The 44,280-nt window shown below is 38.2% G+C and carries 37 protein-coding genes; 2 read left to right on the top strand and 35 right to left on the bottom strand.

Annotation, left to right across the window (positions count from 1 at the left end):
• Positions 1–117 precede the first annotated feature (117 nt).
• The 35 genes from HHO47_RS15310 to tagH form a co-directional block, all read right to left on the bottom strand.
• Positions 118–1,092, bottom strand: coding sequence for a transposase (locus tag HHO47_RS15310; protein WP_169021082.1), 975 nt, complete (start codon positions 1,090–1,092; stop codon positions 118–120).
• A gap of 424 nt (positions 1,093–1,516) precedes the next feature.
• Positions 1,517–1,741 carry a DUF7695 domain-containing protein gene (locus HHO47_RS19805; protein WP_432651940.1) on the bottom strand — a complete coding sequence of 75 codons (225 nt, stop codon included), beginning with the start codon at positions 1,739–1,741 and terminating at the stop codon, positions 1,517–1,519.
• A 1-nt stretch (position 1,742) separates the two neighbouring features.
• Positions 1,743–2,048: a TNT domain-containing protein gene (locus tag HHO47_RS15300; protein WP_169021081.1), complete on the bottom strand. Its 306-nt coding sequence runs from the start codon at positions 2,046–2,048 to the stop codon at positions 1,743–1,745.
• Between the two features lie 11 nt (positions 2,049–2,059).
• Positions 2,060–2,356, bottom strand: a complete 297-nt coding sequence (locus HHO47_RS19670) for an RHS repeat domain-containing protein (protein ID WP_348981667.1) — start codon at positions 2,354–2,356, stop codon at positions 2,060–2,062.
• A 499-nt stretch (positions 2,357–2,855) separates the two neighbouring features.
• On the bottom strand, positions 2,856–3,065 hold the full coding sequence (locus HHO47_RS15290) for a hypothetical protein (protein ID WP_169021080.1): 210 nt from the start codon (positions 3,063–3,065) through the stop codon (positions 2,856–2,858).
• Positions 3,058–4,512 (bottom strand): RHS repeat domain-containing protein, encoded by a 1,455-nt coding sequence (locus HHO47_RS15285; RefSeq protein ID WP_282435329.1) that lies wholly within the window; start codon positions 4,510–4,512, stop codon positions 3,058–3,060. Before HHO47_RS15285 ends, HHO47_RS15290 begins: the two co-directional genes overlap by 8 nt.
• A 403-nt stretch (positions 4,513–4,915) precedes the next feature.
• Positions 4,916–5,521: a hypothetical protein gene (locus HHO47_RS15280; RefSeq protein WP_169021079.1), complete on the bottom strand. Its 606-nt coding sequence runs from the start codon at positions 5,519–5,521 to the stop codon at positions 4,916–4,918.
• 116 nt (positions 5,522–5,637) lie between these two features.
• Positions 5,638–6,507, bottom strand: a complete 870-nt coding sequence (locus tag HHO47_RS15275; RefSeq protein WP_169021078.1) for a hypothetical protein — start codon at positions 6,505–6,507, stop codon at positions 5,638–5,640.
• A gap of 112 nt (positions 6,508–6,619) precedes the next feature.
• Positions 6,620–7,471 carry an immunity 49 family protein gene (locus HHO47_RS15270; RefSeq protein ID WP_169021077.1) on the bottom strand — a complete coding sequence of 284 codons (852 nt, stop codon included), beginning with the start codon at positions 7,469–7,471 and terminating at the stop codon, positions 6,620–6,622.
• A 3-nt stretch (positions 7,472–7,474) separates the two neighbouring features.
• Entirely contained in the window at positions 7,475–9,697 is a 2,223-nt protein-coding gene (locus HHO47_RS19600) for an RHS repeat-associated core domain-containing protein (RefSeq protein ID WP_432651939.1), read from the bottom strand.
• A gap of 245 nt (positions 9,698–9,942) precedes the next feature.
• Positions 9,943–10,257 (bottom strand): hypothetical protein, encoded by a 315-nt coding sequence (locus tag HHO47_RS15260; protein ID WP_169021076.1) that lies wholly within the window; start codon positions 10,255–10,257, stop codon positions 9,943–9,945.
• The gene (locus HHO47_RS15255; RefSeq protein WP_169021075.1) at positions 10,257–10,523 is read right to left on the bottom strand and encodes an immunity protein Tsi6 family protein; all 267 of its coding nucleotides are present in this window, start codon (positions 10,521–10,523) and stop codon (positions 10,257–10,259) included. The genes HHO47_RS15260 and HHO47_RS15255 overlap by 1 nt, the downstream gene beginning before the upstream one ends.
• A 5-nt stretch (positions 10,524–10,528) precedes the next feature.
• The gene (locus tag HHO47_RS15250; protein ID WP_169021074.1) at positions 10,529–14,749 is read right to left on the bottom strand and encodes a polymorphic toxin type 46 domain-containing protein; all 4,221 of its coding nucleotides are present in this window, start codon (positions 14,747–14,749) and stop codon (positions 10,529–10,531) included.
• On the bottom strand, positions 14,739–15,599 hold the full coding sequence (locus tag HHO47_RS15245) for a hypothetical protein (RefSeq protein WP_169021073.1): 861 nt from the start codon (positions 15,597–15,599) through the stop codon (positions 14,739–14,741). The genes HHO47_RS15250 and HHO47_RS15245 overlap by 11 nt, the downstream gene beginning before the upstream one ends.
• Positions 15,596–16,585 carry a hypothetical protein gene (locus HHO47_RS15240; protein WP_248291024.1) on the bottom strand — a complete coding sequence of 330 codons (990 nt, stop codon included), beginning with the start codon at positions 16,583–16,585 and terminating at the stop codon, positions 15,596–15,598. Before HHO47_RS15240 ends, HHO47_RS15245 begins: the two co-directional genes overlap by 4 nt.
• A gap of 41 nt (positions 16,586–16,626) precedes the next feature.
• A complete protein-coding gene (locus HHO47_RS15235) occupies positions 16,627–16,917 on the bottom strand; it encodes a PAAR domain-containing protein (protein ID WP_064664604.1) in 291 nt (96 codons plus the stop codon).
• Positions 16,918–16,977: 60 nt separating this feature from the next.
• Positions 16,978–17,334 (bottom strand): hypothetical protein, encoded by a 357-nt coding sequence (locus HHO47_RS15230; RefSeq protein ID WP_169021071.1) that lies wholly within the window; start codon positions 17,332–17,334, stop codon positions 16,978–16,980.
• A gap of 7 nt (positions 17,335–17,341) precedes the next feature.
• A complete protein-coding gene (locus tag HHO47_RS15225; protein ID WP_169021070.1) occupies positions 17,342–19,243 on the bottom strand; it encodes a type VI secretion system Vgr family protein in 1,902 nt (633 codons plus the stop codon).
• A 73-nt stretch (positions 19,244–19,316) separates the two neighbouring features.
• Positions 19,317–19,796, bottom strand: coding sequence for an Hcp family type VI secretion system effector (locus tag HHO47_RS15220; protein ID WP_024032870.1), 480 nt, complete (start codon positions 19,794–19,796; stop codon positions 19,317–19,319).
• A 239-nt stretch (positions 19,797–20,035) separates the two neighbouring features.
• Positions 20,036–22,642: a type VI secretion system ATPase TssH gene (tssH, locus tag HHO47_RS15215; RefSeq protein ID WP_169021069.1), complete on the bottom strand. Its 2,607-nt coding sequence runs from the start codon at positions 22,640–22,642 to the stop codon at positions 20,036–20,038.
• A gap of 22 nt (positions 22,643–22,664) precedes the next feature.
• A complete protein-coding gene (gene tssG, locus HHO47_RS15210; RefSeq protein WP_169021068.1) occupies positions 22,665–23,654 on the bottom strand; it encodes a type VI secretion system baseplate subunit TssG in 990 nt (329 codons plus the stop codon).
• Positions 23,651–25,477, bottom strand: a complete 1,827-nt coding sequence (gene tssF, locus HHO47_RS15205) for a type VI secretion system baseplate subunit TssF (RefSeq protein ID WP_169021067.1) — start codon at positions 25,475–25,477, stop codon at positions 23,651–23,653. Before tssF ends, tssG begins: the two co-directional genes overlap by 4 nt.
• Positions 25,474–25,959 (bottom strand): type VI secretion system baseplate subunit TssE, encoded by a 486-nt coding sequence (gene tssE / locus HHO47_RS15200; RefSeq protein WP_169021066.1) that lies wholly within the window; start codon positions 25,957–25,959, stop codon positions 25,474–25,476. Before tssE ends, tssF begins: the two co-directional genes overlap by 4 nt.
• 11 nt (positions 25,960–25,970) lie before the next feature.
• Positions 25,971–26,741 carry a type VI secretion system accessory protein TagJ gene (locus HHO47_RS15195; RefSeq protein WP_169021065.1) on the bottom strand — a complete coding sequence of 257 codons (771 nt, stop codon included), beginning with the start codon at positions 26,739–26,741 and terminating at the stop codon, positions 25,971–25,973.
• Positions 26,742–26,743: 2 nt separating this feature from the next.
• On the bottom strand, positions 26,744–28,270 hold the full coding sequence (tssC, locus tag HHO47_RS15190) for a type VI secretion system contractile sheath large subunit (protein WP_169021064.1): 1,527 nt from the start codon (positions 28,268–28,270) through the stop codon (positions 26,744–26,746).
• A 36-nt stretch (positions 28,271–28,306) separates the two neighbouring features.
• Complete coding sequence (gene tssC, locus HHO47_RS15185) at positions 28,307–29,797, bottom strand: type VI secretion system contractile sheath large subunit (protein ID WP_169021063.1); 1,491 nt, start codon at positions 29,795–29,797, stop codon at positions 28,307–28,309.
• Complete coding sequence (gene tssB / locus HHO47_RS15180) at positions 29,794–30,297, bottom strand: type VI secretion system contractile sheath small subunit (protein ID WP_169021062.1); 504 nt, start codon at positions 30,295–30,297, stop codon at positions 29,794–29,796. The genes tssC (HHO47_RS15185) and tssB overlap by 4 nt, the downstream gene beginning before the upstream one ends.
• Positions 30,298–30,313: 16 nt before the next feature.
• The gene (gene tssA / locus HHO47_RS15175) at positions 30,314–31,417 is read right to left on the bottom strand and encodes a type VI secretion system protein TssA (protein ID WP_169021061.1); all 1,104 of its coding nucleotides are present in this window, start codon (positions 31,415–31,417) and stop codon (positions 30,314–30,316) included.
• 196 nt (positions 31,418–31,613) lie between these two features.
• The gene (locus HHO47_RS15170) at positions 31,614–32,408 is read right to left on the bottom strand and encodes a PP2C family protein-serine/threonine phosphatase (protein ID WP_169021060.1); all 795 of its coding nucleotides are present in this window, start codon (positions 32,406–32,408) and stop codon (positions 31,614–31,616) included.
• Positions 32,401–33,132: a type VI secretion system-associated protein TagF gene (gene tagF / locus HHO47_RS15165; protein ID WP_169021059.1), complete on the bottom strand. Its 732-nt coding sequence runs from the start codon at positions 33,130–33,132 to the stop codon at positions 32,401–32,403. The genes HHO47_RS15170 and tagF overlap by 8 nt, the downstream gene beginning before the upstream one ends.
• Positions 33,114–36,614, bottom strand: coding sequence for a type VI secretion system membrane subunit TssM (tssM, locus tag HHO47_RS15160; RefSeq protein ID WP_169021058.1), 3,501 nt, complete (start codon positions 36,612–36,614; stop codon positions 33,114–33,116). Before tssM ends, tagF begins: the two co-directional genes overlap by 19 nt.
• Positions 36,615–36,624: 10 nt before the next feature.
• Positions 36,625–37,905 carry a type VI secretion system protein TssL, long form gene (tssL, locus tag HHO47_RS15155; RefSeq protein ID WP_169021057.1) on the bottom strand — a complete coding sequence of 427 codons (1,281 nt, stop codon included), beginning with the start codon at positions 37,903–37,905 and terminating at the stop codon, positions 36,625–36,627.
• Between the two features lie 21 nt (positions 37,906–37,926).
• On the bottom strand, positions 37,927–39,255 hold the full coding sequence (gene tssK, locus HHO47_RS15150; RefSeq protein ID WP_169021056.1) for a type VI secretion system baseplate subunit TssK: 1,329 nt from the start codon (positions 39,253–39,255) through the stop codon (positions 37,927–37,929).
• Positions 39,256–39,267: 12 nt separating this feature from the next.
• Positions 39,268–39,732 carry a type VI secretion system lipoprotein TssJ gene (tssJ, locus tag HHO47_RS15145; RefSeq protein WP_169021084.1) on the bottom strand — a complete coding sequence of 155 codons (465 nt, stop codon included), beginning with the start codon at positions 39,730–39,732 and terminating at the stop codon, positions 39,268–39,270.
• A gap of 15 nt (positions 39,733–39,747) precedes the next feature.
• Positions 39,748–41,085 carry a type VI secretion system-associated FHA domain protein TagH gene (gene tagH, locus HHO47_RS15140; protein ID WP_248291023.1) on the bottom strand — a complete coding sequence of 446 codons (1,338 nt, stop codon included), beginning with the start codon at positions 41,083–41,085 and terminating at the stop codon, positions 39,748–39,750.
• 398 nt (positions 41,086–41,483) lie between these two features.
• Here tagH and HHO47_RS15135 point away from each other — a divergent pair, with 398 nt between their 5' ends.
• Positions 41,484–43,454 carry a serine/threonine protein kinase gene (locus HHO47_RS15135; RefSeq protein ID WP_169021055.1) on the top strand — a complete coding sequence of 657 codons (1,971 nt, stop codon included), beginning with the start codon at positions 41,484–41,486 and terminating at the stop codon, positions 43,452–43,454.
• 248 nt (positions 43,455–43,702) lie between these two features.
• A complete protein-coding gene (locus HHO47_RS15130; protein WP_169021054.1) occupies positions 43,703–44,047 on the top strand; it encodes a PEGA domain-containing protein in 345 nt (114 codons plus the stop codon).
• Positions 44,048–44,280 lie beyond the last annotated feature (233 nt).

Below are 44,280 nucleotides of genomic sequence, written 5' to 3'. Positions count from 1 at the left end.
ACTACGTTACTTTTATTTCATCCAGTAAATCAGCAATCATCACTCTTAAACCCAAATTACACGCATGAAAATGACTGCATGATGCAGTTTTAACTTTTCTACTGAGTAATTTAAGGTTTATGCTAATAGCTTTTCACAATTACTTATATTAGCTCGCCGTTTTCTGCTTAAGTTTTCACAATAACTTGCTTGTGAGGTCGGCCTGCCTACTGCCCCGTGAAATACGCGTGTAAATTGTGTGGTGAGTTTTAACCAGTTTTCAGAGGAAATATTGAGTCTTTCCAGTAAAGGAAGTTGGGTGTTATCAATATGACCGCGTTTATCCTTTCGTATTATTCTCCCTGTTAATTCAACTAATTCAAGATACGACTTGAGCTCAAACGGCAGCCCTTTTGGCATGATTTGACGTGACATACCTGCAAAGCGGAGTAATTGTTTTGGCTGCTTGCCTTCTTTTGCGCATATTAGCCGTACTTGAGCACTGGTATGGTCTGATTCTTCTGGTGTCTTTGCCATTTTCGCTCTGATTGGGTTTAAGTCCACATACGCCATGCAGGCTGCCAATGCGGCTTCATCTAATAACGCTTGCGAACTAAATCGTCCCTCCCAAAACCTGCCAGTGCAGTTATCTTCTTTATTTGCCCTGCGCGCAATGTCTTCATTTAACACCCGCATAAACCAGCTAATACTTGATAAACGCTCGCGGTATTCCTTTACTGTTTGATTAAAAAAGATAAGTTCGGCTTTACTTAGCTTTTCACCTTGTATGTATTTTTGCGTGAGTAACGTGCCTTTACACAGTTTATGCCAGCGAATAATAATTGCTTTATCATTCAGTCTATTTGCTTTTTTATCATCAACATACAACACTAAGTGCGTGTGGTTACTCATAACAGCATAAGCACACACGTCAATACAAAATATCTTAGCTAAATCAAGCAGCTTATCCTCAACCCAGCCTCGTCGATGTTCATAAGATTGACCCGTAAAATGGTCTTCACCGCACAAAAATGCACGGCGTACGCAACGTGATATACAGTGGTAGTACTTTGTATCAACCAAACTTACTTGACGCTTTCTTGCGATTGCCATAAGACACCCTGCTTATTTTTCACACTGATAAAAGCCTAGTACTTAGTTCGCCAAACTGCAAAAATTAGAATGGGTGTCACTGTTATTTTTTATCAAACTGCTGTTTTAAGGTGGAATGCGCATTATGGGCACGGGCTATTTTACCTTGTAGCGTATAACTGTAGTAGTTGGCGTTATTGACGATATGTGCATCGGTTGCCAAACTGGCATGCTGCTCAGTAACACGGCCTAATTTATCACGCTCTATTTTTACATGGCGTTTATCGCTTTGTGTGACCGACGTTAAGCGGTTGCAAGCATCGTATTTATACTGCTGTAGCGTGCCTTAAAAAAGCCTAAGTAAACCACTTAATCCTTGAAAATATCCGTATTGTTAAAGAGCGTTTTATCTAATATTTAACATATGTGCCTAGTATATTTTTTATTACCTCTCTTTAAATATTTTAAAATTGTTATGATCGGTTATTGATAATCTCCCTCCGCTGGCATCCACCGTAATGTTTTGGCATTTACATTCTGCAAAATAGTCAGGCATTGATTCGATTATTTCCCCACAAAGAAGGCACTCATAAAAGATTTTCCTACCTGATGGGTAACCTTTACTCTGATTTGGTTCAAATTTAATGTAATTTCTTCTTTTAATATTCATTTTATACCTTTGTAATCCTTTTTATTTTCCCTGAAGCAATTAACCCATCAGTTCCTCCTTCAGACTTCGGAGCAAAGTACTGAGTTGCTCCGCCTGGCTCACCAAACCAAGGAGCTATTGGCCCAGCTTCAACTTCAAAAGCTTCTAAAACCTCATATTGATGATAAGCAGAATCTAATGTTTCAGGTGGTAGCGCTCTATTTTCAAAAGGAACACCAACATCAGAAAAATAATTCCCTCTATCGCGAAAGCCTGTTTCATCAACCCAACCACCATAGCGATCAATTTTTTGACCGGGAATCATCATTATCACTTTTCTTAAAACATCACCATTATAAGCCGCAAAGCCATCACTTGGAGGCCAACTGTAAGTAACAAATTTACCACTTTCATCATGCCATCTTCCATTAAGTAGCGATAGCGGTTGTAATGTAGGCCGCTCTCTTCATCTAAATACTGCCCTTGAAAGCGAATTGGCTGAGTAAAGCTATTTGTATTGCTTATCTCTGATTCTTCATAACCATACACATCCGCTTGGTTTTCCCATACTACTTCTGCTTTATTATTGGTTACAAAGCGTGGGGTATTCAGTTGGTCTAGGTGATAGTAGTACACCTCGCCTTGTTTAATTAGCGCTACTGGGTGAAATTGATTTGGTAGGTTGATATACCAGGTATATTCACCGTGTTGGTATTCGCCGATTAACTGGTCGTTATCCCAAATGTAATCAATTTTGCCCTGCTCGGTGTGCTTGGCAATACGACGTCCGAGTGGGTCGTAGTCGTATTGAGTAAGCGTGCCGTTGTTATTAAAGCAACTTAGCTGATTAAACGCGTTGTATTCACGGCGGGTTTTTATGCCTTTACCGGTTTCGCGTATTTGGTTACCAAACTCATCATAATGTAACCGAGGTTAACCGATTACAGGCATCGTATTTATATTGCTGTTAGTCATCAGTAAAAGCTTAAGCAAATTGCCAAGGATTTAAATTTTCCATGTTATTAAAGAGCTGTTTATCTTATGTCTTAAAGTTGGTGTCTATTTTGTTTTTACAGTAATATTTTTAATTGGGTGCGGAATCACAGATATACACCGCACTCCGTAAGGTTTGCAATTAAGCAAAATTAAAAGCAATTTCTTTTATAACACTGCTATCTTCAGTCTCAACCCCATCCCCATATATTCTTAATTTGTGCAAAATACTTTTTGCGGCGGAAGATCCTTGTTCATCGATAACTTTCTTTAATTCATGAGATAAAGATGAATCTTTAATATACTTTTCTACTAAATAACGTGCTTTTGTTTTAAATTCTTCTTCAGTCATATTTTTTTTCCGGTATTAATTCAACTTCATCAAATTTTACAATAACCTTTTCTCTTGGGACTAATTGTCGCTCCCCGCCAGCCCCAAACTCAGGGTAATACCTAGTAAATGGTTCGGGATTCGAACCATTACCACCATCTTCCATTGGCACTTTAACATTAGGCTTACCACTACTATCGTATAACTGCAAAGTATCAAACTTACCCCTTAATCTAGCATCACTCCAAGAATTAGCGTTTCCTTCTTCATAAAAAATTTGAAAAGCATCTCGAGCTTTTTCAGCTTCATCGAATAGTGTAAATCCAAAATAACTTAAAGGGGCTGACATTTTTTCTATAGTTAAGTCTGCAAAGCTTGAGTCCATATGACGGTATGCCGTGGAAGGTAAGGTTGATTCAGGTCCAGCTGGACCAACATAAAAATTGGGCTTTCCTTCCTTACAACTCAACCCCATTGGATCCACCCAATTAACCGGGTTCGGTGCATATTGATAGTGGTTTATGCCACCCACTAAACCAATCGGGTCTTGATTTATAAAGCGCTGTTGTTTGGGGCTGTAGTAGCGATAACGGTTGTAATGCAGGCCACTTTCCTCGTCTAAATACTGCCCTTGAAAACGAATTGGCTGAGTAAAGCTATTTGTAGTGCTTACCTCTGACTCTTCATAACCATATACATCGGCCTGGTTTTCCCATACCACTTCTGCTTTGTTATTAGTAACAAAACGTGGAGTGTTAAGTTGGTCTAGGTGGTAGTAATACACCTCGTCTTGTTTAATCAGTGCGACTGGGTGAAATTGATTTGGCAAGTTAATGTACCAGGTATATTCACCGTATTGGTATTCGCCAATTAGCTGGTCGTTATCCCAAATGTAGTCAATTTTGCCCTGCTCGGTATGCTTGGCAATACGGCGCCCGAGTGGGTCGTAATCGTATTGGGTAAGCGTGCCGTTATTGTTAAAGCAACTTAGCTGATTAAATGCGTTGTATTCACGGCGGGTTTTTATGCCTTTGCCGGTTTCGCGTATTTGGTTACCAAATTCATCATAATGAAAGTCGCTGTCGCCAAAGTGAATTAACCGGTCAGCGTCTGTAGAGCCTTTAATAACCCCATCGTCTTTGCTTAGGTCACTGGAAAGTGTTGCTGACTTTGAGTCACTATACTCACTGTGAAGCACGTTATTTGTGTTTTCTGACTGATTACTTTCAACCTTATTGCTGGCGTCACTAGCATCGCTATCATAACTTGGCTGCGTCGTTTGCTGCTCTGTTAAATCGTTATTTTGAATTTTTGATTGGCTAACTGGGTTACCAAAACTATCCCACTGGTATTGGGTAGTTTTTGTGTTCTCACCACTGGCTCGATTTTGCTGAATTAACTGACCTAGGCTGTTGTACTCAAAATTAATGTTATGACTACTAACGCCTTGCTCTTTACGCGCAATCAACTGGTTGATGCTGTCGTAATTGTACGTACAGGTATCAAATAGTGCTTGCGCAGGATGGGTTAACTGCTGCTGTGTTAAGCGGTTAAATACATCAAATTGTTGGGTAAGGGTTACATCATTACCAAACTTTTGCGTGTGAATATTGCCTTGGCTGTCATAGCCTTAAAAGACTTAAGCAAAATCGCTTAAGTCTTTAAAACATCCATGTTATTAAAGAGCTTTTTCATCCATGTTTTGAGGATGGGTGTCATTATTGTTTTTTTATATCCACCCCCGCAGGTTTCATAAGACAATATTATGATTTTACATAGCATGTATAAATCTATTTAAGCGTAAATTAAAACACCCACTTTTATAGTTAGTGTTTTCTTCATGCTAATATGTTTATTACTAAGCCATAAAATTAAAATTGCTTGATGAGGGTATATGGCGCATCGGCGGTTAACCGTGTCACGATATAGCTATACGAAGATGAATAACTTCCGCGTTCAACTGCATTTGCCATATGTAGAACCATATCCTCAATACCATCTTGGTTATAATCACCCTTAGCCATTATCGTTAACCTTTGAATACCACCACTGTTGTCGTAATAAATAGCTTGGTCATCATTTACAAGTTCCACTTTTTGGATATGGCTCATTTCTTCCCAGCTACTCGCTTTTACTAAGCGGCGCTCGTCATCATTTGAAATAATTAAAGACAACTCAGGCGGCATTTTGTTTGCCAATGCTGCATCGTGTTTAAATGAGTCTAAAAAGCTTTCTTTTGAAGGCTTTAACTTCCCCATAGCAACCCACGTAGTACATATTTTATTAGTAGCTAGTAACGCGACCTGCTCTTTATAATCTGATGATTTATAGCCCTCTTGCAATGCTTTAGATAAAACTTTACAACTATCAACGTTAATAGCTGGCTTACTGTCTATAACAACTTCATAGGAATAAAACCAGCTTTTACTATATAAAGCATTAACTTGCTCCGGCGTCTCTAAGACTTCCGGTTCCATAAAATATCCGTTAGTTTTATTATCTAAACTATATGTTGGAGCTATTTTATTTTCTTTTATATTTGCACATGCAGTGCTAGAGATACTAATACATACTAGTAAAATAATTTTTTTTATCATCTTGCACTCTTGAATAGGTTACGCACATAAGTATTGCGTTCAGTTGATACATCTTTTCTATTTGATTCAATGGCTGCTTGTTTGAAATCACGAACTTTCATATGTTTATTAAAATTTGGGAACTCGTCTTTAAGTTCAGGCATACCTAAATTAAAAATCATATCAAATAGCGCTAATTTTACATCGTTAGGGTAACTTGAAAATTCTGATACACCATATATCCGTTTAAGTTCACTTTCAAATATTCTGATATGCTGTTCAACTTGTGCTTCCCTTACAGCCTCTGTAGTTACCAATTTAGTGAAAGGCTTATAAAAAACAGCGGCTTGACTCCCAAAAGGTTTTGATTTAATTAGTTTAAATTCATCTTCAATTTGCTTCGTTGTTGCAACAACTCCCGTATCCCGAACGGTGAAAGGAACTTTTTTTGCAGCTTCAACATCTTTTAATAAATGACCTACGCCAACGGTTACATACCCTTTTGTATCTAAATACATATGAGGAACATTACCTTCATATTTCATCATATTTTGTTTTAGTTTCGTTTTTAAATTGCCAGATAGTGGTACAACGGCAACCACTGCGGCACTAGCTAACTTTTCATTAATTTTTTTATGCGTACGGCTATTTGGGTCTATTCTTCCCTCTGGGCGTACCATGTTTAATACTTTACTTTGAAATAACTTTATAGCGGCTACGGTTTTAGAGTTTTCAGGGCGAGGGTTTAACCGACCATCCACAATTAAAGCTTGTGTAGGCGGGATAAGTTTTAGTAATTTATTCAACGCCGTTTGTACGGCTTTTACATCGTTTAAATTGTTAGCGCCGCCCAATCCAACAGATTGAGTTATTCTGATTACTGCCATCGAAGTATCCTTTTCTTTAAAGTTGTATTTTTAATTACAATGTATTAGTAGTAAATTAACACCCACTATTTAAAGTGGGTGTCTTGATTATTTGTTATTATTTGATTGAGGTTTACGGCGCTGTCACGTCAAAGTCATTTTTCACTAAAAAACTAGGAATGTAATCAGTTTCAACGGTTAGCTGGTAACCTTTGAGATCATAAGCATGGCTAGCAGCAGCAATCAATGGGAGTGATATCCACCCTTGTCGCTCTCTTTCATCCTTTTTCCAATATTTCTTATGAGCCTTTAACGCCTCTACCATGGCTTCATTAAATTCATCTTGTGCGTTGGCCGTGTATATACAGCGGTATACGGGCAACAAAGGTAATAAAATATTTTGAACATAACTACGCCGACCAGACGCTATCGCATTAGGGTCGGCCGCAATTAATGCCGCCTCAAGTAAGTCCCCCATATTGGCTTCAGGCTCAAATAAACCCTTCATTAAGTTAATAAGCGCAGTATCAAACGCATCCGCTTTAAGGTTTGCATTATCAAATACACTTTGAGGTACTTGAATAAGTTGCTCTATCGCCTTTTTGTCACGTAATGTTACCGCTGCATAAAATACTTTTTCCCATACGTCGGTGTGTAAATAAGCGCCCGCAGGGCCACCTATTAACGCAAAAGTATCATTATTAATAGTTACATCAAAGGTTTCACCGTGCCGGCAAGCAAATGCAAAATTAGCGCTACCAAACTCTTTAATATGTTGTAAGTAGCGCACAATTTGTTGATGAGGCACTTTAGCCAACACCGCCTCACCAAAGGCACTAATGGCATCTTGAATAGAGCCACCTAAAACACCTTGAGAGTTTTTAGTTTTAATAGTGTTGATGCCTATGAGTAGTAACTCTTCGTATTTATTAATTCTATCAATTATACGCTCAATTTTTTTTGCTTCAAAATGCCTTGTTATCATGTATTATTCCGTCTCTGCTTCAGTGTAGATATTGCTAAAATCACTGGTTTTAGTTTTGGCTAACGAGCCATCTTTATGTAGTTTTTGGCTAACTTTTTTCGATGAAATGCGTTCATCTTTTTTAGCCTTTTCAAGCTTATCAAGTGTCTCAGCTAAATCATCAACTTGCTCGGTGAACGCTTCATCATTGCCATAGCGGTCATCGTCCTCAGCCTTCTCTATTTGTTTCTTCATATTTTCAATGATACTATCGCGATATTCCGGTGTGCCTTGCTGTACTTGCCTTCCATCAAGCCCTTTGCGACTGCCAAGTATTGAGCCGCCACCTTTTGCCTCAACGGTAATCACTTCACCCGTCTTTTCGTTATAATAGATTAGGTCAAATTGCCCTTGCTTACCCTCACCTGGTAACTGGCTAGAAATCTCTTCAAAATCAGGATAATCTTTCGCCATCACTAAACGAGCAGACTCTTCACCAATTTTCTCACTAACATCGCGCATTTTTTGACTCGCGGCATTTAATGCTTCTTCATCATTAGGGTCAATAGCTTGCTTTTCAGCAAAAGCATCTTTACGCTCTTTTTCCAACGCTTTTAACTTATCGCTTACAGCAATAGATATATCTTTCTTATTAATTTCGACAGCAGGAACTTCAATTTCTTTTGTTTTGCTATTCTTTTCAAGTAGGTTATAACTATTCGAACCCGTATTGTAATAATAGTCATTTACATTTTCTTCAACATGACCCGATAACTTACCACCCGCAACTAAGCGCTCACTAATAGTTTCACCTGCATTAGGTATATTGGCGACTATTTCATCAGCCGTAAACTCATTTGATGGTAGCATTGCGTTAGCAAAAATTTTATCACTCAATGCTTGCGTAATATTACCATTGTTAACCGCGGTGGTTAAAGCTGCAGCTACTTTTGCCTGCCCTTCTTTACACAACAACCCAAACGGATCCACCCAGTTAACTGGGTTTGGCGCATATTGATAATGGTTTATGCCACCCACTAGGCCAATTGGATCTTGGTTTATAAAACGCTGTTGTTTGGGGCTGTAGTAACGATAACGATTGTAATGCAGGCCACTTTCCTCGTCTAAATACTGACCTTGAAAACGAATTGGCTGAGTAAAGCTATTTGTAGTGCTTACCTCTGACTCTTCATAACCATACGCATCGGCTTGGTTTTCCCATATCACTTCTGCTTTGCGGTTAGTCACAAAACGCGGGGTATTAAGTTGGTCTAGGTGGTAGTAGTACACCTCGCCTTGCTTAATCAGCGCGACTGGGTGAAATTGATTTGGCAGGTTGATATACCAGGTATATTCACCGTGTTGGTATTCGCCAATTAACTGGTCGTTATCCCAAATGTAGTCAATTTTGCCCTGCTCGGTGTGCTTAGCTATACGACGCCCGAGTGGGTCGTAATCGTATTGAGTAAGCGTGCCGTTGTTGTTAAAGCAACTTAGCTGATTAAATGCATTGTATTCACGGCGGGTTTTTATGCCTTTGCCGGTTTCGCGTATTTGGTTACCAAATTCATCATAATGAAAGTCGCTATCGCCAAAGTGGGTTAAACGGTCTGCATCAGTGATGCCTGTAATAACCCCATCGTCTTCGCTTAGCTCACTGGAAAGTGTTGCTGACTTTGAGTCACTATACTCACTGTGAAGCACGTTATTTGTGTTTTCTGACTGATTACTTTCAACCTTATTGCTGGCGTCATTAGCATCGCTATTATCATTGTGCTGAGTAGCTTGTTGTTCGGATAACTCGTTATTCTGAATTTTTGATTGGCTAACTGGGTTACCAAAACTGTCCCACTGGTATTGGGTAGTTTTTGTGTTCTCAGAACTTACTAGATTTTGCTGAATTAATTGGCCTAGGCTGTTGTACTCAAAATTAATGTTATGGCTACTAACGCCTTCCTCTTTACGCGCAATCAACTGATTTACGCTGTCGTAATTGTACTTACAGGTATCAAATAGTGCTTGCGCAGGATGGGTTAACTGCTGCTGTGTTAAGCAGTTAAATACGTCAAATTGTTGGGTAAGGGTTACAGCATTACCAAACTTTTGCGTTTGAATTTTGCCTTGGCTGTCGTAGCTAAGCGCTGCAAGTTCAACAGCATTGCTATTGGCTTGCTGTAAGTGAATAGCACTTAGCTGACCAAATTTATTGTAGCTATATTTAAGCTTACTTGAATCTGGCAAGGTCAATGATTGCCTTCTGCCGTAATCGTCGTAACTGTATTTTAAGGTAAGGGCTTAGGCTAAACACCTAAGCCCTTACAACATCCATGTTGTTAAAGAGCAAATTGGTAATATAAATTTATAAGGACTGTTTGTGTTATTTTTGGTCCACATTACTTTTAATGTCTGAAGTCAAGATTTGACCACTTGGGTTCTCATGTTTTTAAAGAGCGTTTTATCTTATATTTAAAATGAAAGTATTGATTGTTTGATTAAGCTGTCTTTATTAATGTATAAGTATTAAAGCAATCAATTGTATTCTTTTCCTCATCTATTTTTATACTATCAGGAAAGCTAAATACTCTCCTTAGCTCATCAAAATTTATCTCTTTCTCTAAATGGCAAAAATAACCAGTTCTATTGATGCCCCAAATATATTCATTAACAGACTTATTACCATGCCCTATTAAAAAATCTACAACTGGCTCTAGGTGTGAATAGTCAGCCTCACCCTCACTAGGGTAATCCTGTATTTTAATTTTTTCAAATGAGACAGGAATAGGTACTAACTTACTAACTTTTCTCACTACTCCATACTTAACTTAAAAGCGATATTTTGGCACTTCTTTAATATTTCTGAAAATTCAGGGTCACTTTCTTCAAATTCACGAACTGCGAAATGCCCTAAAATTATTTTCTCCAATTTACTTCGATCAGGTTCAGAACCGTTCAATATCATCTGTAAATAGTGTAGTTGTTTTAAAATGCTTTTATAAATATCAAAATCAGGAATGTTTTTTAACCTTTTTTCAGTTAAAGATATACCCTCTTCTATTGTTTCCAAGCGGCTCATTTAAGTTATCTCTTCTTTTTAAAAGCTAATTTATTAGCAGTAAAATATTGTGTTCCACCACCTTCTGTTGGATATGATTCCCCCCGAACAGACCAGAAGTCATCAACCGCTTTTGCTCTACTTCTAAGGGCTGGTGTATCTTCTTGGGCAATATAAACACCTTTAATTTTAGGCTCTATACTATTTAATGCTCTATTTGTACCCATAGGGCTTATGCCTAATTGAGTTGGCGTGATATTGGGATCATCTGAATAATAATTTCCTTGTGGTGCTCCGGGTGATTGAAACTGATAGAAGACTTGACCGCTCTCAATCATGACTTTTTCTACCGGGTGAGCAAAATCAATTCCTGTAAGATGTGATGGAATATCTTCTTCCTTAAAGCCTTGCGATTTATAAAACTCAAAAGCCACGAGTTTACGTTGCTTAATAGTATCAGCAATAGACGTTTCTTCTTGCTCGCCCTCCTTACAACTCAACCCAAACGGGTCTACCCAATTCACCGGGTTCGGTGCATATTGATAATGGTTTATCCCACCCACTAAACCAATCGGATCTTGATTTATAAATCGCTGTTGTTTTGGGCTGTAGTAGCGATAACGGTTGTAATGCAGGCCGCTCTCTTCATCTAAATACTGCCCTTGAAAACGAATTGGCTGAGTGAAGCTGTTTGTAGTGCTTACCTCTGACTCTTCATAACCATACACATCGGCTTGGTTTTCCCATACGACTTCTGCTTTGTTATTGGTAACAAAGCGTGGAGTATTCAGTTGGTCTAGGTGGTAGTAGTACACCTCGCCTTTTTTAATCAATGCCACTGGGTGAAATTGATTTGGTAGGTTGATATACCAAGTATATTCGCCGTGTTGGTATTCGCCAATTAACTGGTCGTTATCCCAAATGTAGTCAATTTTGCCCTGCTCGGTGTGCTTGCCGATACGACGCCCAAGTGGGTCGTAATCGTATTGAGTAAGCGTGCCGTTGTTGTTAAAGCAGCTTAACTGATTAAACGCGTTGTATTCGCGGCGGGTTTTTATGCCTTTACCGGTTTCGCGGATTTGGTTACCAAACTCATCATAATGAAAGTCGCTATCGCCAAAGTGGGTTAAACGGTCTGCGTCTGTAGAGCCTTTAATAACTCCATCGTCTTCGCTTAGCTCACTGGCTGCGGTTGCTGTACTTGAATCACTGTACTCACTATGAATTACATTACGTGTGCTTTCTGACTGACTGCTTTCAACCTTATTGATGGCATCGCTATCATCATTGTGCTGAGTAGTTTGTTGTTCGGCTAACTCGTTATTTTGAATTTTTGATTGGCTAACTGGGTTACCAAAACTATCCCACTGGTATTGGGTAGTTTTTGTGTTCTCACCACTGGCAAGATTTTGCTGAATTAACTGGCCAAGGCTGTTGTACTCAAAATTAATGTTATGGCTACTAACCCCTTCCTCTTTACGCGCAATCAGCTGGTTTACGCTGTCGTAATTGTACGTACAGGTATCAAATAGTGCTTGCGCAGGATGAGTTAACTGCTGCTGTGTTAAGCGGTTAAATACATCAAACTGTTGAGTAAGGGTTACGTCATTACCAAACTTTTGCGTTTGGATATTACCTTGACTGTCGTAGCTAAGCGCTGCAAGTTCAACAGCCGTGCTATTGGCTTGCTGTAAGTGAATGCCACTCAATTGACCAAATTTATTGTAGCTATATTTAAGCGTACTTAAATCTGGCAAGGTCAGTGACTGCCTTCTGCCGTAGTCATCGTAACTGTATTTTAGGGTATGCGCTTGTTGCTGATTATGTACTTGCTCAGCACGCAGTAACCGCCCGCCTTTATCAAACTGCTGCTTTAAGGTTGATTGTGCATTATGCGCACGGGTAATTTTACCTTGCAGGTTATAGTTGTAGTAATTGGCATTATTAACGATGTGAGTATCGGTTGCTAAACTTGCATGCTGCGCAATCACGCGGCCTAATTTATCACGCTCTATTTTTACATGGCGTTTATCACTTTGTGTAACCGAGGTTAGGCGGTTGCAAGCATCGTATTTATATTGCTGTAGCGTACCGTCAAACCCAGTTACTTGCGTTGGGTTTTCGTTTGCGTCATAACTTATGCGGTATATATGGCCGTCGCTGCGCTCAATGGCAGTTAGGTTGCGCTCTTTATCGTAAGTTAAATGCAGTGCACTGCCATCGGGCTGAATAACACAATGTGGCTGGCTTAGCCCTTCAAAGTGTTGCTCGGTGGTATCGCCCTTACTGTTTTGCGAGCTAATTAACCGCCCTGCATCATCGTAACTAAAATGTTGATGCTGTTTGTTCTCGGGGTCTTTTTCGTCAAAGGCAATAGTTTGCGCAAGCTGGCCGTGCTCATTGTATTTATATTGAGTCAGCAAACCTGCGTTATTAATGGTGGCATTTACACGGCCTAAACTGTCGTAGCTATAACGAATAAGCTCATCGTTATGGTGTTTGGCTAAAAGCTCGCCTTGCTCGTTCCATACAAATTTAGTGACTTGACCATCTTTATTTATGTGTTGGGTTAGCTGGCCAAATTTGTCATAGCTGTAAAGTACGGTGCGACCGTCCCCAAAGGTTTCACTTTGCAGTAAACCCGCTACGCTGTATTTTCGGGTAATGGTTTGGCCATCAGGCAAGGTGGTTAATACACGCTGACCCAATTGGTTGTAAGCAAATTTTGTGACACTGCCATCTGGCTGCGTTATTGATTCTAACTGGCCATAAGGGGTATAACTGTATTTTATTTCACTACTATCTGGCTTTATTTCCGTTATTTTTTGACCTTGTGCGTTATAGCCGTATTGCCACACATTACCATTAGGGTCGGTGTGCTTAACTAACTTACCTTGCGCATTATGTACAAAGTGTTCTTTATGCCCACGCGAGTCTATACAGGTTGTTTCACCAGCGTCTAAATTATATTCAAACTGATATGTATAGGTGTTGTTATCGCCCCATTGTTTTATACATTTAGCACTCGATGAGTAACTGTCCCATTCAAAATGATGGCTAAAACCACTGGCACGAGTACGCTTAGTTAATAAGTTAGCGGCGTTATAGCCATAATGCTCTGTTTCACCTTGCTGATTGGTCGCGCGAACGAGGTTTTTGTTTTCATCATAATCATATTGCGCAAGTAACGGCGTAAGTAATACTGGCTTGTTGTTATCATCTGTACGGTAAGCCGAAATGTTTGCCAGCAACCCTTGCGGGTTATATTTTAAAATACAGCCACGCGCTTTATTTACCTCAACGCGATGCAAGCGCTCTTTCGCATCGTAATAAAAACCAATACTTTGGCCTTTTTCATTAATAACTTTTTCGAGCAACCATGAGTTTTCGCCGGCTTTAAACGTAAGATGCTGATCATCTGGCGTTACCAATACTTGCTTACCATTTGTTTGGTAATGCAGCGCTAAATTACTGCTTAATTGATAACTTGATTGCCCCGGTTTTACTTTTTCAAAACGGTGTTTAGCGCCATGCTCATCTTGGTATTCTAACCAGTAGGTGCCTTTTTGCTTTGGACCTACTTTAGGTGGCGGTAAATAGTGCTCAGTTAACTGCACCATAAAGTCATGTCGCCAACCATTACCCATTACACTACATACATCAGCATGCGATGAACGGTATAGGCGTCGCCAAATCAATTGTTTACTGCCTGCTAAGGTGAAATCAATAAGCGGTAGTATTTCTTCACCCGAAAGCATAGAAACCGGATCAGAACGGCATTCTTGCTTGGTGATAGGTTCTTCACTTGGGGTATTATTACTTGCACCGCCACTGTTTTTAGCCGGCGCTTGGGAGGCACTTTTACCTGAGGCTTTAGTAGTTCCTTTTTGGGCAGGCTTTTTAGCAGCACTACTATTGGTATTATCACTGACCTGAATTGCGGTTTTGGCTTTTTGGTGAAAACAACTCACACTACCTGCAATCAACGCATTACTTAGCATACTTGCTGTTTCACGTGCGGATGCGCTACGTGGGCAGTTTACACCCGCACTATTTAATAGGTTTATAAGATCAAGACGCTTTGCTACATCAGTAGTTAATGTACCGCCAATTTGTGCAATTTGCGCTTTTGCACTATCTTGGGTGTTAGCAGCAACACTAAAGTAACCAGGCAAAGCAGAGCCTTTGCCTGCAACAAAACAAATAGGGTAACTTGCTCCTTGTAAAACAACTGTATTACTTTGCATTGTTTTGTACTTCCTCACTTATCCATAAGTATGATGCCGTAGCTTGATATTTTGCTTGTTCTTGTGAAATCACTAACGCATGCGTGTAGTGCTCAACAATAGCGGGGCTTGAGGTCAACTGATATAAATTGACAATTCCTTCTAAGGCACCCATTTTACCTAATTTATAATTAGGTAATTCATAATGTGTATGTTCATTTATTACTTGATTAAGTAATTGTAAATTGTTTAACCACACATCACTTTCAGGTTCGATGCCATTTCCTGGGGCAAAAATAACCTCGATTGCTTGCTGTGCAGTTTGTGCTGTTTTAACAAACATGCCAGATAATTGATCGTGTTTAATAAAATCAATTGAAGGCGCTAGATAATGGCTTGTTTGCACCCATCCTGCTTTTTTAGCTGTAACCACAGCCAGTATTCCAGCCACACCTTGATAGCTGAACTCTCCTTGCTTGTTTGCTTTAAACGTTGCATCTAATGCTATTACGTTTACTTTATGCCAAGCATTTTTTTGCGCTAATGCTATTAATGTACTTGCACCAGCTGCACCATAAAATAATGTATGGCTTACATGTGCAGGATAGAGCTGCTTTAAACTATTTGCTAAAAGTTGCTTAAGCTCATCTTGATAAGCAAGCGCTGGTAATAACCAAACTAATGGCGCTTGTGAGTCTTCAACCTTTGCAAATAATTCTTTAGATTTTATTATGCAATCATACAAACACGCATCCCAAGATTGCCAACCGGGATGCTCAGTAACCGGCGTAGCTTCACCGTAGATCAACTCATCAATATCGTGTGTAGACAAACTCGATAACGACTCAATCGCTATGCTAAAAGCTTTCATACCGGTACACCTGCAGTTAACTTTTTAGCAGCTAAATGTTGATAGTAACGATGTAAATTAAACACCGCTTGGCTATAGCAATCCATTGCTGATATTTCGATTGCATTGAGCTTAGCGGTCATGGCATTACCCGCAATTAACCGCAAAGACGCAAACTGTTCCTCATATTTTGGCCAGTTTAGTTGTAGCTGCTGTTTAAAATCAGCACATGCTTGCTGCTCACCCTGGCACGCTCTTATTTGCGTTTCAAAATCAACGAGCAGATCAAGCTTATCACCTAACATTCTTCTCATTAGGGCAATTAAACTACTCGGGTTTTCTATTTTATTGAGTGATGCATTTACAAGTGGCAGTAATTTAACAAAGCCACTTTGTAACAATACTTGCAGTACACCTTCTGTAGCCAAATTACGACTCGCATAGTTGCCAATCGCATTCACCTGCTCCCAAGATAAAGACAATAAAAAAAGTGACATTAACGGGGAGTTAACAAGCTCACTTTGGCACAAAAAATTAAAACCAGTGACTATGTCTTTTAAATCCGCTTGACTATCTACAAAGACCGTCAACTCACTTTCAACAAGGGCTTGATCTGCTGGATTTTTACTTATCGAAAAAGCAAAATATAAGGTTTGTAAGTCAATTAATGCGATTAAATTAGAGCTATGCTGCTGTAATAACACCTTACGTACAACTAACTTTGCAACACTTTGTAAGCCAGGCTCTTTAAGCAAATTATTAATAAAAGCTAGGTTAATATTTTGTGGTAAATTAGCCATGATCTCGATACATGCTTGTGAGATTAGATCTGGGCTTATATCATCATTCAATAACGAAACGAGTTGCTCTAAATTTGGCTGAGTAAATCGTTGCACAACTTGCTTTTTTTTAGCTGTTAGCCAACATGACTCTAATAGCCGCTGTTGTTGTGTTTTAACATAACCTACAGAAGTAAACGGGCAGCGCTGTGCATTGCTAATTTTCATAAGCTGCGCTTGATGATCACTTAAATAGATAGATAACAAAATCAGCCACCGATCAATACAGTAGGATTACCAATAACAATTTTTCCACCATGTGAGCTATCATCGCCCATTCTAGCTGCTGGCTTGCCATTAATTTTAACGCTTCCTGATCCTGATTTAATACTATCCGGAGGGCCAATACATACCAACATATCGCCTTTACGCGCAGCTGGCATACCACCAATTAAGACGTTGCCAGAGCCAGCAACCACAGGACCCCCAACATGAGGAACTGTTCCTGTAGTTTTAGGACAAACGTGCATGTGACCAATTGTAGCGGCGGGCTTACCCATTATGACTCCTTGTCTTATTAATACTTATACAACAGCATTATTCGCATTTACAGTACTGTGTTATTCAAATAAAGGAATAATTAACAGTTTACTTTGTGAAGTTAAAATAGATAACAGCTCTATTAACTCAGCTTGATTATAATCAGCAAGTGCAACCGAACTTTGCATTACATACTGATATAAAACAGATACTATATCAGCACCATTTAAAGCTGGATGTAAATTAACAAAAAACTGCTTTGCGTAATAACCATTTAATGCTTTTAAATGACTTAACGCAGGGTTAAGCAGTGGATCATCCGGTCTATTTATTGGTAAACAAATTAAATGAGGTAGACCATAGCGGCAATATACAACATGCCCATTATTGCTTATTCCGCTTCTAACTCCTGATTTAAAGCCGTGGATTATTTCCATATTTTCACTAATTTAACTTAATCATGCCAGCAGACAATGTAATAGCACTGCCATCAACTTTGATATTACTGCCTTTAATATCTATATTGGTGCCTTCGATTGTAATATTACCGCTGCTGCTCATTTTTATTTGCGCAGAACCGGTTTTTATAACAATTTCATCGCCCGCTTCAATATTTAATGTTTTGCCAACTTTGAGTGTATCGTTATCACCAATATCACTAACACGATTAGTTTTTACATTTAAGGTATCGTTATTGCCAACGTCTACTGTTCGGTCATTACCAATAAGCACCTTATTGTCATTACCAATTTCAACATTATGATCGTTATCCGTTTTGTCATTTTGGTCGTTTTTAACGTACAGCTGTTTATCTTTTTCCGCCTGTATATAAACAAGCTCACTGCCCTTTTTGTCTTCAAAACGCAGTTCGTTAAAGTTATCGGCACCGCCTTCTTTGGTTGAACGTGTTTTAATACCACTTTGTGTTTTCTCAGCGGGTAGCGCATAAGGAGGCATTAAATCCGCATTATAAATAGCGCCACTTATTATTGGCTGATCAGGGTCGCCATTTATAAAATCAACCAACACTTCTTGCCCTACACGGGGGAAGAAAAATGCGCCCCACTTCTTGCCAGCCCAGTTTTGGGCAACACGGATCCAACATGAACTTTTGGAATCTTTTTTACCTTCGCGATCCCAATCAAATTGTACTTTCACACGACCATACTGGTCAATCATGATTTCATCAGCGCTATCGCCAGTAACAATTGCAGTCTGCACCCCATTTATTACAGGCTTTTTCTTATTAACTTGTGCTCTGTATGGAATTTCTTTTGGTACACATTCAAAATGGTTTGAATACACTTCTTCTGCACTTGCCTGCAGTGCACCGGACTGATTTGGCACTGTGATTGATGTCATCATCGAGGTAATAACGAATGTTTTACCTTCTAATCTCGGATCTTCGTGCTTTTTAAAACTAAATAATTTACCAACAGTAAAAGAGCGACAATCGCTGCGGCCACTTGAGAGTTTCATATCGCGTTGTAGCGACTCTAATTGCACTGAAGCTAAATTTGCAGCCCGAGGGTGACACTCTGCTTCACCTGTATATTCGAACACTTCAGAGACTGATTGGGTTGGTAACTCTGGATTAGCTTGCTCACCATCGGGGTATCTCGATGGTTGTTTAAAATCATAACCAACACGCTTAAAACTACCAGGCGCAAGGCTTAAGCCTCCTTGCCAACGTGAAATATGCGATGCGCTTAAGTGGCCTGTTGAATACACAACTTTACTTTCATCACAGACTTCATAAGCAGTAATATCATCAGCTAAAACAAGTGTGTGTGCACTATTACTATGCTCGAAAAAATAAAAAATGCCTTCTTGCTGCAGTAAGCGCTGAATAAAATCAAAATCAGATTCTTGATACTGAACACAGTATTCGTATTTTGGGTAAGTTTTGCTGGTTTTATCTGAAAAGGCGACATTATGCTGACCAAATAAATCAGCAAAAATATCTTGAACTGTTTTCTTTTGATAGATACGGCTGTTCTTACGATTTCGCATTGAAGCTGCAAATGGAACAATCGTAGCCTGATAATCGATATAATTTTTTTGTTCGTCAACATCAGCTGTACGGCTGCCGTTCGACACAAGATGACTAACAATACCGTGATAATAACGCTCACCACCACCATCTGCATTTCTTACTTTAATAGATACGGGTTTACCGACTAAGTCTTCATGCGCTATTTGCTTGCCAACTGTGTACATGTTAGCTGACATTACAAATAAGTCAGACATTGCCTCTTGGGCAACAAAACGAGTTAAATAAAGGGTATCTTTACCAGCAGGGGTGCTTATTTGAATTACGTTTTTATCTTGTGTAGCTTTTTGCATTCCTTGCTTTTCCCATCCTAAAGATCAAAAAAAGCTCTGAGCAAAGCCCAGAGCCATTATTAGACAACAAATATTACATTTGTTGACCTTTAACACCGCTGTAACCATATACAAGTGGAGCAGTAATGTTATTTTTGTCGTCAGTAGGAGTAACAGTCATCATCATTTCTGTATAGCTGATAGTGATTGTTTCGATCGGACGATCGTTTTGTACCGATACTGAATAACTAGAAATCATTGCATCTGTAAGTTCGATTTTCATGATTTCTTCAACTTTATCACCTTGCTTAGTGATATGGAAAATAGCTGGAAGACCTTTACCAATTGTTGCTTCTTTGAAAAGATCCGGAGATGCTTTATCTTGAAGTTTAGTAATTGTTACGTCACCAAGACGAGTAGAGCTTGACTCACGGTCCATCGCTGTACCAGTCGCGGCACTAATTTCACGACTTACGTTCCAATCTAAAGATAATACTGTAATTAAATCTTTAAAAGACTCCGCTGTTGTTTCGCCTTTGATTGAACCGTACTTTAAATATGTATTTGCTTGCATTTGATAATGCTCCTTTTTATTAAACAATGTTATCCATTTAGCTTGGATTCTTTTCTTTGGTTTCCCAAAACTTCCTTTGAAATCATTATCTCTAATACTGCAATGAAAAGGCCCTAAAAATCCTTTTCCTTAGACGAAGACAATGTCTCAAAATTCCATGTAGTGCTTTAAGGCACCAAAATTATAATGCCATAAAATTTAATAAACAACCTTATTACCCATTATTTATTAAATTATTTTTAATTAACATTAAGCTCAAATTCATTATCTTTAACTTTCAGTAATATATTATGTATTTCGGTATTTTCTATCATACTGAAAAGTAGTACTTCTGAAAGCATTGGCAACACTTTATTTTGTAATATTGTATGAATATTTCTAGCGCCTGACCCTGCATTTTGGCAGTTTTCAACAATATAATCAATAACATCATCATTATAAGTCAACTCAGCATTATAATTTTTATCTACTCGCTTGATTATTTTAGTCAATTGAATCGCTGCAATTTCAGTAAGGATCTCATCACTTAATGGAATATAAGGAATTACATTAATACGGCCTAAAAATGCAGGTTTGAAAGCAGTAAGTAAATCATCTTGTAGAGCCTTTGATAATCCTTTTATACTTGGCTTACTTTCTTCGTCTTCAAATAGGCTCATGATGGTATCTGTGCCCACATTTGAGGTCATAATGATAATGGTGTTCTTAAAATCAATATCACGGCCTTCGCCATCTTTGATAGTACCTTTATCAAACACTTGATAGAAGATATCTTGCACACTAGGGTGGGCTTTTTCCATTTCGTCTAACAGCACCACACTATAAGGTTTTCTTCTCACTGCTTCAGTTAAAATTCCCCCCTCACCATAGCCAACATACCCAGGAGGCGAGCCTAATAATAATGAAACTTTATGCTCTTCTTTAAATTCAGACATATTGATCACGGTGACATTTTCTTCACTACCATATACTTCCTGCGCTAGTGATAAAGCCGTCTCTGTTTTACCTACCCCACTTGGGCCGGCAAGCATAAATATCCCATTAGGACGACTTTCATCGGCAAGCTGAGCTCGTGATGTTTGCACTACTTTAGCCATAAGTTCAAGCGCATGATCTTGACCAACCACACGCTGTTTCATGTGTGACGCTAAGTTTAAAATACCGTGAATTTCATCTTCATGCATTTTACCAACTGGGATACCCGTCCAGTCTGAAATCACTTGTGCAATAAGCTCTTCACTTACCTGCCAGTGCACCATATTTTGCTCAAACGTGGCGAGCTTTTCTTTACTGAGCTTTAGTGACTCAAGCATTTCTTGAGAGGCTTCTTGCTCTTGTGTGTTAACAAGTTCAAGCGCCTGATTTAACTCTGAAACAATTTCTTTCTCGAGTTTAAATTGTTCATTGAGCGGCTGTAATTGCTGGTCAATACTAATAAGCTCGGCTTTTAAATCATCTAACTGCTGCGAATGATCTAAGCCCGTTTTTTGCTCACGATTTAACATTTTAATTTGCGTTTCAATCACACTCAGACGATTTACTAACTGTTCTATCGTGTTAGGTGTAGATGCTTGGCTCATGGCAACGCGGGCGCAAGCCGTATCCAAAAGTGCAACGGCTTTATCTGGTAGTTGTCGTGCGGTGATATATCGATGCGAAAGATGAACAGCACTTTCCAGCGCCTGCTCGGAAATAAATACTTTATGATGGCGCTCCATCACAGGAACTAAACCTCGTAACATCGCAACTGCTTTTTCCGGGGTTGGCTCTTCTACTTTAACAACCTGAAAACGGCGGGCCAGTGCGGCGTCTTTTTCAAAAAACTTTTTATATTCTGCCCAGGTGGTTGCAGCAATTGTACGTAATTCACCACGTGCTAGTGCTGGTTTTAATAAATTCGCAGCGTCGTTTTGGCCTGCTTGTCCACCACTACCGATCATTGTATGTGCTTCATCGATAAATAAGATAACGGGATCAGCTGAGTTCTTAACTTCGTTGATTAATGATTTTAAGCGATTCTCAAACTCACCTTTCATACCTGCACCGGCTTGTAAGAGCGCCAAGTCCAAGCTATGAATTATTACATTTTGCAGCACAGCTGGTACATCTTTTTGCGCAATTCTAAGTGCTAAACCTTCCACAACAGCTGTTTTACCAACCCCAGCTTCACCGGTTAAAATCGGGTTGTTTTGACGCCGTCGAGTTAAAATGTCGATCATTTGTCTAATTTCAAAATCACGCCCTAAAATAGGATCTATTTTACCTTCGCGTGCTTGTGCTGTGAGATCAACTGTAAACTGTTCAAGGTTTGGTGTCTTAGAATTCATATTTGCTTGCGCAGCTGTCGCATTTTGGGCTGCGTAATTTCGCTCCTGTGATTGCGCCACTATTTCAGGCCAAGCATGTAATAGCTGGCCTGGATCAATTTTATTAAATAGCTTACTACAGCGAGTAACTAAACTAGATAAAGTGTCGTCTTTCGTTAGTGTATAAATAACGTATGCACTGCGAATTTGCTGATCGGTAAACTCAATACTGGTGCTTAACCATGATTGTCTTAATAAACTAGTTACATGCACAGATAAACTAGGCGAAGACTGACTCCCTGTTTTGAAAGATTCCAACGACTGATTTAAATCCTGCTTCACTTGCTCTATATCGATATCAAATGAACCAAAAATAAGCCTAACATCATCAAGCTGTTGCTCGACCATGGCTAGTAACCAATGCTCAAGTTCAACCGTAAAATGGCTACGGCTATTACAAATTGCAACAGCCGCTTCAAGGCTTTTTCTGCAATCGGGACTCAGTTTTTCAACTAATTTATTTAGTGTCATCGAAGACATACTCTGTTCCTTTTAATTTTAATTATCCCTTAAACGATAACTTAGTAGGGTTTGATTTTAATTTTTCATGCGCTACCGCTAAGAAACTATTCGCTCCAAGCTTGCAATTACTCTGTGCTAGCGATACAGAACCTAAGCTTGCAAAGTGCGACTCAATGACTAAACGAAAATTAATGGCATTACCCACATAATCTTTAATAATTTTGTTAGCTAATTTGAATAACGTTCCATTTGGTAGTAATAATTTGGCCTTCTGTGGATCATCTGTAGCAATATTTACTTCAATGTTCGACGATGTATCCCATACTTTTTTACCCAGCATTGTATCTATGCCTAAGCGAGCATGTTGGCCTTCATATAGCGCTTGACTCGCTAAACACGTTTGCTCTTGCGCATCTAAATTGTGCCATTGGCCAACCATTTGCTTAATGGTGACTTGGCAATCTAAATATGATGCTAAAATATTCTTCAAATCAAATACGTTTCTAATTTTTCGACTATACAAACCGGCAAAATAAAGTTGATGCTCATTATAACCACCACTCAACAAGCCTAAAATTTGTGTATAGGGATCTTTCTTTCGAGCACTGTTGGTATGATTAAGCGACGGCTTATATTTTTTCCATGCACGGTAATACAAAGAGACTAAACGGTGATTAAACATGTCATAAAAATCACGCATCGTGGTATCTTTATAGCGTAAACGCTGCATTACCAACTCACTATAAAACTGAGGTAACGCGCCAGAACAACCGGTTAAACCCATAAACGAGACTTGCATATGCACTTTATGTAAGCCATCTTCAAAGCCAATTTCTTCAAGCTTGGTAATTGCATTTCCTGGATAACCAAACTTTTGCATGGCCGTGAACTTTATGAGCTCAAGCTTAGGGCTACTATCGAAACCCACATGGCGATGTTCTAAACCTCTTTTTTTAAGTTGGTTTTCAACTATAAAAACCGCTTTATAAAAATCAGTTTGGGCTGCTTGTGAAATTAGGTGCTTGATCATAAAAGTGGTGTCTCTCCCACACGAGCAGGCCATTGATAATAAATTTGTTCTTGCTCTTTTAGCCTCAAACTAAGGCGTGTATAGCTATTAATTGCAGCGAACTGAGCGAAAAAATGATCTAAAATTGCGGCAAAGAAAAACATACCACTGCCAGAGTAATCATCATTGGCAAATGTAATTTCAATTTCGCTACCCGTAGCAAAACTCACACGACCCTGCTGTACAACTCGTGCTGTCGAAGCCTCTATCTTGACTCGATAGATATTATCAATCATTCCTTTGCTTTGTGGTGTGGCCCTAAAATCATAAAGACGAAGAATTTCTTTTAGTTTGCTACATGCGTCATCACCGCTGAAGGTATCTAAAGTTAAATGATTAACTAATTGCCATCGGGTTGCATCTGCTAAAATGGGCCGTACAGAATGAGTAAAAGGTGTTAAACAGCGAATTTTTTTAATAACATCGCCACGTTCAGGCATCAATAAACCTAACTCATCATCGCCAAATGGCATACTGGCAGGTAAATTTCTATTACTGCATTTTGCTCTTACTGTTAAAACAGAATTGCCTTCTCCATACTCCAAAGCACTATTTTCAAAAGTAGCATCAACTAACGACATAAAGGTTTCTGTGCCGGACTCGACATACCCTCCTGCCCACGAGGCCGTTTCTCGACGAATATGCCAAAACAAATCATCATGACCATGGTATTTGGGGTGTGTTTGTCCATAAAAGGGCGAGACAATTTGTTTATTACCTTTATGATCAAAGGCAATAACTTCTGAAATAGCAATAACTTCAGATATTTCAGAATCCATATAACGGGGCGCTAGTTGATATTCATATTCACTTATTTGTGGACGGATAGGCTCTAACTCTTGTTCGAACAAATTAATAATTGGAGTGCAACCAAGCAAGAACATGTTTTTATCTACTTGCTTTTCAAGTTCACTCGACTCCGTATCAAGGTAAATATAAATTTCGCAGCTGTTTGACTTCTTTGGTAACGAAGAGGCTATGCCTTCGATTTCAAAAAAGCGAAATTTTTCAGGAAAAGTAAAGTTTTCAACCAAAAGACGATAGCCTGCAGATGAGCGTTGTGAGTAAGGAACCACAGCTTCGTCCTGTTCAAAACCAACCGCTTTGAGTTGATTTTTGGATAAATACTTAATTCCTTCTTCACCATTATCAATTGCAATGCCAATTGCGTGTTTAAAAAGTAGTTCGTATACTTTTAATGTATGGTGCCATTGACCATTGATAAAAACTCTTAAATTTTCAAGCCCTGTTTCAGCCAGTGAGACACCTTTATATTCGCCTACCACTTCAAGTTTAAAGATTGATTTTGCTCGTTCATGCCAGCGAGGTTTAGGTGCTACAAATGGACTATTATCAAACTGAGCGTGGGCAATTTCTACTGGCCATAAATAAGTTTTGTAGCACGTTTGAAACTTACATTGCTTCATCGACTCTACGTTCGTTTCCACTTCAGTTGCTCTTGGAATAACAACACCGCTGGTAGACAAGTTTTCTGCTTCTAACTTAACTATCGACATTGAAGGGATTGGCGCTTGGTAATCTGGCAACATTTGCCCTAATAAAGCGTCCGTTAATTCAGGGAAACTATCGTCTAACTTTTGTCTAATGTTGGCTGTAAGAAAAGCAAAAGACTCAATTAAACGAGACACATGCGGGTCTTCAATATGGTCTTCACTCAGTTTTAGACGACCCGCTACTTTTGGATATTTTTCTGAAAAATCTTTACCTAAGTGGCGTACAAATGCTAATTCACGATTATAATATTTTAATAACTCATCGTTCATAATGACGCCTCAATAATTTTCATGCCTAGGTTTATAGGCTCTACTTCTGAATCAAAACTAATAAACTCAGGTTCAGGATCTGCATACAAAAGAGCGTTAATTCTTAAATTTAGCACTCTATTAATAGGCACATCCTCATCTGTAAAAACCTCAACTTCTAAAAACCGAGGTTCAAATTTTAAAATTGTATCTCTGACCGTCTCGCATAGTAATGCGCGCCCTTCATGCGAGCTCACAGACATGCTTGAAAAATCAGGTAAACCATAAGATAAGCATGAAGTAGACAGTTCACTATATTGAATAGGCCACGTATGCCATTGAATACGTGCATTCAATAATGCCTCAATATCTCTGCGTACATTTTTACGCAACTCACTGATGGTGATCCCTTGTGTACGCGATGGCGCATCTTGAAAGTTAGGTTCATCATCAATCAGTCGATCCAAGATAGATGCTTGCAGTTGCTGCTTATGCTCAATCATGTTGGTTTAACTTACACTGTTTCTAAAAGGTCTATATGCAAGTTGGGTATTGTTATTGCTTCATCATTAGCAAAAATCATTTTCATTCCTTTACCGACCAAAAATTCATGATGTAACTCTTGCCAATCAGATACTTGGCCTAACTTCTCCAGATCAGATCCTGAATTGGCATAAATAAGGGGGATGTGAGCTGTACCTGAAGGGCCACCATTAATAGCAATTTCAACTCTTAGCCAAATACTTTCAAGTAACGATTCGACTGGCTCTATTTTTAACGAATCTATTTCATTAAAGTTTGCTAGATAGTACTCACCATTAGTTCCTAATAACTCTAAATATGGGCTTAATGTGTCATCTAAATCACGAGTCGCTGCACCTTCATATTTCGAAACTCTTAATTCTTCCATCTCTTTGGCAAGGGAAGCTGCTGCTGAAATATCACCCTCTTGCAAATGCACATGCATTTTCAAAAACAATGTATCGAGCTCATCTGCATCATGGAATAATTTAGGGATGCATTTGCCTTCATAAAAATCGATTCTCGATTGCTGAGCACGAATTAAATGTCTTAAATTAACAGCTCCAACAGCAAACTCAGGGTTCTTTTGCACCATAAAATCAATTTGTTTATCTGCTTTTTCGAGTTCACCATTTATGCAAAGTAACTCAGAATAAAGACTTCTTATATCAAAATTTAATGGTTCATCTTGCAGCTCAGATGCGCAAAAAGCTAAGGCTTCAGTAAGTTTTCCCTCACGTATGAGGCTGTGTATTTTTTTCATGACTATTCCTTTATTTTGTGGTGAGGACTGAGCTCTGTTATTAATTTAATACTCGAGACCATTTGATCTAATTGAAAGTGAGGCTGTAATTGTAAAACCGAGAAATAATGGCCTGGATTAGCTTTATTCTCACTGACCTTGATTTTGGCATTACTCAGTGGGTATTTACTTCTAACATACTCAGATGCGGAGTCTGAGGCTGTGGTATAATTGTTAACCCATGCTTGTAAATCACGCTCACATGCTTGGGCTGTGTTATAAGAACCGACTCGATCTCTTGCTAATAGCTTAAGATAATGGGCAAACCGAGATACACAAAGAATATACTGCAACATAGACGATAACCGAGCATTTAGATTTGCCGCACTAGACTCATAATTTTTTGTTTTTTGAACTGACGCGTTACTATAAAATACAATATGTTCAGTATTGGTCACTGAAGAAGCCGGAATAAAACCAAGCTCAGAAAATTGCTTTTCAAATTTGCTCGTTACAAGTAAGTTAAGAGGCGGTTTTGACTCTTTTTGATAGGTATCGGTTGCAAAGCTATCTCGAGCTAAGCCAGTAACGAGTCCTTTAGAAACTTTTCCAGGCTCCATTCCTCGAATATGTCCAAACCATCCACTTTCGCAGTAGGCACGAATAATTGTAGAAACAAATTGATAGGCAGCATTTCCCCATAGCATATCTGTTTCAGAGTCTTTGATTTGTTCTTTAAAATAAAAATCTTGATGGCGTTTACCATCATTCTTATAAGGGGGGCGGACCAACACTTGCGGCAAAGTAAGTCCAATAAAGCGTGATTCTTCCATAGCTCTAAAACTTTGCCATTTTATATACTCAGGTTGCTCAAATTGATTAAATAGATCTGAGTGATAACCTAAATCAGAAAAACTATCTGCACCAAATAAGTTTGGCGATGCTGAACAGATGAACGGTGAAAAAGCGGCCGCTGCTGTTCGTGATATCTCTTTGATGGTGTCTATATCATTATAAATAGCACCGTGTGAGAACATGTTACTGATTTCATAATCACCAATTACAACACCAAAAGGCTCCCCGCCGGCACTATCAAATTCGCTTTGATATAGGAGCTGAAAAAATAAACTTTGGTCAAAATCAATAGCTTTATTAACATCCTTGGACAGCGTTGCCCAATCGCAGTTTAATACTTTTATTTTTACTTTCTTTTCTTTATCGTATTGCTCTGTTTGTAACAATAACCACCAAAGGTTGCGCCAACTAGCTTCTAACTTTTGAAAGCTTTGTTGATGAATAATTAAGTTTAATTGTTCTGATATTTGTTGATCGAGTTCAACTATCACTTTTTGTAAATAAGGACTAAGTGACTCTTTACTCCATGTAATAGGTGAATCAGAAGAGCCTTCAAGCCATAGTAACAATGCTTTATCTAAGTTTTTTTCGTTTAAAAAACGCTCAAGCAAAGCATCATTATCACTTATACGTGACTGCGACTTCTGAGAAAAAGCCAAGTCTTGATTTATAAATGAAAACTCTTCGTGATTCATTTTACAGCATTATCCTTAACGCTTAAGATCAGGCGCTTACCCGATCTCAGGAATTTTAGCTACTAAACGTAAAGAAGAAGTTAGTTCTTCCATTTGTAGCCAAGGGCGTAGCCACGCAACTGCGTTATAAACACCTGGTTGACCTGATATTTCTTTAACAGATACTTTAGCATCCGCTAACGGATAACGTGCTCTGATGTCTTGACCACCACCCTCAGTTGCATTGACATATGATAAAATCCAGCGATTTAACCAAGCCTCAACATCTTCCGCTTCCATGAAGCTACCTATTTTATCGCGCGCCATTACTTTTAAGTAATGCGCAAAACGTGATGTTGCCATAAGGTATGGTAAACGTGCCGAAATAGCCGCGTTAGCAGTCGCATCTGGTGTTGAATAAAGTTGTGGTTTTTGACAACTTTGACCACCAAAGAATACCGCATAATCAGTATTTTTATAATGACAAAGCGGTAAGAAACCTAGTTTACTAAGCTCAGCTTCACGTCGATCAGTAATACCTATTTCTGTAGGGCACTTAAGATCTGGGTCGCCATCATCACTTGTAAAAATATGAGTAGGTAAGCCTTCCACTTTACCACCACCTTCAGCGCCACGAATCGCGGTACAAAAGCCATATTGAGAGAATGCTGATGCCATATTTGTAGCCATTGCATACGCAGCATTACTCCAACAATAGTCATTATTATCAGCGCTTAAAGAGCGGCCGTCTTTATGTTCAACATCAAACTCTTCATAGTTGAATTCTTCAACTGGTTTAGAAGCTGCACCATATGGCAAGCGAGATAAGAAGCGAGGCATAGTAAGTGATACAAAGCGTGAATCATCACTATCTCTAAATGAACGCCACTTGGTGTACTCTAAAGATTCGAATACTTTTTCTAGGTCGCGAGGTTTAGTAAGCTCTTCCCAATTGTCAAATCCGAATAACGAAGGAGACGACGCAGAAATGAATGGACAGAAACCAGCAGCTGCAACATTAGACATTAAACTTAAAGTTTCAACATCTTCAGGGTGATTTGTAAACTCAAAATCCCCTACAATCGTGCCATATGGTTCACCACCAGGCGTGCCGAATTCAGCTTCATAAATCTTCTTAAACGTTTGGCTTTGATCAAATTCAACCGCTTTACTTAAGTCTTTATGAAGTTCTTTTTTCTTCATATTAAGCACGCGAATTTTCAATGTTGAACTCGTATCAGAGTTCATTACCAAGTGGTGTAGACCACGCCATGAACCTTCAAGTTTCTGAAACTCCTCGCTGTGCATTACCAAACTCAGTTGCTTTGATATTTTTTGATCTATCAGCTGAATTGCTTCATTGAATGTCACAGTCATGTTTTTATTCCATTGGACTGTACCTTTCATTGCTTCTTCAGTTAAAGTTCTCAGTAACTCTTGTGCACGGCTCGCATCTGTTTGTTTAGTAGCACCAATAGCTTGTTCTAATAATGAAGAAGTTACTTCTGAAGTTGACTCTAACTCAGTACTTAATTGTTCTGTACTCATTTTTCAGCCTCCTCTAATTTTAGTTCCTTAGCAATTGAATCTAAACTTGCTGTGTTACTTAAAACTTCTTCAAGAACATTTTCAAGTTCTTCTGAGCGATCAATTTTAGTCATGAGATCGCGTAATTTATTACGTGTTTCCATTAATTTACGCAGCGGTTCCACTTGATTCACAACTGCTGCGGGCTCAAAGTCATCAATCGATTTAAAGTTCAAGTTAACTTCAAATTGAGTACCATCATCATTAAGCGTATTATCTACGTTTAATTTTAAAGACGGGCTCATACGCTTTAAAACATCATTAAAGTTTTCGCGATCTATTTGAATAAATCGTCTATCTTTCAGTGGTTTTATTGCATCAGTATTATCACCTGAAAAGTCACCCATAACACCGACTACAAAGGGTAATTCTTTCTTTACCGCAAGACCTTCGGTTTCCACATCATAAGTGATGTGCACTCGAGGCTTACGTACTCGCTTTAATTTATCGTGGATACTCATTGAGAACTCCTTTTACTTATGTTTCAGTTTCGCTGATCTTAATGCCAGACAACTTAAAGTATCCAGTCCTAGCATCACTATCTGTAATTAATTCATTTAATAATTCAGGTAGCGACAATTCGCTCCATCGAATTACCTGCTCTATGGTGTAAGACATAGGGGAATGTGGTTCTGTTTTTCGAAAATAAGTGGCTATTTCTTTCAGTTTCTCAATAGCATTTTCTCTAGAGTTAATTTCTAGACTGTGTACCTTGCTCACTTGAGTGCAAGTAGTAACCTCACCATCCTCTAACACCACTTCTTGTACTAAGTCGTGCACTTTTTGGGCTGCTGCGAGTTTATCAGCTGCAATGTGATTCACAGCTGCTAAACTCTCTTCCAATGCTTGTTTAATATTAGAAGTCGGTTGTGGCTGAGCTGTAACGCGATCTAGTACGTCACTTAATATTGCAAATTGCTCAATTGCAGTCGTTATATCATTTCTCAAGTTAACAAAAAATTCAATGCTTGTTTCTGCTGCACTTTTTTCGATGAGCTCAAAGTCGACAGCACCCTGCGTTAACTTTTTGTCTCTTTTTTCTTCACTCAACCTAGATATGTCATAGCCTTGTTGATATTCCCAAAAAGAAAATGAATCGAGACTTACACTTTCTGTCAGCGCTATACTTTTAATCGGTATGATTAAGGTTCCTTCACCCGCGACACCATTTAAACCAACTAGCGCAGATACTTTGTCAGAAATTTCATCATCAGCATCTAAAGCTGGAAATAAATATTCAAAATAATTATCGAGTAAGGTATGGGCAACTTGAAAGCCAAATGCTAATCCTTTGAAGCCATGTACGCGACACAATGCTTCAATAAACCATGCTAAATAGTCAATATCTTTGCTTTCTGTTTTTAAGGCTTTACTGGATTGCTCTAGCAACGGCAACCAGTCTCGAGCTAAAGTTGCAATACCTTCTTCGTCAACAAGGGCATTTCTTTCTGCCGCACGTAATTGGTTTCGTAAATCTTTTAACGCAAAATAGGTGGACGCAGGAGTGACGTCTGAGCGCGGGTCAATACCTGCAATCTCAGTGTCTGAAATAGGGGAAACATATTCTTCAAAAACAAACATTCCATTGTCCTAATAATTGTCCATAAAAACCAAATAAAGTGAAGCAGTTCTCATATTACATTTTTTATTTAAAATTACAAGCCTAGTTACACTTTAGTTTGCGCCCATAAATCAAACTGCAAACCTATTTGTTATATTTAAGCCTATAAACTAATCTGTTTTTTAGTATATAGCCATTAAAAATAAATCTAAATATTTACTTTGTAAATAATGGAATTGTAGTCTCATCCTGAACATTTAATGAATGAGATTTATAATTACTAAGCCTTTTATCGTATTTAATCAAAATACACGTTACATTATCTTTCGCACCACGAACAAGAGATGAATGCATAAGTGCCATACCTGAGTCGATTATACTCGTTGGCTCTAACGAACGGCGAATATCATTATCAGATAATTCACCAGTTAATCCATCTGAGCACAATAAAAAAATATCGCCTGATTTCACTTCATTTTGTACCACATCAACGTTAACGTCTTGTGTAACACCCACTGCACGGGTTATGACATTAGATAATGGATGATCCTTAGCTTCTTCAACAGAAATAACCCCTTCATCAATCAGATCATTGATTTGGCTATGATCCTTTGAAACTTGTTGCAGCTGACCATTGCGCAGCAAATAAGCTCGACTGTCACCCACCCAAAGCACATAATATTGCTCATTTTTAATAAACAAAACGGTCACTGTGCTACCTGCAGTTTTGCTCCCTAAATATTGCGCACTGTATTCATTTAATTGACGGTTTGCATTTTCAATAGCGACGACAATATGCGACACATTAAGCTCTTCAAATGTCAATTCTTCAACAGTTGCTTTAATGGTATCGACGACGAGCTGACTTGCTACTTCACCCGCTTCATGGCCACCCATACCATCAGCAACAACCCAAATACTATGACTATTTATTTCGACATGGGCATCTTCATTTAGCTGCCTTACAACACCGCGATGGGTAATCGCATAACTGGAGCTCAAGTTACTCATCGGTATTTTTTACCTGTGTATAATTCCATTCCCAGTGCTTCCATCTACCATCTAACATTGCTGCAACTTGATTAATTGCAGGGAGTCCAGCCGTTACCAGCATCATAGGTTTTATATTGCACGAGCCATGAGTCCACCAAACACTATAATCACCATATTTCTTACATAAAGCAGCATGCATCACATCTTGTAAAACCGCCTCTGTCAGCTCATCACCTGAGAACTCAAATGCCTCGCCTGTTTTGTTTTTATCTGCGGTATTAAAATAACTCAGGGCTTTACGAGTGCCCTGAACTGCATTCAAGGTTTTCGCAACTTCTTTCCTCCAAGAGAAAAGATCAACTGAGTTATCAAGTACTTTCAACACAACATCTTCATAAGCTAATGAAAAAACGCCAGAGTTTAAAACATCAATAGGTGCATACTCTAGTGTGCTAGCTACGGTAAATGGATAATGACGCCCCACCGCATCCATACTTGGCATTAAAGTCCCCATGACTCCCTTATCACCAACAATATTCGCTGACAAAGCAAAATGCCAAACCGGGCCAGTTAAATAATTATCTTGCCACAGCTCTCCTAGCTGCTCTTTGCTTACAGCAATAGCAGCCTGTAGCCATTTTTCCCAATGTTCTGAGAACTCTTTGGATACACTATCTTGAACAAAGTCACCTAAACTAGGAACTTTACCCAAATAGCCAATATTTATAATCGGGTCGGACATGAAAACTTCTCTATACTCTTATTCCAAAATGGATGTCTAATTGACTTCGGTAATAGCTCTACTTTTGCGTTATTGCCCATAAGCGAAAAATGTAATTTCAAATCTTCCCGTGTTTTACTTCGTTTGGTACTTAGTTCATCAAGCATGCGATATAACGACCATTCACCTTGGTAAGTGGTATTTATTGAGCGTCCGCCATTAGGTGGAGTAAATACTACGCGTGTTTTACTTTGTCCTGTAATTCCAGGCCAAACAAAATTACTCACTTTTAATGGCCCATGTCTATAGGTCATTGATTGACCATCAATCTCAAGCATAAAACTCGATATTGTGTTATCTAATTCTAAAGGTTTCAAACCAAACTCAATCCTTGGTGTGCTGCTACCACTATCAAAAAATGCGAGCTGTATTTGATTCGCAAGTTCAAACATTGCCAAAGTATCTCGGCTGATACCGATGTCTTTTTCAAACTTCCATGGTCGTGAGCTCATATCAACACTAGGTGCAACATAGCTATTAAAGAAGCTATCAATTGTACCGCTAGGTCCAAAGAATCGAGTGAAGTCTTTTAAATTGACTTCTTTATCTGCATAAGGTGAAAACGGGTAGCGTCCAACAATTGCAGCATTGTATTCTCGTAATACTTTGCTTTTCCAAATCTCATTTAAGTGTCTATTAGCGCTATTTTTTGTAATGTTACTGGTATCTCGGCTAATATCTAACAGCCAGCTATTAAAAGGATAAGGTAAATCACGGCTTTGAAATTCAAGTTGACGGATAAAGCTTGGTTTACTTTTACCACTGATTTGATCTTTAATAGAGGACTTCAACTGATCGCCTCGATCAAGTTTGGTCAAATAAATATTCAGCTCTCTGAGATTTTTTTGCATATTATCTAGCTGCTGAGCGTCTATTTTAAGCACATCCTCAAATGCCTCTTCAACTTGATACCCTGGTAGCTTGATATCAAATTTTGGCGCTTCGTCAGGCAAGAACCGTTTGATTCTATTCGCCTTAGTTTGCATCGCAATTTCAGCAGCATTAGCCACAACTTTCCCAGCAGCTTTTTGATTTTCAGAGACTGGTAATTGAGTTAATTGAACATTTTTCTGCACTGCTAAAATGATGTTTTTGATCGGGGTTTCTGAACCTGCTAACACATCTGTAATATTGACCCCTTCAGCAGGAGAGCTATATTGGTTTAAATTTAGGTCATCAAGGAATGACCGCCAATAATAGATATAATCCTGAAAATAACGCTGCTCTAATTTCTTTTCTATTTCATCTTTAGAGATATCATACGTTCCAGACGCTTCTTCTCCGTAAACCCAACTACTCGCCATTAGATTTCCTAGCATCTTACTCTTTTCGATATTAAAAATGCCGTGGAAGCCATTGAAGGTGTATAAACCAGGAATACTACGAGTTAGCTCACTGTTATTGCGAAATGAAAACTTTTGGGCACTTTCAAAGCTAATAATATCTGTCAGCCTAAATGGTGGAATACTACTATCGAGAAAGTCAGCTTGAAGTCTTTGATATGCCCGCTCAGCAATAGGTAATTTAGTAAGCTCTGCACGTGCAATTTTAACTGCTTGGTTATCCACTTCTTCATAGGCAACACCTTTTTCAAGTAATGCCGCTATATGGTCCATTAAATCAAGTCGAGTTTGTGTATTTTTCTCACCTGAGAAGCTACGCTCTAAGTATGCATTAAACCATACGATTATATCTTCACGCTCAAAATACTCGGGTTGAAACAACATTAAATAACACTTCAATGTTTCGTACAAATAACTCAAGTGCTCAGGGTGAGTCTCCATTTCCATCGTTAAAGTATTAAGCATGAAAGGCGCCAAGAACGTTTGTAATGCTCTGTCATATGCATCGTTCGACGACTGTTTAATTTCATTTAATTTATTAAACCCAACTGATGGCAAGTCTTGCTCATTATTAAAAGTATCGCTACGCGCAGGGAGTGATCGTAATGAATTAAGCCTGTCATTGAGTACCAATACATTGCTACGGTCAAAGGATGCCGCATCTATTTCTTGATATGACTCAATTGCATCTTCAGTGACCGTGATAAGGCTATTATTCCATGCATAACTAAAATACCATGACGCTGAAAAACCAACCACACAAGCACAAGCCAAAGAGATACTTACTATACGTAACCATTTGTTTTGCTTATCATGGTGTTTGTTGGTACTTGCTAAATTTTGTTCAGGGAAGATGACTTTTTCTAATACATTTTTGATGAAAAAGCTCTTAGATTGATTGATGTAGCTGCCGCTGGTGTTATTTGCATCGCTTAAAAGGCTGGCAGGTGTTCCTTCTTGAGTCGCACTGGTTAAGTATACCCCCCTAAACATAGGTAGTTCTTCATACGCATTAGGGGTAAAAATTTCTTTCAAAAATGCATCACCAACACCTTGCAATACACGAAGCTGTCTTGGGAATTCGAAAATTTTCGCTCTGATTTCTTCATTCCGTTCATTAATCAAACGACGATTTAGCAGCTCCGTTAACTTAGCTATAAGCGCATGAAACTCTTTATTAAAAACATCAACTTGGGTATTTTTATCTAAATCAAGTTCAAAAGTAACCCCCCAAACTTGCTCACACTCTTCTTCACTTAATTCGGCAAAAAACTCTCTAAAGCCTTCGATTAAATCAACTTTTGAGAAAATAACATAGACAGGAAAAGTCATTCCTAGCTGATTCTGTAACTCTTGCAGACGTTGCTTGATTGCGCGCGCATGTAAGTTTCGCTCTGTTTTAGTTTGGCTCATTAACTCAGAGATACCCATACTGATCATTACACCGTTGATTGGTCGTAATGGGCGGTACTTTCGCAGTAAACCTAAAAAGCCTTCCCAAGCACGCGAGTCATGTTTTGCATGACTGCTTTGAGTGGTGTAACGCCCTGCCGTATCAATGAGTACCGCTTTGTTAGTAAACCACCAATCACAATTTCGAGTTCCACCAACACCATGAATCAAATCAACCCCAAGCTTATCTTTTAAGGGATAGTCCAAGCCTGAATTGTTGATCACCGTTGTTTTTCCTGCTCCCGGTGGTCCGATCATAATGTACCAAGGTAATTGATAGATATTTTTTCCCTTAAAGAGTTTTACATCTTTAAGTAAATCAATCGCTTCACCCATTCTAGTTTTTAAGGTCGTGATTTCTTCATTTACTTCATTGCTATTTGAGTCATCACTATCGATTAACTCATTAGCCATTTTTTCATCTCGTTTATTTTGTCGAGTCAAACGGTATATCTTCGTGATCGCAAAAATAAGAATAACCACTAAAATAGTAAATAATCTTGAGGTAACACTCGCCAGTGGCACATAACCAGCAATGGCAATCAAGGGGCCACCAAACCAAATTAGTAACGACAATGCGCTAAAACCAATAATTAGAATTGCTGTACGCGATGTAAGTAAATATTTGAGTTTCTGTAAAAAGTTCATTCCAGCCCCATTAAAATAATAAATCAATTTCAATTCGTCGGTTCAATGACCGAGAAGCTGAATCTGAATTGCTAGCGATTGGTTCGGCAGCACCTTTACCTTCAGGCCACAAGCGCCCGCTAAGGTTAGTGCTTTTAGCCATAGAATTAGCAACTTGAGTTGCTCTAGCTAAAGAAAGATGCCAATTAGAGGGATATTTATCTGTGCGAATAGGCGTGTCATCTGTATGGCCTGTAATTAAAATTCGCCCCTTTGTACCTTCTAAACTCAGTGCTAGTTTTTCAAGTATTGGTTGAAATGATGGTAATAATTTTGAATCACCTTGGTTAAACAAACTTTCACTGTTGATAGTGATCCGAATGCGATCATTACTCTTCTCGACAGAGACAATTCCCATCTGAATCTCAGTCTGTAAAAGTTGTTCTAACACTTGTAGTTGCTGATCTTTCTTATCAACACTCTGCGTTTGCGCTAATGGATGGATCACCGCCAACTTCTCATTCACCAATACAACTTGGTCATTAAGTTTCATATTGATAAATAGATACACAATTAATAATACTAAACCTAAAACTGAAAAAACAACCCAAAGAGGTACTTGGCTTCTAAGTTCAACGCCTGCTGCAACTCTTTCTTTCCAATTAGGTGACAACTTGTTGTTAATAGGTCCACCTAACTGATTTAATAGATGATAAATACGAGAACGGTATTCTTCTACTTTATTATCACCAACACTATCAACCCGATATTTGCCCTTGAAACCTAAATTTAAGCAGTGATACTGTAATTCTAAAAATGCTTTATGTTGCTCTGGTTGCCCAAGTGCATTATCTAATAGAGTATAAAAATACTCACCACCAAAGGTTTCTTTATGGAAGGTTGATAGCAAGCTCTCATCAGCCCATTCCATCGAACTCCACTTAGAGTTTAAAACTGATTCATCCAAAATTGCACATAAACAATAGCGTGAATTTTCAATTACTTCTTTGGGAAGCACCTGGTTTCTAACTTCAACCTCAAAACGCTTAATCGCTTCAACACAGCGATGCTTCAAAGCGGCTAAATTAGTCATTTCTTTAGCTTGGTTGATCGATATAACCAGTGAAAAGCAATCGGTAGCAGCTTCTAGTAATAGGTTTTTGAAAATAGAAACTTTCGCATTACTAGAAACAGCATTTGATATAGGCTCAATAGACATAACTGTCTTTTCAGGATCAGTTGCTGTTTTTAAGTTATTTGATGTGTCACGGCCTAGTCTGCCAGGGCGTGGTTTGATAATGGTTTCATCCATTGAAACTCTTCCTTTTAACAGTTAAGTTCGTATAGCCCAAAGGCTTAATTGTAACTCTGGGTAGCTACCAGATAAGTGAATAGCGATGCCACCACTTGTGCGAAGTTTATCCCAATGCTGACCATGTTTGTTCAATTCAAAGTAATGAAAGCCTGCATGGTACGGAATTTGCCTTGGTGCTGTAGGTAAACTGCTTATTGTTATACCTGGTATCTGGTTATTAACTAAATCACGAATAGTTTCAACGCTACCGATTTTAACTTGAGAAGGTAAAACTTTACGTAATTCCTCGTGGGGCACACTCGCTTTAATAGCGAGAATAAACTGCCCAGAATCAAGAATCGCTTTATCTTTTAATGCACCGAAGGAAATACCAAATTTACTTTGCTCAAGTTTAATTTCTGTTGCTGTTTGCTCTATCACATGACTTAAAGATTGATATAAGAAGTTAACGATCTCACCAAACACGGCCCCTAAATTATCATGTTCATATTTAGGCAGTTTAGGAACCCGTTTATTAGCAGTACTGAATGTTGCCAGTTCACCTGATAGTTCAATTAAGCGAGTATATAGAATATTAGGATGTAAATTATTAACCATTAACAAACTATCAAATACCGCGTCATATTTATTGAGTGTTTGCAGCATTATAAAATCAGCAACCGAAGTGCTGCCCGCATAACCTTGACATAAACGCACAGCAATACTCTCTGAACGCTGTTTGATCATTGAGCCTATTTCTCTAACTAACCCTAGCAGAGGCTTACATTGCGCAACTTTCAAAGCGGCAGGAATAAACTTACTATCAAGCTTGATCCTACCCTCAGTACTGACTTCAGTAATCTTAGCCAAAGGTAAAAGTATAAATCCAGCGTGATCATCTGACCCTAACACCAGTTTGCTATAAATCTTTGCAACCTGAATGGTCTCTTGTGATTGCGGGCCTAATGAATCATCATTTACCGCTAAATCGGTGAGCTTATAACGAGTAACTAAGTTTTCGTCGGCCGCTGAGATGTTAATACCACTGGCTTTAAGCGCTGGAATTGCCAAATAAACAATTTCATTATAGGTGTCCTTGTTAACAACCAGCGGCTCAGGTAATGACGTTGACCCTGGCATATCAATTGGCAGCAAGTCAGGAGTAATTGCCGACAAAGTGTCAATTGCAAACTGCCCTGTATTTAACAGCTCAGTGTCAATATCTAACTCTAGAATTCCCCAAGGATCAGCTAAATTACCATTGCACACTTGTTTGATTAAATGTGAAAAATGTTTATCTGATTGTTGAAAGTGTTGTGGCCTTAAGAACATCCCTTCAGTCCAAGCAACACGAGTGGTATCACTCATTTTATATCCTTATTAATGTTCTCTCATGTATGTTGCAATTGATTCAACATTTACATCGATATCGTCATAGCCGGTAGGATCGACTTCTATTACAGCTCTCCATCTGGCTTGATCTATATTCCTATACGCCACCACTACTCCTACAAAGCGAGTATTACGATTAAGGCTCATCTCATACTTTTGTACTGAACCTGGTTGTAATTCCAACTCATCTTTTTTAAGTAAATCAGGGCCTAATAACTTTTCAGGCGACTCATATAAACTAAAAAAGTCTTGCGTATCAAATATAGTTCTTGAACTAAGCTCAAAAATTTTCATTACAACTGGAGATGGTCGTTCAGAAGTATCAGGATTTACGTTTTCTGATACATTAATGATTAATTCTGTTGATGGTGGGACAAACTTATTCATTGTTGAACAACCCATTATCAAAAATAGTAAACTAAAACTCAGTAAGTAGAGCTTAATGTTACGCATCATTTACTTTCCTTTTTAAAACGTTTCTTGAATTTTATCATTGTATGCTTTGAGGAAATCATCTGATAATGCCATCGCACCTTTAGCATTAACGTCACGTGATAACTCGTCATGCAGATTTTGATACAGCTTCCAGCTTTTCGATTCAGATTGGCCAGGAATTATTTTCAAAATATTAGCGTGATTATTCACTTGTTGATTTATGTGAGAAGGTGAAACCTGCTCTAATATTCCTTTCAATACACCATCAGCTCCTGCTAATAAAGCATGTTCATGTCTGCGAGTGTCGATGAAGCTTTCTTTAATCGATTCCCGAGAAGATAGAAAGCTTGCACTATTGATTATGAATAAGTTCTGAATAACATCATCTATATTTGCCGAAAACTTAATGGGGTTATTCTGCTGGGTTTGAAACATAGTTTGATTTACACGTAATTGGTTTTTCACCAATGCTCTTTGGCGTAACGATTCCATCAACTCTGTCAAAAGAAGGTTTAGCCCTTGGCCCATTTCAAACCATAACTTTTCGGTAGTTAAAGCATTTTGCAATTCTGGTTTAACGCCGAGCCCTTTTAAAAAGGCGCCTGTTAGTCCTACGCTATTTGCTATTGGTTTTGTTTCTACCTTAGGTCGTACTGTGTGAGCCAAGGTATGGGCTTCCTTTGCGACTTCTGGCTGTGTATCTACAGCTGTAGGAACTTCGGTTTTTGGCTCAGCTATATTAGGCTCCGCATGACTAGATATTGCATGCTGATCACTAGTATTAACTATTTCAGGGTTCAATAAATGTGCGATCTCATCCCAATTCTCTGGGATATGGCTCTGCGATTGTGAATCTACAGTTTGAGTCATAGAAACATCTGGCATTGGTTCATTCATAATTGAGTCATTATAAAAATGCGCAGAATTTGAATTATTGCCATTAGAATCAAAATATTGAGATTGAGTAGCTGCGTTGTTTGCTTTTGCAGTGGTTACTGAACTAAACTCATCGATAACAGGAGTAACTGACTTCGCTTCTGCGATTTTCACTTCAATTTGAAAATCACCTACCGTTAAAATATCACTATCAGATAGTTTTTGTTTATTACCTTGGCCAATCGCTGAAACACTATAATTTGAATAAATACCATTTGTAGAAGTATCAATCACAACAAATGAATCACCGTCCCGTTCAATACGACCATGCTTACTGGAAATGATTTTTTCAGGATCAGGTAGATGCCAATCACATGCTTCTGAACGACCGAATATAAGTGAATCTTTGACTGTTTTAGATGCTTCAATTTCAGGCGAGAGTCGATGATAACTAGTAATGTTTAGTATCAGTTCCATTTGACGTGTTAATCCCATATTCTACGTTTCCATTAGGATAAATTAGAAGAGAAACTATTGTCAACATTGAAATTAATATATAGAAATATTTGAGAGACAATCAAAACAGCAGAAGAACATTAATGATATAGTCTTATTTTTTTTATGTTAATTATTAAAGCTAACAAAATTAAGTATGTATGTTCCTATTTAAAAGCAATAAAACCTCTCTACAGCTCTGTTTTTAACGTATAAAACATCTGAAACAACATCTAACAAACAAAATAAACATATAATTACCAAAAGTACTGCAATAGAGGCATTGCTAATAGCGCTAATTTTTGTAAAAATAGTGGACTAATCAAAGGGAATATTGATAAAAATAACAAAAAGCTACCTTTGCAATTATTTAACTATCTACAATAAAAGGATTTATAATGAGCGGTATTAATAACTCAAATGATAAAACTCAAATCGCTTCGCTGGATTCTAGCGCTAGATCTTCCCAACCTAAAAGTAAACTCAATTTAATTGGTAAAAAAATATCCGGACGATATTTAGTTGAGGAACTCATTGGTCAAGGAGGCATGTGCTACATTTTCAGAGCTAGGGATTTATTTTTAGAAAGTCCTACCAGTCCAGAAGTACACGTTGCGCTCAAACTATTACTAGAAGAGTTTAGTCAATCTAAAGAAGCTATAACATTGCTTAAAGATGAAACGACTAAAACTCAACAACTTTCGCATCCTAATATTGTCAAAGTATTTTCAGCCAGTTCTGATAATGATTTGCACTATGTGACGATGGAACTCGTTGATGGCGAAACATTAGAACAAATAATAAAACGTAATAAACCTTCAGGAATGCATTTTAAAAAAGCGAATATCATCCTACAACAACTTGCTGATGCACTGATTTATGCCCATTCACGAAACGTTATTCATAATGATTTAAAACCTTCTAACATTATTTTTGATTCAAATGGGCGTTTGAAAGTTCTCGACTTTGGTATTGCTAAACATAAAACAACCGAAGACGCATATGCTTTTAACAATTGCAAGAATGTCGCAGCAGTAGGCGGTTACACACCAACCTATGCAAGTCCAGAACAACTTAAAGGAGCTGACGCATCTGTAAAAGATGATATATTTTCATATGCATGTATTGCATATGAACTACTGAGCAGTAAACACCCATATGATCGTGTTGCAGCAGATAAACTACCAAAAGGGACAGCAGCTAAGCGCCCTAGTAATTGCCCTATATGGCTCTGGGGTCATTTACAAAACGCGATGTCGCTTGATGCAACGAAACGATTAGGATCATTACAGGCTATATCAACCAAACTTAGAAGCAATTTCAAACCAGCTATTGCCGCGAGTCTATGTGTTATCGCCGTTGCTATTTTTATTAGCCAATTTTATGCCTCAAATTCTACACAACTAAAACAGTTAGAAGCAAAACTTGAAAATGCCAATGCAATTAATCAACAAGTTGAAACTTGGATGTCGTGGCATGGCCCTGAGGTATTGACTAAACTAGCTGAAATACCTCCTCAATATGATGTGCTTAAACAGGGTCTATTAAGAGTCAATCAAGAGAGCATTTTACAAGGCTTTAATACCAAAGCTAATCAACTAAACAATCAGTCTGGCAAATTTAAGGATTTTGATGGCACAATTAGCCTTTACTCTAACGCTTTGGAATACTATCCAGACTCTGAAAAGCTAACCGCTCAATTAGAAAGTATTTTAAGAGAGCGTCAATCAATAGTCTTTGACATTACATCAAGAATCAATTTGCTATTAGAGCAGTCGCGTTATGATGAACTTGATAATAACAACATTATTAAATTGATTGATGATTTAAAAGATGTTGATAGTAGTTATATGTACCAACCAAATGAAGTGCATATCAACAACTTCAAAACAGCCTTAGAGCAATCAATTGAAAATGATAATGTTGTTGCTCAAAAAGTATTATTAGATGTAGGAAAGTCTATCTTCACAGCTAAACAAAAATCAGAGTTGCAATTTGATGAGTTACTAAAAAGAAAATCAGCTATAGACGTGCTTAGCCTTTATCAAAACAAATTAAATTTAGGTGAGCAAGCCACTTTTCCCACAAAAGAGGCAATAACTTTTTATCAACCGAGATTTGATCATTATTTTGAAAAATTAGCCACAATTGATAAATATCAAGATTTGTTGGCCTTTGAAGAACAAGTTAATGCTGAATCAACGATGTTACCTGAAGACTTTGCTCCTTTAGTAGCTATTAAAAAAGAATTATCCAAACGGTATATCACAATGGCAAACAGCCTATTAAAACAAAAAATGTACAAAACAGCTGAAAAGTTAGTTGAAAGAAGTGAGGAAATAACTCGTTCGCTTGACAGTTTGCTATAAAATAATACTCGTTGGTAGTCACTGATAGCAGCTGTTTAATATTATAAACCAGCGGACATTTATAGTTTCTACTAGCTTTAATACCCACTTTATTAAAGATATGATTATTCTAGCGAGTTAAATAACTCACTAATAGACCACTAATTCGATGTAATTAGTATAACAAGAGCCAAGGATGACTTGGAGGCTATCTCACCTCCACTTAATCCTTAAGGGCTTTCAGCATTTTAAATTTATACGGAGTTTTTATGAAAAAGATAAGCACCTTAGCTACAATATTATTACTAAATGGTTGCTCTACTACTGCTACGATAGATGAAACAGAGCAAGTACCTGAAGAGACCATAACTCAAGCGCAAACACCTGTCGAAGAAGTTGTTGAAGTAATTTCCTTAACAGTGGCAACTCAGCCCTCTGATGCACGCGTACGTATTATGAATATCAAACCAAAATATGAAAGCGGTATTGAGTTAAAAGAAGGTAAGTACGATATAGAAGTTAGCAAGTCTGGTTACAACACATACCGCGAATGGGTAGTAGTTGATAAGAAAACTATTTTAACTGTTGAATTAGATAAAACTGCAGAAATTTAATTAAGTTTATACCTTTAAATATGTCAATTTACATTTTAAAGGCTATAAAATTGTTCAATAAAAGTCTTATTATCAAGTTTCTCTAAAAGCACCTTGGGATGCTTACCTAAAGTATCCCCAAAATTAGCCTTTATATATCAATGAATTAATAGTATTAAAAAATGTGGGAAGCGAGGGAACATTCATGGTGTTTTGTGATCTTATGAATCGCTTAAAAACAACAGAGCTAAACA

Origin of the sequence: Pseudoalteromonas arctica (assembly GCF_012927645.1) — a bacterium.
In the GTDB taxonomy this organism is placed as follows: domain Bacteria; phylum Pseudomonadota; class Gammaproteobacteria; order Enterobacterales; family Alteromonadaceae; genus Pseudoalteromonas; species Pseudoalteromonas arctica_A.
This window is presented reverse-complemented; position numbering and strand designations above follow the sequence as displayed.

Bases quoted from the DNA above. Each gene is read 5' to 3' on its own strand.
- tssJ (WP_169021084.1), bottom strand. From the start codon at position 39,732: ATGCGTAACATTAAGCTCTACTTACTGAGTTTTAGTTTACTATTTTTG.
- HHO47_RS15310 (WP_169021082.1), bottom strand. From the start codon at position 1,092: ATGGCAATCGCAAGAAAGCGTCAAGTAAGTTTGGTTGATACAAAGTAC.
- HHO47_RS15290 (WP_169021080.1), bottom strand. From the start codon at position 3,065: ATGACTGAAGAAGAATTTAAAACAAAAGCACGTTATTTAGTAGAAAAG.
- HHO47_RS15195 (WP_169021065.1), bottom strand. From the start codon at position 26,741: ATGAAAAAAATACACAGCCTCATACGTGAGGGAAAACTTACTGAAGCC.
- tssK (WP_169021056.1), bottom strand. From the start codon at position 39,255: ATGAGTGATACCACTCGTGTTGCTTGGACTGAAGGGATGTTCTTAAGG.
- HHO47_RS15250 (WP_169021074.1), bottom strand. From the start codon at position 14,749: ATGCAAAGTAATACAGTTGTTTTACAAGGAGCAAGTTACCCTATTTGT.
- HHO47_RS15130 (WP_169021054.1), top strand. From the start codon at position 43,703: ATGAAAAAGATAAGCACCTTAGCTACAATATTATTACTAAATGGTTGC.
- HHO47_RS15300 (WP_169021081.1), bottom strand. From the start codon at position 2,048: ATGATGATTCCCGGTCAAAAAATTGATCGCTATGGTGGTTGGGTTGAT.
- tssL (WP_169021057.1), bottom strand. From the start codon at position 37,905: ATGGATGAAACCATTATCAAACCACGCCCTGGCAGACTAGGCCGTGAC.
- tagF (WP_169021059.1), bottom strand. From the start codon at position 33,132: ATGTCCGACCCGATTATAAATATTGGCTATTTGGGTAAAGTTCCTAGT.
- HHO47_RS15230 (WP_169021071.1), bottom strand. From the start codon at position 17,334: ATGGAAATAATCCACGGCTTTAAATCAGGAGTTAGAAGCGGAATAAGC.
- HHO47_RS15170 (WP_169021060.1), bottom strand. From the start codon at position 32,408: ATGAGTAACTTGAGCTCCAGTTATGCGATTACCCATCGCGGTGTTGTA.
- tssB (WP_169021062.1), bottom strand. From the start codon at position 30,297: ATGAGTATCCACGATAAATTAAAGCGAGTACGTAAGCCTCGAGTGCAC.
- tssC (WP_169021064.1), bottom strand. From the start codon at position 28,270: ATGAATCACGAAGAGTTTTCATTTATAAATCAAGACTTGGCTTTTTCT.
- tssA (WP_169021061.1), bottom strand. From the start codon at position 31,417: ATGTTTGTTTTTGAAGAATATGTTTCCCCTATTTCAGACACTGAGATT.
- tssF (WP_169021067.1), bottom strand. From the start codon at position 25,477: ATGAACGATGAGTTATTAAAATATTATAATCGTGAATTAGCATTTGTA.
- HHO47_RS15220 (WP_024032870.1), bottom strand. From the start codon at position 19,796: ATGCAAGCAAATACATATTTAAAGTACGGTTCAATCAAAGGCGAAACA.
- tssC (WP_169021063.1), bottom strand. From the start codon at position 29,797: ATGAGTACAGAACAATTAAGTACTGAGTTAGAGTCAACTTCAGAAGTA.
- HHO47_RS15255 (WP_169021075.1), bottom strand. From the start codon at position 10,523: ATGAGCCGCTTGGAAACAATAGAAGAGGGTATATCTTTAACTGAAAAA.
- tssE (WP_169021066.1), bottom strand. From the start codon at position 25,959: ATGATTGAGCATAAGCAGCAACTGCAAGCATCTATCTTGGATCGACTG.
- tagH (WP_248291023.1), bottom strand. From the start codon at position 41,085: ATGGGATTAACACGTCAAATGGAACTGATACTAAACATTACTAGTTAT.
- HHO47_RS15135 (WP_169021055.1), top strand. From the start codon at position 41,484: ATGAGCGGTATTAATAACTCAAATGATAAAACTCAAATCGCTTCGCTG.
- HHO47_RS15275 (WP_169021078.1), bottom strand. From the start codon at position 6,507: ATGGCAGTAATCAGAATAACTCAATCTGTTGGATTGGGCGGCGCTAAC.
- tssG (WP_169021068.1), bottom strand. From the start codon at position 23,654: ATGATCAAGCACCTAATTTCACAAGCAGCCCAAACTGATTTTTATAAA.
- HHO47_RS15235 (WP_064664604.1), bottom strand. From the start codon at position 16,917: ATGGGTAAGCCCGCCGCTACAATTGGTCACATGCACGTTTGTCCTAAA.
- HHO47_RS15280 (WP_169021079.1), bottom strand. From the start codon at position 5,521: ATGGAACCGGAAGTCTTAGAGACGCCGGAGCAAGTTAATGCTTTATAT.
- tssM (WP_169021058.1), bottom strand. From the start codon at position 36,614: ATGAACTTTTTACAGAAACTCAAATATTTACTTACATCGCGTACAGCA.
- HHO47_RS19805 (WP_432651940.1), bottom strand. From the start codon at position 1,741: ATGAATATTAAAAGAAGAAATTACATTAAATTTGAACCAAATCAGAGT.
- HHO47_RS15270 (WP_169021077.1), bottom strand. From the start codon at position 7,471: ATGATAACAAGGCATTTTGAAGCAAAAAAAATTGAGCGTATAATTGAT.
- HHO47_RS15240 (WP_248291024.1), bottom strand. From the start codon at position 16,585: ATGAAAATTAGCAATGCACAGCGCTGCCCGTTTACTTCTGTAGGTTAT.
- tssH (WP_169021069.1), bottom strand. From the start codon at position 22,642: ATGTCTTCGATGACACTAAATAAATTAGTTGAAAAACTGAGTCCCGAT.
- HHO47_RS15225 (WP_169021070.1), bottom strand. From the start codon at position 19,243: ATGCAAAAAGCTACACAAGATAAAAACGTAATTCAAATAAGCACCCCT.
- HHO47_RS15245 (WP_169021073.1), bottom strand. From the start codon at position 15,599: ATGAAAGCTTTTAGCATAGCGATTGAGTCGTTATCGAGTTTGTCTACA.